At 67.2% G+C, this 45,100-nt stretch carries 40 protein-coding genes; 22 read left to right on the top strand and 18 right to left on the bottom strand.

Features of this window, described 5'->3' with window-relative positions; all coding sequences use genetic code 11:
• The coding region (locus KHO18_RS21375; RefSeq protein ID WP_211943821.1) for a phospholipase A at positions 1-907 on the top strand (907 nt) is incomplete at its 5' end.
• Here the strand turns inward: KHO18_RS21375 and KHO18_RS21370 are convergent.
• Positions 908-1,315, bottom strand: coding sequence for a thioredoxin family protein (locus KHO18_RS21370; protein ID WP_144196130.1), 408 nt, complete (start codon positions 1,313-1,315; stop codon positions 908-910).
• Positions 1,316-1,398: 83 nt separating this feature from the next.
• Entirely contained in the window at positions 1,399-1,971 is a 573-nt protein-coding gene (grpE, locus tag KHO18_RS21365; protein ID WP_144196132.1) for a nucleotide exchange factor GrpE, read from the bottom strand.
• Positions 1,972-2,184: 213 nt separating this feature from the next.
• Between grpE and KHO18_RS21360 the strand changes: the two genes are divergently transcribed.
• Positions 2,185-2,418, top strand: coding sequence for a hypothetical protein (locus tag KHO18_RS21360; protein ID WP_144196134.1), 234 nt, complete (start codon positions 2,185-2,187; stop codon positions 2,416-2,418).
• A gap of 8 nt (positions 2,419-2,426) precedes the next feature.
• Here the strand turns inward: KHO18_RS21360 and KHO18_RS21355 are convergent, their stop codons facing one another.
• From KHO18_RS21355 to hrcA, 3 genes are all read right to left on the bottom strand, one after another.
• Positions 2,427-2,822, bottom strand: a complete 396-nt coding sequence (locus KHO18_RS21355; RefSeq protein ID WP_144196135.1) for an RNA-binding S4 domain-containing protein — start codon at positions 2,820-2,822, stop codon at positions 2,427-2,429.
• Positions 2,823-2,841: 19 nt separating this feature from the next.
• Positions 2,842-3,957: a ferrochelatase gene (hemH, locus tag KHO18_RS21350; RefSeq protein ID WP_144196137.1), complete on the bottom strand. Its 1,116-nt coding sequence runs from the start codon at positions 3,955-3,957 to the stop codon at positions 2,842-2,844.
• Between the two features lie 63 nt (positions 3,958-4,020).
• Positions 4,021-5,070 carry a heat-inducible transcriptional repressor HrcA gene (hrcA, locus tag KHO18_RS21345; protein ID WP_144196139.1) on the bottom strand — a complete coding sequence of 350 codons (1,050 nt, stop codon included), beginning with the start codon at positions 5,068-5,070 and terminating at the stop codon, positions 4,021-4,023.
• A 101-nt stretch (positions 5,071-5,171) separates the two neighbouring features.
• Between hrcA and KHO18_RS21340 the strand changes: the two genes are divergently transcribed.
• The 4 genes from KHO18_RS21340 to mprA all read left to right on the top strand — a co-directional run bounded on the left by KHO18_RS21340 (position 5,172) and on the right by mprA (position 10,151).
• Complete coding sequence (locus tag KHO18_RS21340; protein ID WP_144196141.1) at positions 5,172-6,104, top strand: NAD kinase; 933 nt, start codon at positions 5,172-5,174, stop codon at positions 6,102-6,104.
• Positions 6,105-6,132: 28 nt separating this feature from the next.
• Positions 6,133-7,935, top strand: a complete 1,803-nt coding sequence (gene recN, locus KHO18_RS21335; protein ID WP_211943820.1) for a DNA repair protein RecN — start codon at positions 6,133-6,135, stop codon at positions 7,933-7,935.
• Between the two features lie 67 nt (positions 7,936-8,002).
• Positions 8,003-8,455, top strand: coding sequence for a hypothetical protein (locus tag KHO18_RS21330; protein ID WP_144196145.1), 453 nt, complete (start codon positions 8,003-8,005; stop codon positions 8,453-8,455).
• 70 nt (positions 8,456-8,525) lie between these two features.
• The gene (mprA, locus tag KHO18_RS21325; protein ID WP_211943819.1) at positions 8,526-10,151 is read left to right on the top strand and encodes an MprA protease, GlyGly-CTERM protein-sorting domain-containing form; all 1,626 of its coding nucleotides are present in this window, start codon (positions 8,526-8,528) and stop codon (positions 10,149-10,151) included.
• Here mprA and rrtA read toward each other — a convergent pair.
• On the bottom strand, positions 10,148-10,729 hold the full coding sequence (gene rrtA / locus KHO18_RS21320; protein ID WP_144196314.1) for a rhombosortase: 582 nt from the start codon (positions 10,727-10,729) through the stop codon (positions 10,148-10,150). The genes mprA and rrtA overlap by 4 nt on opposite strands.
• 37 nt (positions 10,730-10,766) lie before the next feature.
• On the bottom strand, positions 10,767-13,634 hold the full coding sequence (gene glnE / locus KHO18_RS21315; RefSeq protein WP_455154942.1) for a bifunctional [glutamate--ammonia ligase]-adenylyl-L-tyrosine phosphorylase/[glutamate--ammonia-ligase] adenylyltransferase: 2,868 nt from the start codon (positions 13,632-13,634) through the stop codon (positions 10,767-10,769).
• Between the two features lie 208 nt (positions 13,635-13,842).
• On the opposite strand from glnE, the gene KHO18_RS21310 reads away from it, so the two are divergent.
• From KHO18_RS21310 to aroG, 4 genes are all read left to right on the top strand, one after another.
• Positions 13,843-18,201: a YhdP family protein gene (locus KHO18_RS21310; protein WP_211943817.1), complete on the top strand. Its 4,359-nt coding sequence runs from the start codon at positions 13,843-13,845 to the stop codon at positions 18,199-18,201.
• Positions 18,202-18,237: 36 nt separating this feature from the next.
• A complete protein-coding gene (locus KHO18_RS21305; protein WP_144196154.1) occupies positions 18,238-19,080 on the top strand; it encodes a carbon-nitrogen hydrolase family protein in 843 nt (280 codons plus the stop codon).
• Between the two features lie 68 nt (positions 19,081-19,148).
• Entirely contained in the window at positions 19,149-20,609 is a 1,461-nt protein-coding gene (gene tldD, locus KHO18_RS21300) for a metalloprotease TldD (RefSeq protein ID WP_144196156.1), read from the top strand.
• A gap of 437 nt (positions 20,610-21,046) precedes the next feature.
• Entirely contained in the window at positions 21,047-22,126 is a 1,080-nt protein-coding gene (aroG, locus tag KHO18_RS21295; RefSeq protein WP_186296752.1) for a 3-deoxy-7-phosphoheptulonate synthase AroG, read from the top strand.
• Positions 22,127-22,207: 81 nt separating this feature from the next.
• Here the strand turns inward: aroG and KHO18_RS21290 are convergent, their stop codons facing one another.
• Positions 22,208-22,624, bottom strand: coding sequence for a c-type cytochrome (locus tag KHO18_RS21290; RefSeq protein WP_377731473.1), 417 nt, complete (start codon positions 22,622-22,624; stop codon positions 22,208-22,210).
• Between the two features lie 13 nt (positions 22,625-22,637).
• Positions 22,638-22,985 (bottom strand): c-type cytochrome, encoded by a 348-nt coding sequence (locus tag KHO18_RS21285; RefSeq protein ID WP_144196158.1) that lies wholly within the window; start codon positions 22,983-22,985, stop codon positions 22,638-22,640.
• A 353-nt stretch (positions 22,986-23,338) separates the two neighbouring features.
• On the opposite strand from KHO18_RS21285, the gene KHO18_RS21280 reads away from it, so the two are divergent.
• From KHO18_RS21280 to KHO18_RS21270, 3 genes are read left to right on the top strand one after another with little or no spacing between them, the layout of a single operon-like run.
• A complete protein-coding gene (locus KHO18_RS21280; protein ID WP_149136371.1) occupies positions 23,339-24,217 on the top strand; it encodes an AAA family ATPase in 879 nt (292 codons plus the stop codon).
• Between the two features lie 5 nt (positions 24,218-24,222).
• The gene (locus KHO18_RS21275) at positions 24,223-24,813 is read left to right on the top strand and encodes a GNAT family N-acetyltransferase (RefSeq protein WP_144196162.1); all 591 of its coding nucleotides are present in this window, start codon (positions 24,223-24,225) and stop codon (positions 24,811-24,813) included.
• A gap of 27 nt (positions 24,814-24,840) precedes the next feature.
• Complete coding sequence (locus KHO18_RS21270; RefSeq protein WP_144196164.1) at positions 24,841-26,016, top strand: vWA domain-containing protein; 1,176 nt, start codon at positions 24,841-24,843, stop codon at positions 26,014-26,016.
• 21 nt (positions 26,017-26,037) lie between these two features.
• Here the strand turns inward: KHO18_RS21270 and gcvA are convergent, their stop codons facing one another.
• Positions 26,038-26,940 carry a transcriptional regulator GcvA gene (gcvA, locus tag KHO18_RS21265; RefSeq protein WP_144196166.1) on the bottom strand — a complete coding sequence of 301 codons (903 nt, stop codon included), beginning with the start codon at positions 26,938-26,940 and terminating at the stop codon, positions 26,038-26,040.
• A 162-nt stretch (positions 26,941-27,102) separates the two neighbouring features.
• Here gcvA and KHO18_RS21260 point away from each other — a divergent pair, with 162 nt between their 5' ends.
• The 3 genes from KHO18_RS21260 (at position 27,103) to KHO18_RS21250 (ending at position 30,031) form a co-directional block, all read left to right on the top strand.
• A complete protein-coding gene (locus KHO18_RS21260; protein WP_211943816.1) occupies positions 27,103-28,089 on the top strand; it encodes a tripartite tricarboxylate transporter substrate binding protein BugE in 987 nt (328 codons plus the stop codon).
• A gap of 25 nt (positions 28,090-28,114) precedes the next feature.
• The gene (locus KHO18_RS21255; RefSeq protein WP_144196170.1) at positions 28,115-28,987 is read left to right on the top strand and encodes an N-formylglutamate amidohydrolase; all 873 of its coding nucleotides are present in this window, start codon (positions 28,115-28,117) and stop codon (positions 28,985-28,987) included.
• 285 nt (positions 28,988-29,272) lie between these two features.
• Positions 29,273-30,031: a BspC domain-containing protein gene (locus tag KHO18_RS21250; RefSeq protein ID WP_368013930.1), complete on the top strand. Its 759-nt coding sequence runs from the start codon at positions 29,273-29,275 to the stop codon at positions 30,029-30,031.
• 59 nt (positions 30,032-30,090) lie between these two features.
• Here KHO18_RS21250 and KHO18_RS21245 read toward each other — a convergent pair whose 3' ends face one another.
• Together KHO18_RS21245 and yaaA are read right to left on the bottom strand one after the other, a co-directional pair.
• The gene (locus KHO18_RS21245) at positions 30,091-31,233 is read right to left on the bottom strand and encodes a M14 family metallopeptidase (RefSeq protein ID WP_144196171.1); all 1,143 of its coding nucleotides are present in this window, start codon (positions 31,231-31,233) and stop codon (positions 30,091-30,093) included.
• 36 nt (positions 31,234-31,269) lie between these two features.
• On the bottom strand, positions 31,270-32,055 hold the full coding sequence (gene yaaA / locus KHO18_RS21240; RefSeq protein WP_144196173.1) for a peroxide stress protein YaaA: 786 nt from the start codon (positions 32,053-32,055) through the stop codon (positions 31,270-31,272).
• 40 nt (positions 32,056-32,095) lie between these two features.
• Here yaaA and KHO18_RS21235 point away from each other — a divergent pair, with 40 nt between their 5' ends.
• Positions 32,096-32,623, top strand: a complete 528-nt coding sequence (locus KHO18_RS21235) for a putative toxin-antitoxin system toxin component, PIN family (protein WP_144196175.1) — start codon at positions 32,096-32,098, stop codon at positions 32,621-32,623.
• A 59-nt stretch (positions 32,624-32,682) separates the two neighbouring features.
• Positions 32,683-33,855, top strand: a complete 1,173-nt coding sequence (locus KHO18_RS21230; RefSeq protein WP_144196177.1) for a pyridoxal phosphate-dependent aminotransferase — start codon at positions 32,683-32,685, stop codon at positions 33,853-33,855.
• A 240-nt stretch (positions 33,856-34,095) separates the two neighbouring features.
• Here KHO18_RS21230 and KHO18_RS21225 read toward each other — a convergent pair whose 3' ends face one another.
• From KHO18_RS21225 to KHO18_RS21210, 4 genes are all read right to left on the bottom strand, one after another.
• Positions 34,096-34,395, bottom strand: coding sequence for a hypothetical protein (locus tag KHO18_RS21225; RefSeq protein WP_211943815.1), 300 nt, complete (start codon positions 34,393-34,395; stop codon positions 34,096-34,098).
• A 742-nt stretch (positions 34,396-35,137) separates the two neighbouring features.
• On the bottom strand, positions 35,138-35,749 hold the full coding sequence (locus KHO18_RS21220; protein WP_211943814.1) for a hypothetical protein: 612 nt from the start codon (positions 35,747-35,749) through the stop codon (positions 35,138-35,140).
• A gap of 3 nt (positions 35,750-35,752) precedes the next feature.
• Positions 35,753-36,253, bottom strand: a complete 501-nt coding sequence (locus KHO18_RS21215; protein ID WP_144196185.1) for a PAAR domain-containing protein — start codon at positions 36,251-36,253, stop codon at positions 35,753-35,755.
• 209 nt (positions 36,254-36,462) lie between these two features.
• Entirely contained in the window at positions 36,463-37,104 is a 642-nt protein-coding gene (locus KHO18_RS21210) for a glutathione S-transferase (protein ID WP_144196187.1), read from the bottom strand.
• 177 nt (positions 37,105-37,281) lie between these two features.
• Between KHO18_RS21210 and KHO18_RS21205 the strand changes: the two genes are divergently transcribed.
• The 4 genes from KHO18_RS21205 (at position 37,282) to KHO18_RS21190 (ending at position 41,994) form a co-directional block, all read left to right on the top strand.
• Positions 37,282-38,805 carry a 3-hydroxyacyl-CoA dehydrogenase gene (locus tag KHO18_RS21205; RefSeq protein WP_144196189.1) on the top strand — a complete coding sequence of 508 codons (1,524 nt, stop codon included), beginning with the start codon at positions 37,282-37,284 and terminating at the stop codon, positions 38,803-38,805.
• 69 nt (positions 38,806-38,874) lie between these two features.
• Positions 38,875-39,654: an oxepin-CoA hydrolase, alternative type gene (locus tag KHO18_RS21200; protein WP_211943813.1), complete on the top strand. Its 780-nt coding sequence runs from the start codon at positions 38,875-38,877 to the stop codon at positions 39,652-39,654.
• Between the two features lie 69 nt (positions 39,655-39,723).
• Positions 39,724-40,800 carry a phosphotransferase gene (locus KHO18_RS21195; RefSeq protein ID WP_144196191.1) on the top strand — a complete coding sequence of 359 codons (1,077 nt, stop codon included), beginning with the start codon at positions 39,724-39,726 and terminating at the stop codon, positions 40,798-40,800.
• Between the two features lie 192 nt (positions 40,801-40,992).
• Positions 40,993-41,994 (top strand): Bug family tripartite tricarboxylate transporter substrate binding protein, encoded by a 1,002-nt coding sequence (locus tag KHO18_RS21190; protein WP_144196193.1) that lies wholly within the window; start codon positions 40,993-40,995, stop codon positions 41,992-41,994.
• 89 nt (positions 41,995-42,083) lie between these two features.
• Here KHO18_RS21190 and KHO18_RS21185 read toward each other — a convergent pair whose 3' ends face one another.
• A complete protein-coding gene (locus KHO18_RS21185; protein WP_144201485.1) occupies positions 42,084-44,000 on the bottom strand; it encodes a gamma-glutamyltransferase family protein in 1,917 nt (638 codons plus the stop codon).
• 164 nt (positions 44,001-44,164) lie between these two features.
• Positions 44,165-45,100 (bottom strand): CAP domain-containing protein (locus tag KHO18_RS21180; protein WP_211943812.1); only part of this gene is annotated, 936 nt, incomplete at its 5' end.

The following is a 45,100-nucleotide window of genomic DNA, read 5'->3' as shown; positions in this document are numbered from 1 at the left end:
GGGCGAAGTCCCCGCCGCGCCGACCGTGGCGGCCGTGGCCCCGGGCGCTGCCTCGACGGAGCACAAGGACCTGGCCGCCGCCCCCGGCACCTCCCAGCATGAGGGAGCCACGCCAGCCGCCACGGTACCCGTCACGCCGATCGTCACGGCCGCCAACGGCGGCACGCCGGGGCCCTCGCCGGCCGACCTGCGCGACGGCCAGCGCCTCTCGTTCAACGAGCCGATGTACCTGATGTTCGGCGCGCACAACGGCGCCAACGCCAAGTTCCAGATCAGCTTCAAGTACCGCATTTTCGAGGGCGAGAACCCGAGCTCGAAGCGCGTGCTGGACAACCTGTACTTCGCCTACACGCAGTTCTCGCTATGGGACCTGAACGACGAGTCCCGGCCGTTCCGCGACACCAACTACCGGCCCAGCCTCTATTACTACCTGTCCGATACGGGCGTGAAGAACCGTGTGATCAGCCGGCTCTCGCTGGCCACCGGTTTCGAGCACGAGTCGAACGGGCGCGATGGCGACCAGTCGCGCAGCGTCAACACGCTGTTCCTGAAGCCGACGATATATTTCGGCGACCAGACCGACTGGCACTGGCGCGTGGCGCCCAAGGTCTACGGCTACGTCGGCAAGAGCGACAACGAGGACATTGCACACTATCGCGGCTACATGGACCTGCTGGTGGCCTACGGCCGGCCCGATTCGTGGGAATTTGCCGCCACGCTGCGCAAGGGCACGCGCAAGGGCTATGGCAGCGTGGATGCGCAGCTCACCTACCCGCTCGCGCGGCTACTGCCGGGCACGGCCGGCTATCTGATGGCTGGCTACTTCTACGGCTACGGCGAGAGCCTGCTCGACTACAACCAGAAGACGCCGTGGCAGTTCCGCATCGGCTACGCGCTGTCGCGCTGATCAGCCGGCCAGCGGCTTGCCCTCGGCCTTGAGCCGCGCGTTGCCGACGGCGGCCGCAAACTGGCCGTGGCCGTGCCAGCCCGTGGCGCGGCCCAGCTTCTTGCCCCGCTGGAAGAACATGAACACCGGAATGCCGTGCAGGCCGAAACGCTTGCCCAGCTCGGGGTGTTCGTAGACGTTGGCGTGCAGCCAGCGCAGGTTCAACGCGCGGATCGGGTCCGGGTTGGCGAGCATCGCCTTCTTGGCCATCTCGCAGTTGAAGCAGTCCACGCCCCAGAAGAACACGCAGACCAGGTCGTCACCGGCAGCGGCGATGGCCGCGTCGATGGTGCTCCCATCGACCGCCTGCATGGCGAAGGCGTCGAAGGCGCGGTGATCGAGATGAGGGGATTGAGCGTCGTCTGACATCGTGGGGTTCCTGGAAACAACAACGCCCGGGCGTTGCGGCACCGGGCGTTGGGTCATGCTTCGGGGGTCAGGCTTTGCGCGGCTTAGCGCGGCGCCGAGACCGTCACCAGTGCCGGGCGCAGCACGCGCTCGGCAATCATGTAGCCACGCTGGAGCACGTTCACCACGGTGTTGGGTTCCTGCTCGGACGGCACCATCGAGATCGCCTGGTGACGATGCGGGTCGAACTTCTCGCCCACCGGGTTCAGCTCGACAATCTTGCCGCGCTCGAAGGCAGCGGCCAGCTGGCGGGCGGTCAGCTCCACGCCTTCGCGCAGCTTCTTGAGATCGCCGGTGTTGTCGGCCAGCGCAGCCTGGAGGCTGTCCATCACCGGCACGAGGTTGTCGGCGAAGTTCTCGATCGCGAACTTGTGTGCCTTGCTGACCTCTTCCTGCGACCGGCGGCGGATGTTCTCGCCCTCTGCCGTGGCGCGCAGGAACAGCTCGTAGTTTTCCTTGGCCTTGGCCTCCAGGTCGGCCACCTGCTGCGTCAGGCGGGCCACATCATCGCCGGCCGGGGCGTCCGTGCCAGGCTGCTGGGCGCGCAGGGCATCGTCTGCCGCCTGCGGCGCGCTCGAAGCTGGGGATGGCGTCTGGGTCTGATTCTGTTCTTCCATGTCGATCCGTATCAAATCTAAAACTCGGCCCGCCTGGCGCAGGCCGTCGGGTGGGTCGGGATGCCAAACCGGCAAGTCTAGCCGCAGTTGGCGCCGGTCCCCGCTTTTTCAAGTGTGAAGGGGGCGAGACGCCGAAATACGCGGTTACAAAGCCGTGATTCATGCAATCTGGTGTTCATTGCTTTGCTGCAACGCAATGACTAAGATCTATCAATGAAAAATGACAAAAATAACGGGAGCACGCTGGTGGATTATTTTGGTGCATCCTTCGGAAGGTTCGTCATGCACAAGCTTCCTGTCGTAACGGTGTGCCTGCTCGCCGCGCTGTCGGTGATGACACTTTTCATCTGCGCCTCCGGCGCATTCACGCCGCGTGAGACCGAGTATGGCAGTGGCAAGGCGGTGTTCAAGCACTATATCGTTCCGTACTTCCCGTACAACCGCTGAATCCATCCCTAGCTTCTGAAACCGTCGATCCGGCGCCGGTCGCGCTTGGTCGGGCGGCCCTGCAGCTGCGCCGTCGGCTCGGGCTGCATGCGCCGCCGTTCCGCCTCTTCCTGGCGCCGGGCCTGGCTTTCCGGGGTTTCGGCATACAGCGTCTGCGCCACGGGCGCCGACCCGCGCGAGGCGGCCACGCCCTTCACCTCGATCTCCCAACGCTGCTGGTGCGCGTCGATCCTCACGGCGTCGCCGGGCTTCACTTCCCGTGAATTCTTGACCGGCTGGCCGTTGACCTCCACCCGGCCCCGCTCCACGGCCTCCGCCGCCAGCGAGCGCGTCTTGAAGAAGCGCGCGCACCATAGCCATTTGTCGATGCGTTGCCGGGCATCCGCCTCGAAGTCCACGTCCATCGTCTAACTCCTTGATTCCTTATGCCGCAGCGCCCCGGGTCTGCGCCCGCGAGCGCCGCGCTTCCAGCTCGTGCGGATGTGGCTGGCGCAGCGGCCAACCCTGCAGATGCTGCAGCGCGATCTCGGCCAGCCCGGCAATCCAGTAGTCCGCATCATTCAGGCAGGGAATGAACTGGAATTCCTGTCCGCCCGCCACGCGGAATTCGGACTGCCCTTCCATGGCGATTTCCTCGAGCGTCTCGATGCAATCGGCCGGGAAGCCGGGGCAGAACACATCCACGCGATGCGTGCCGACCTTGCCCAGCTCGGTCAGCGTCGGCGCGGTATAGGGCTGGAGCCATTCGGCCTTGCCGAAACGAGACTGAAAGGTCACTTGATACTGGCCCGGCTGCAGGCCCAGCGCCTCGCCCAGCATCCGTCCGGTCTTCAGGCATTCGCAGTGGTAGGGGTCGCCCAGATCCAGCAGCCGGCGCGGCAGGCCATGGAAGGACAGGATCAGCTTGTCGCCCCGGGCGAAGTCCGGCATGCCGTGCTGCGCCCAGAAGCCGCTCACCTGCTGCTGCAGGGCGGAAATATAGGCGGGATGGTCGTGAAAGTGCTTGATTAGTCGCAATTCCGGCTGATTCCGCCAGCCGGCCAGCACGCGGAAGACCTCGTCGAACGCCGTGGCCGTAGTCGTGCCTGAGAACTGCGGATAAAGTGGCAACAACAGCACTTGCTCCGTACCCTGCCGGCGTAGGGCCTCCATGACCGAGGCAATCGACGGATTGCCGTAGCGCATGGCGCAGGCCACGGTCACATCGTGGCCGAGCCGGTGCATGTGCTGCTGGAGCGCGTGGGCCTGCCGCTCGGTGTGCACCAGCAGCGGCGAGCCGGTCATGTGCGCCTCGCGCAGCCAGATCGATTCGTACTTCATGGCCGATGCGCGCGAGCGGAACGGCAGGATCAGCCCGTGCAGGATCGGCAGCCAGGCCAGACGCGGGATCTCGACCACGCGCGGATCGGACAAAAACGCCTTCAGGTATCGCCCCACTGCCTTGGGCGTGGGCGCATCCGGCGTGCCCAGGTTGATAAGCAGGATGGCCGTGCGGGGCGCCTGGCCATGCTGGTAAGCCGGTTCTGCCGAGAACGTCATAGGGTTTCCGGAAATGGCGGGCGCCACGCGCGCGTTGTCACGTGGCGTGCCCGCGCGCAGCAATCAATTCTGGGAGAGCGCGCTCGAGAGCAGCCGCGCGGTGATGTCGACGATCGGGATCACCCGTTCGTAGGCCATCCGCGTCGGGCCGATCACGCCGAGCGTGCCGACGATCTGTCCATCGACACCATAGGGCGCGGTGATGACGGCCATGTCTTCGAGCGGCACGAGCTGGCTTTCGCCCCCGATGAAGATCTGTACGCCCTGCGCGTGGCTCGAGACATCGAGCAACTGCAGCAGGTTGGTCTTGTGTTCGAAGACATCGAACAGCCGGCGCAGCTTGTCCATGCTGGACGACAGGTCTTCCACCTCGAGCAGCTTGCGCTCGCCGGAGATGAACACCTGGTCGTCGTCCTCGGCCATGGCGCTGCTGCCGGCCTCCACGGCGGCCTGCATCAGCGCTGACATGTCGCGGCGGAGATCCTGCAATTCCACCCGCAAATGGCTGCGCACGGCATCGAAACTCATGCCGGCGTAGTGGGAATTGAAGAAATTGGCCGCCTCGATCAGCTGGGCGGGGGTGTACGGCAGTTCAGTCTGGATGATGCGGTTCTGGACGTCGCCCTCGGGGCTGACGATGATCAGCAGGATGCGCTTCTCCGACAGGCGCATGAACTCCACCTGGCGGAACGACTGGCCCCGGCGCGGCGTCATGATCACGCCGGCAAAGCGCGAGAGGTTAGACAGCGTGTGCGCGGCGGCGGTAATCATCCGCTGCGGCCCCAGCTGCTGCCCGGCCAGCTGGCCCTGGATCTGGCCGGTCAGCGCGGCCAGTTCGGCCGTCATCTCCACCGTGCCGCCCTCCAGCGGGCGCGCCGTAAGCATCGAATCGACGAACAGCCGGTACCCGCGCGGCGTGGGAATCCGGCCGGCCGACGTGTGCGGGCTGGCGATGAACCCCATTTCCTCGAGGTCGGACATCACATTGCGGATGGTCGCCGGCGAGAGATCGAGACCCGAGTACTTGGACAGGGTGCGCGAGCCCACGGGCTGGCCTTCGGCGATGTAGCGCTCGATCAGGGTCTTGAGAAGCGTTTTCGAACGTTCGTCCATAGTGCCCCGATTTTAAACAACTTTCCCCGGTTCGGGCGGGCTTCGCACCGGTGCGTGCCCACCTACTGACAATGGTCACGGCGGTATGGTCTAATCCCGGCATGTCTGCCCCCCAGAACCCAGCCATCGCCCCCGCCGCTGCGCCCCGCGCCGCGTTCCAGACCGTTGCCCTGGTCGGCCGGTACTCGACCGCCGGCATCGAGGGCCCGCTCGAGGAATTGGCCGCCTGCATTTCCCGCAACGGCCAGGACGTGGTCTTCGAGCGCGAGACCGCACAGGCCACCGGCCTCTCCGGCTACCCGGTATTCTCCGCCGACGAGATCGGGCGCGAGGCCGACGTGGCCGTGGTGCTCGGCGGCGACGGCACGCTGCTGGGCCTGGCCCGCCAGCTGGCCGGGCTCGACGTGCCGCTGATCGGCGTGAACCATGGCCGGCTGGGCTTCATGACCGACATCCCGCTGGAGGACGTGACGCGCGCCCTGCCCGAGATGCTCGCCGGCCGCTACGAGGCCGAAACCCGCATGCTGCTGGAATCCCGCGTGATCCGCGACGACGGCGTGATCTTCTCCGCGCTGGCGTTCAACGACGTGGTGGTCAACCGTTCCGGCATTTCCGGCATGGTCGAGCTGGCCGTCTCGGTGGACGGCTATTTCATGTACAACCAGCGTTCGGACGGCCTGATCGTCTCCACGCCCACCGGTTCCACCGCCTACGCGCTGGCCGCCGGCGGGCCGATCCTGCATCCTACGCTGTCCGGGCTGGTGCTGGTGCCAATTGCCCCGCACGCGCTGTCCAACCGCCCGATCGTGCTGCCGCACGACGCGGAAGTGACGATCGAGGTGGCCACCGCGCGCGACGCGAGTGCCAATTTCGACATGCAGTCTCTGACCTCGCTGCTGCAGGGCGACCGGATCGTCGTGCGCCGCTCGAGCAAGACCGTGACCCTGTTGCATCCGGTGGGCTACAACTACTACGCCACGCTGCGCAAGAAGCTGCACTGGCACGAATACCCGACCGAGGACAACCGGCTCTGAGCCGGCCCCCACTCCCCCCAAGGCCACGATGCTCCGCAGCCTGTCCATCCGCGATTTCGTCATCGTCGATACGCTCGACCTCGACTTCACCACCGGCTTTACCGTCTTCACCGGCGAGACCGGCGCCGGCAAGTCCATCCTGATCGATGCACTGGCCCTGGTGCTCGGCGAACGCGCCGACGCCGGCGTGGTGCGCGAAGGCAGCACCCGCGCAAGCATCAGCGCCACCTTCGGCACGCACGCAGCGCTCGACGCCTGGCTGGCCGAGCGTGAGCTGTCCGGCGACGAGACCGGCCTGGACGGCGAAGGCACCGTGCTGCTGCGCCGCACCGTCGATGCGGGCGGCCGTAGCAAGGCGTTCATCAACGGCACGGCGGCCACGCTGGCCCAGCTGCGCGAGGTGGGCGACCAGCTCGTGGACATCCACGGCCAGCACGCCCACCAGCTGCTGCTGCGGCCGGACGCCCAGCGCCACCTGTTCGACGCCCACGCGGGCCTGACCGAACAGGCCGGCGCGGTGGCGGAGGCGTGGCGGGCCTGGCGCACCTGCGTGCGCCAGCGCGAGGCCGTGGAGTCGCAATCGCGCGAAATGCAGCTTGAGCGCGAGCGGCTGGAATGGCAGGTGGGCGAACTCGACAAGCTGGCGCCCCAGGCGGGCGAATGGGAAGAGATCCAGGGCGAATACAACCGCCTCTCGCACGCGGCCGGCCTGATCGACGGCAGCCGCGCCGCGCTGGACGCGCTGTCCGAGGCCGACGGCGCCGTGCTGTCCGTGCTCAACAGCGTGGTGCACCGGCTCCAGCAACTGGCCGATGTCGATCCCGCGCTGCGCGACGTGCTCGCCGCGCTGGAACCGGCGCAGGTGCAGATCGAGGAAGCCGCGCATTCGCTGACGCGCTACGTCGACCGGCTCGAACTCGATCCGGAACGCCTGCAGGCCGTGGAAGCGCGCATGCAGGCGCTGCACACGGCGGCGCGCAAGTACCGCCTGCCGCCGGAGCAGTTGCCGGACGAACTGCTGGCCCGCCGCCAGCAACTCGACGACCTGCAGGCCGCGCAGGACATCAACAAGGTGCTGGCCCGCGAGGCCGCCGCACGCGCCGCCTACCTGACGCTGGCGCGGCACCTGTCCGCCGCGCGCAAGACCGCCGCCAAGGCGCTGTCCGGCGCCGTCACGGACGCCATGCAGGGCTTGTCGATGGCTGGCGGCACCTTCGTGGTGGCACTGAATCCGCTCGACGAGGCCGAAGGCCAGAGCCACGGGCTGGAGCAGGTGGAATTCCTCGTCGCCGGCCATGCCGGCGTGACGGCCCGCCCGCTGGCCAAGGTGGCGTCCGGCGGCGAACTGGCCCGGATCAGCCTGGCCATCTCGGTCATCACGAGCGAGGCCGCACCCACGCCGACGCTGATCTTCGACGAAGTGGATACCGGCATCGGGGGCGCCGTGGCCGAGGTGGTGGGCCGGCGCCTGCAGGAACTGGGCCGCGCGCGCCAGGTGCTCTGCGTGACCCACCTGCCGCAGGTGGCGGCGCAGGCCGGCACGCACCTGCTGGTCAGCAAGGAGACGGCCGACGCCACGAAGGCCCGGGCCGCCGTCACGCGGTCCAGAATCCGCGTGCTCGACGCCGAGGGCCGCGTCAACGAGACCGCGCGCATGCTGGGCGGGGCCACGGTCACCGCCACGACGACGCAACACGCGCAGGAGATGCTGGCGCAGGGCGCCCGCGCCGCCGAGCTGGCCGCGAGCCAGGCTGCAAATCAGGCCGCAAATCAGGCCACCACCGCGCCGCGCGAAGGGGGCTCGCGCCGCCCGCGCCGGGCCGCCGGCTGAAGCGCGCACCGTCGCCACGTCCGCATCCCGCTATATATATAGATACAGATCTCAGGAGCTTCGCCCCATGACCGCTGGTCAGTCCCCGCAACACCCCCGCCCCCGCCCCCGCCGCAGGGTCCTGGCGATGGCGCTGGCCGCCGTTGCCTCGCTGGCATCGCTGGGCGCCGTCTCGGGCTGCGCGTCGGAGTCGAAATCGTTCGCGCCGCCGCGCGGCAGCATCACCGACGACCGCGCCATCGGCGATATCCTCGTCAAGTTCACGCCGCCCGAGGTGACGGTGTCCGAGGACGCCGGCAAGCTGCTGGCGGGGATCGAGGGCCCGGTCCGGTACGTGGTGAAGCGGCCGATGTCCGGCGGCGTGTGGCTGGTCACCGCCATCACGGCCGTGCCCGACATCACGCTGGACCAGGCCGTGGCCACGCTGCAGGCCGCGCCGCGCGTGGAATCGGCCACGTCGGACCGCACGCTCAAGCCGCATCGCACCATGCCCACCAGCCGGGACATGCCAGCACAATAAAGCGCCCGTTTTCCTGTAGGTTGCTGTTCAGCAGTTCGCATCGCACTACCAACGCCCCCAGGAGTCGTAGATGCCACACCACACGCTGAAGCGCGGCCTGCGCGCCGCCCAAGGGCTGTCCGCCGCACTGCTGGCCGTGACCGCATGCTGGAGCCTGCCGGTGACCGCGCAGGGCCCCACCGGGGCGCGGGCCGCGCCGGTCTACACGGGCAACTACATCGTGCGCTGGCGGGATGGCAGCCAGTCCGTCACGCCCACCCAGATGCGCACCGTGGAGGCCAACACGGGCCTGGCGCTCGGCGTGAAGCGGCCGATGGCGGGCACGCTGCAACTGATGAGCGTGACCGACGCCAAGGGCGACAACCCCGAAACGGTGGCGAAGCGGCTGCGCCAGGACCCGCGCATCGCCGATGCGGTGCCCGACCGCTGGCTGCGCCTGCACGACACCATCCCCAACGACCCCGAATTCGCCGGCAACCAGACCTACATGGGCCTGCCGAGCCAGGTGGTGGGCGCCGCCAACCTCACGCGCGCGTGGGACCGCTCGCGCGGCAGCAGCAGCATCGTGGTGGCCGTGGTCGACACCGGCTACCTGCCCCACCCCGACCTGGTCGACCGGCTCGTGCCGGGCTACGACTTCATTAGTAGCGCGACCGTCTCGCAAGACAACGTAGATGGTCGTGATAGCGATCCCACCGATCCGGGAGACTTTGTTCCAGCCGGCCAGACCTGTCAGGACGGCAGCGGCCAGGCCAACAGCACGTGGCACGGCACGCGCGTGGCCAGCGTGCTGGGCGCGCTGACCAACAACGGCGTGGGCATCGCCGGCGTGGACTGGGCCGCGCGGATCCAGCCGGTGCGCGTATCGGGCCGCTGCGGCGCGCTGTTATCCGATACGGTTGACGGCATGCGCTGGGCCGGCGGGCTCGCCGTACCCGGCGTGCCGGCCAATGCGACGCCGGCCAAGGTGGTCAACGTCAGCCTGGGCGGTGGCAGTTGCTCGTCCATCGAACAGCAGGCCGTCAACGACCTGAACGCCGCCGGCGTGGTGGTCGTGGCCGCAGCCGGCAATTCGGCCGGCGCCGTGGAAGCTCCCGCCGACTGCACCGGCGTCATCGCCGTCACCGCCCACGCCAACGATGGCGAGAACGCCAGCTTCGCCAACGTCGGCCCGCAGGTCGCCCTGAGCGCCCCGGGCGGCGGCTGCGGCAACTCGCGCGTGGTGATGATCGGCAACACCCCCACCTGCTCCACGCCGGGCGGCTCGTCGCTGATCCGCACGCTGAGCAATTCCGGCACGACCACGGCCGGCAACTTCGTCATCAGCAACTCCGCCGGCACCAGCTTCGCCGCGCCGATGGTCTCCGGCGTGGTGTCGATGATGTTCGCGGTCAACGGTGCGCTGACGCCAGCCCAGGTCACCGCCGGCCTGAAAAGCTCCGCGCGCCCCCATCCGGCCAACACCTACTGCACCGCAAGCGCAAACGTCGGCAAATGCGGCGCAGGGTTGCTGGATGCCGACGGCGCGCTGGTAGCAGCGGCCAACCCGGCCGTCACGGCTACGCCTGCACCGGCGCCGGCGGCCTCCTCGGACAGCGGTGGCGGCGGCGGCGGTGGGGCAATCGCGCCCTGGAGTGCGGTGGTGTTGCTGGTGGTTGGGGTGGTGGGATTTGGGATGCGGCGGCGGGTTCGCTAGCGCCCTGCCCCATTCCCCCGCCGCGTGCGCCACCATTCCTGCAGCACCCAGCATGCCAGCCCGGCGATCGCGCCGGCGGCGTGGGCGGCGCGGACGATGCCGAAGCCCCAGGACGGGTCGAAGACGAGTGCAGCGAGCCAGGATTGCTCGGTCCAGACCTTGCCGATGACCACCACGCAGGTGATGACGCCAATCACGCGCGAGAAGCCCGGGGCTTGCAGCAGCCGCAGGCCGGCCCAGAGGGCCAGCCCGTGCAGCGCACCGGACAGCCCGCCGTACCAGCCGACCGAGGGGATGTTTAGCAGGGCCACCTGAACGGCCAGCCCGCTGATGACGAGGATCGCCAGCATCTCGCGGATGCGGGTGGCGCGGCCGGCGAGTAGCAGCAGGCCGGCGGCGGCGGCCATGTCCGCCAGATAGTGACGCCAGTCCAGATGCACCCACATCGCCGTGGCCACGCGCCACCACTGGCCGTCCAGCCGCACCGCGTCGCGCAGGTACAGGCCGTGGGCGTACAGCCAGGGGACGAAGGTGAACAGCGCGGCCAGTCCGGCCACGCCGGCGATGGTCGCCAGCATGGCCGGCCAGCCGTGGTCGGGCTGGGGCGGGACCGAACTACTCACCGAAGACCGCGCGCCACAGCGCCTGCACCTGCGCGGTCTGGTCCGCCACGGAGGCCGGCGGCACGCGGGCCTGGTCCTGGCCATCGAGCCGCAGCTTGTGCTGGCGTGCGCGGAACAGCCGGTAGGCGTCGCCCACGGCCACGGCGAGGGTCTTGTCGATCAGGCCAAGCTCGCCGGCCATGCGCAGCAGCGCGATATTGCCCTTGTTACCGGTCAGCGACGGATGCGCGCCGCTGTGCAGCAGCACGAGGTACTGCACCGTGAACTCGATGTCGACCATGCCGCCCCGGTCGTGCTTGAGGTCGAACAGCGGCGTGGGGTTGGGATGGCCCTCTGCCACCTTGGCGCGCATCTGCACGATTTCGTCGCGCAGCGCGGCGGCGTCGCGCGGCTGGCGCAGCACCTCCTCGCGCAGCGCCTCGAAGCGCGCGCCAATCGCGCTGTCGCCGGCGCACCAGCGGGCCCGCGTGAGCGCCTGATGCTCCCAGACCCAGGCGGTGTTGTCGCCCTCGCGCAGTTGATAGCGCCGGAACGCGTCGAAGCTCGTCACAAGCAGCCCCGCCGCGCCGTTGGGCCGCAGCCGCATGTCCACATCGAACAGCATGCCGGCCGCCGTGTGACTCGTGAGCCACGTAATCAGGCGACGGGCATAGGCCGCGTAGACGTCCGGCGCGCGCTCGTGGTCGTCGTCATACAGGAAGATGATGTCGAGGTCGGACGCATAGCCCAGCTCCTTCCCGCCCAGCCGCCCGTAGGCGATGACCGCGAAGCGCGGCGTCTCGGCGTGGCGCGTGGCCAGCTGGGCCCAGACCGCCCCGAGCGTGACTTCGAGCATCGCGTCGGCCAGGTCGGAGAGGCGGTCGGCCACCTGCTCCACGGTCAGCAGGCCGTGCAGGTCCTGCAGCAGGATCCGGAAGGTCTCGGCGTGGTGCTCGCGGCGCAGGATGTCCATCTGCATCTCGACCTGACCGTGCGCCACCTGCAGGCGCTCGGCCACGCGGGCGCGGAAGGCGGGCCAGTCCGGCGCGCTCGCCAGGGCCTCGCTGTCGAGCAATTCGTCCAGAAGCTGCGGATGGCGGGTCAGGTAGGCCGCCGCCCAGCGCGAGGCATGCAGCGTCTGGGCGACGCGGTCCATCGCCTGCGGGTACTCGGATAACAGCGAGAGATACGACGCCCGCCGGCTGATCGCATCGAGAAAATCAAGGAAACGGGCGATGGTGCTGTCGGCATCGTCCTGCTTGTTGGCGAGGTCGAGCGCGCGGTTGACCAGTTGGTCGAAGCGTGCCCGGCTCGACTCGGACAACGCGCGGTAGCGTACCGAGGTGGCGATGGCGCGCAGGCGGTCGTAGAGGCCGGTGCAGTCGCTGAAGCCGGCGGCCTGGAGCCGCTGGCACGGCGACGACTCGGGATCGGTCTCGTCCGGGCCGTCCTGCGTGGGCCGCGAGCCCTGCCCTTCCCGCACGATCTCGGGCCAGAGCGCCTCGCACTGCGGCGCGTCCGGGTCGCTGAACGGATCGGCGAAAGTGGCCTCGAACTGCTGCGCCACGGGCGCCATCAGCGCATTCATCTGCGCCACCAGCGCGGGCCAGTCTTCATAGCCCATCATCCGCGCCACGGCCAGCTGTTCGTCCTCGCTGGTCGGCAGGTGGTGGGTCTGGGCGTCGTCGCGGTATTGCAGCCGGTGTTCCAGCTGGCGCAGGAAGCGGTAGGCATCGGCCAGCTGCTCGGCCTGCCCCGCCGGCAGGAGGTTGCGGGCCACGGCCACGTCGAGGACCTCAAGCGTCGGCCGCACACGCAGCGCGGCGTCCTGGCCGCCGCGGATCAGCTGGAACACCTGCGCCATGAACTCGATTTCGCGGATGCCGCCGCGCCCGAGCTTGATATTGAACGAGCGCTGGTTCACGCCGTGGCCGGCCAGCCCGCCGCTGCGCTTGGCCGCCTCCGCGCGGATCTGGGCGTGCAGCGCGCGGATGGCCGCGATCACGCCATAGTCGAGGTAGCGCCGGAACACGAACGGCGTGGTCAGCCGGCCCAGCAGCGCGGCCGTGCGCGTGGCGTGAGGCGTATCCAGCGCGGAGACCACGCGGCCCTTGATCCAGGCGTAGCGCTCCCACTCGCGGCCCTGCACGACAAGGTATTCCTCGAGCATGCCCAGACTGCACACCAGCGGGCCGGCATCGCCATTGGGCCGCAGCCGCATGTCCACGCGGAACACGTAGCCATCGGCGGTCACCTCGGAGAGCAGGTTGATCAGGCGCCGCCCCACGCGGATGAAATATTCGTGGTTCGAGAGGCTGCGCGCCCCGCCCTGGGTATCGCCATCCTCGTCATAAAGAAAGATCAGGTCGATATCTGACGAGACGTTGAGTTCGCGCCCGCCCAGCTTGCCCATGCCCACCACCACCAGTTCCTGCACCTCGCCGCTCTGGGCGCCGGTGGGCCGGCCGTAGGTGGCGGCGAGGTCATCGCCGAGCACGCGCAGGCCGAACTGGATGCCGAGTTCGGCGAGGTCGGTCATCGCGCCCGTGATCTCGCCGAGCGGGGCCAGCCCGCGCAGGTCGCGCTCGATCACCACGCACATGACTTCGGCCCGCAGCCGGCGCAGCGCCTGGGCGGCGGCGGCCTCGGCATCGGCAGACGGGGCGTGGAGCGCCTGCAGCCGTGCCTCCATCCAGGTACGCGTCAGGGGCGCCCGGGCGGCATCCGCCACCACGGCGGCCAGCTCGGGGCGCGCCTGGAGCACGCGGCGGGCGTAATGGGAGGCCTGCCCCGAGTACAATACGTCGCCCTCGCCGGCGGCATTGGAATCCGTGGCGGGTAACGCCCTGGCCATCACCGTGGCATAGGCCCCTTCGACCATGTTGCCGATGGGTCCAGGCGGCGCATCCGGCGCCTCGGTGGGAAGGGGGTGAGCCGGGGCGGCGCCCGCGGCGGAACTCGTCGGATCAGGGACAGTCATTCCAGTAACTTTGCAATGCGGGCAGGCGCCGTGGCGATACGCGGTGGCGCAACAACGCACCCTTATCGACCACTTTGGAGAGCGGCTAGTATTGTCGGATAATCTGCGCATGTCCAGACGCCCCGCCGCCCCTGCCGCGCCCGCCGACGGTTCAACGTCCGCCAGCGCCGCTGCCGAGGCGTCCGCCGCCACCGCCGGCCCGGCTTCCCAGGCTTCTCATTCCTCCTCCGCACCCGCGTCCGGCGTGGCGTCCGGCGTGGGTGCGCGGCTGCGTGCGGCCGCCCGTGGCGGCTGGCGCGCGCTGTGTGCCGGCGTGACGCATCCGGTCTGGCCCCGGCTCTGGCGGGTGCTGGTGCGCATCGTGCTGGCGCTGGCCGCGCTGGCCGTGGTGGCGGTGCTGCTGATCCGCTTCGTGCTGTGGCCGCAGGCCCATACTGCGCGCCAGTGGCTGGAGCAGCAAGGCTCGGCGGCGTTGACCGCCCAGTTGACCATCGGCGAGCTGGATACATTCTGGGACGGTTGGCATCCGGCGTTCCGCGCACGCAACGTGCGCGCCGTGGACAGCCAGCAGCGCGTGCTGCTCTCCGCCGGCACGCTCGACGGCAAGCTCTCCTGGCATTCCGTGCCGGCGCTGACCGTGCAGTTCGCCAGCCTGATGGCCGAGCGCACCGATGTGCTGGTGCGCCGCACGCCCGAGGGCCGCCTGCTGGTGGCCGGCGTGCCGATCGAGGCGCACCCGTCCACCACCAGCGACGACCCGTTCCTGAACTGGCTGCTCGCCCAGGGCCATATCGAGCTGATGAGCGGCAACCTGCGCTGGCTCGACGAAAAGGCCCGCCTGCCGCAGCTGGACGTGGCCGACATCCATTTCACCGCGCACCGCAACGGTGCCCAGCACACGCTCCGGCTGGAGGCCCGCAGCGCCTCGCTGGCGCCCCAGCCGCTGGTCTTCCAGGCCGCACTGCGCCACGACTACCTGCGTGCCACCGGCGACTGGCGCCACTGGACTGGCCAGGCCAACTGGGACTTCAGCCAGATGCAGCTGCCGGTGGTGCAGCGCTACCTCGCCATCTTCGACCACGTGGACAGCGGCGTCTTCAGCACGTCCGGTTCGGTCGATTTCCGCGAAGGCCACCTGATCGGCAGCCAGATGCGGATGCGCGCCACGGGCGTGGACCTGCAACTGGCCGGCGCCGCCGAGCCGCTCAAGCTGGCCAACGCACAGGCGCTGCTGCTGCACAAGGGCGACCGCGCCGGCAACCACCAGTTGACCATCGACACGCTGCTCTGGCAGCCCGAACCACTGACCGGGCCGCCTTCGAGCGCCGATACGACCTGGCGCGAAGGCATGCGCAAGGTCACCGTGAACTGGACCCGCGACGATCGGGGCGAGTTGCGCAAGTTCGCGCTCAAGGCGCCGACGTTCGACCTGAACACCGTACGCGCGCTGGCTACCTCCCTGCCGCTGGATACCGCGCTGCTGCGCCAGTTGCGCGTGCTCCAGCCAGCCGGCCATATCGACAACCTCGACGTGGCATGGTCGCGCGAGCGCGCCGGGCTGCTCTCACGCAGCCCGGGCGCGTCCCACTACGCCGTGCAGGGCACGCTGCGCAAGGTCTCGGTGAACAGCCAGCCGGCCGTACCGGCCATGGCCGCCGATGGCCTGCCCCGCGCCGGCACGCCGGGCTTCGCCCAGCTTTCAGGCAATTTCAGTTTCGATGACCGCCAGGGCACGGCGCGCGTGGACAGCACCGATGCCGCGCTGATGTTCCCGGGCGTGTTCGAAGAGCCGCGCATCCCGTTCGACGAACTGCGCGGCGAAATCCGCTGGACGCAGGAGTCCGGCAAGCTCGCGGTGCACACGGATGGCGTGCGCTTTGCCAACGCCGACACGGCCGGCACGGTGCGCGGCACCTGGCGCGCCGGCGGCGACGGCCACGGCGGCATCGCCGATATTTCGGGCGAACTGGACCGCGCGCTGGCCAACCGCATCGTCCGCTACCTGCCGCTGACGCTGCCCAGCACACGCCATTACCTGGGCGGCGCGCTGGTCGGCGGCGAGGCCACCGGCGCCAAGTTCCTGATCAAGGGCGACCTGGCCCACTTCCCGTTCCATCCGCCGTTCCAGAAGGCGGGCGACTTCCGCGCCGAGATTCCGGTGCAGAACGTGAGCTACCAGGTAGCACCGCACGAGACCGGGCCCAACGTGACCGGTGGCGTGAATGGTGGCGTGAATGGCAACGGCCACGGCAAGACGAACGGCGGCACCGCCTGGCCCGACTTCACCGACATCCAGGGCAATGTGATGTTCGAGCGCGGCAGCCTGACGTTCCTGGCCAAACGGGCGGCGGTGCGCGGCGTGCCGGGCGTGGTGCTCCAGAACGTCAACGGCCGCATCGACGATCTGAGCGACCATGGCCACCTGATGATCGACGGCATGGCCAACGGGCCGGTGCAGAGCTTCCTGCGCTTCATCGCCAATACCCCGGTCAAGGGCTGGTCCGGAAACGTGACGGAAAACTCACACGCACCGGGCCAGGGCGACCTGAAGCTGAAGCTTGACCTGCCGCTGCATCACGCGGCCGGCACCAAGGTGGACGGCCAGTTCCGCTTCCCCGGCAACGATGTGACGCTGTTCCCGGAACTGCCCACGCTCTATGGTGCGACGGGTGTGGTGGCGTTCGACGAGCACGGCTTCCGGCTCGACAACGTGCGCGGCCGCTTCCTTGGCGGCGAGACCCGGATCGGGGGCGGCACCCAGTCCGACGGCACCACGCGCGTGACCGTGGGCGGTACCGCCACGGCGGCCGGCCTGCGCGAGGCGCTGGCCGCGGCGGGCAGCAACGCCGGCACGCATATGGAAGGTGCCACGGCCTACAACGCCGAGATCGGCATCCGCGACAGGCATCTCCAGATCCAGGTAGGCTCCAGCCTCGTCGGCATGGCGCTGAACCTGCCGGCGCCGCTGGTCAAGACGGCGGCCCAGGAAATGCCGCTGCGCTTCGACCTGCGCCCCGCTACGGCGGCGGCCCGCGCCGGGCAGGACGACCTGACTGTGCAACTCGGCAACGCGGTGTCGGCGCGCTATATTCTGCGGCGCGGCGCCGAGGGCCTGGAGGTCATCTCCGGCGGCATCGGCGTGGGCCAGCCGGCGCCGCAGCCTGCCAGCGGCGTCACGGCGGCACTGACCACTGAGCGGCTCGATGTCGATGCCTGGCGCAACGCGCTGGGCGGCACGGTGCCAGCGCCGGCCGCGCCGGGCCGCGACAACCCGAACAACGTCGATCGCAACTCGCCATTCCTGCCCGAACGCGTGACCGTGCGCGCCAAGGCGCTCGATGCGTTCGGGCGCAGCCTCGACGACGTCTCCCTCGACGCCAACCGCGAAGGCAGCGGCTGGAACGCGCAGATGACGTCGCGCCAGATCGCCGGCACGGCGCAGTGGCGGCGCGATGCCAGCACGCCATCCGGCTCGCTGTCCGTGCGGTTGTCGCGGCTGGACTTCCCCGAGGCCGCCGATGACGGCCACGCCACCGACACCATGGCGCGCAATATCGAGGAACTGCCCGCGCTGGACCTCGTGGCGGAGAAGTTCGTGCTGCGCGGCAAGGATTTCGGCAAGCTGGAAGTCAAGGCGCACACCAGCCACGCCGGCAACGAGCCGGTCTGGACGCTGGACAACCTCACCATCGAGCAACCGGGCGCCACGCTGACCGGCAACGGTACCTGGCGCGTGCCGCGCCGCCTGCGCGATGCGGTGGCGAGCGGCTCCGCCTCCCCCACCGAGGGCCGCCGCACGCTGCTGAACTTCAAGCTGGACATCCGCGACGCCGGCGACGTGCTGGACCGCATGGGCATGGCGCACACGCTGCGCGACGGCAAGGGGGCGTTCGAAGGCCGCATCGCGTGGCGCGGCTCGCCGCTGTCGATCGACTATCCGTCGCTGTCCGGCCGGCTCTCGCTGAAGCTGGAAAACGGCCAGATCCTCAGCGTGGAGCCGGGTGCCGCACGCCTGCTGGGCGTGCTGAGCCTGCAAAGCCTGCTGAAGTTCGCCACGCTCGATTTCCGCAGCCTGTCCAACCGGGGCGTGGTATTCGACGACCTGACCGGCAGCGGCACGATCGAGAACGGCGTCGGCAAGATCGACGAATTCCAGCTCAAGAGCAGCCAGATGATGGCGTCGATGACCGGCACGGCCAACCTGCTGCGCGAGACGCAGGACCTCCAGGTCTCGGTGGTGCCGCGCATCAACGCCACGACCACCTCGGTGGCGGCCGCGTTCATCAATCCGGTGCTCGGCATCGGCACGCTGGCCGCCCAGTTGCTGTTCGCGGACGAGTTCTCCAAGGTGTTCACGCTGCACTATCACGTGTCCGGATCCTGGGCCGATCCCAAGATCACGAAAGTGGAGGACAATAAGCCCCGACAGCCGTCGATCCAGGAGCGCGCGACCGAGTTCCTCCGCTAGAAACCGGCTCGCCGCCCCGACACAGGACGCCCCACGATGACCGCTTCCGCCGCACCCTCCGCCCCTTCCACCCCGTTCCGCGTCGCCGCCGTGCAGACCGTGACGGGCACGTCGCTCGATGCCAACCTCGCCCGCGCCGACGCGCTGATCGCCGAGGCCGTGCGCGGCGGCGCCGAACTGGTGCTGCTGCCCGAGTACTTCTGCATGATGGGCCGGCAGGAGACCGACAAGGTGGCGATTCGCGAGCAGGACGGCGACGGCCCGGTGCAGCGCTTCCTGGCCGATGCCGCGCGGCGCCACCGTGTCTGGCTGGTGGGCGGCACGCTGCCGCTGCACTGCGGCGACGAAGGCCGGGTCTACAACACCTCGCTGGCCTTCGACCCGCGCGGCGAACGCGTGGCGCGCTACGACAAGATCCACCTGTTCGGCTTCACCAGGGGCACCGAAAGCTACGACGAGTCCCGCACCATCCTGGCCGGCACCGAGCCGGTGGCGTTCGAGGCGCCGTGCGGCCGCGTGGCGATGTCGGTCTGCTATGACCTGCGCTTCCCCGAGCTGTACCGCCATCTGGCCGCCGGCGGCGGCACGAGCTTGATTCTGATGCCGGCCGCCTTCACCTACACCACGGGCCAGGCGCACTGGGAGATCCTGCTGCGGGCCCGGGCGATCGAGAACCAGTGCTATGTGCTGGCTGCGGCACAGGGCGGCAAGCACGAGAACGGCCGCCGCACGTGGGGCCACACGATGCTGGTCGATCCGTGGGGCGAGGTGCTCGGCGTGCTGCCCGAGGGCGAGGGCGTGGTGGCCGGCGTGATCGATCCGGCGCGGCTGGCGGAAGTCCGCCAGAACCTGCCGGCGCTGCGGCATCGGGTGCTGTAGCATCTACCCCAACGACTACGATCTGAAGCCGGCCCGTGCCGGCTTCAATGAATGCTGAAAGGACAATCATGAACGCCGGTGATCTCGGAATCCGCAACCTGGCCACGGCGCAGCAACTGCTGCTGGCGCCGTATGGGCTCGACGAGGCCAAGCTCCAGCGCGTGCTGGCCGACATCTTCACGCACAAGGTCGACTATGCCGACCTGTACTTCCAGTACACGCGCAATGAGGCGTGGAGCCTGGAAGAAGGCATCGTCAAGTCGGGCAGCTTCAGCATCGACCAGGGCGTGGGCGTGCGCGCGGTGTCCGGCGACAAGACCGCGTTCGCGTATTCGGACGACATCAGCCTGCCAGCGCTGTCGCAGGCCGCGGCGGCCACGCGCACCATCGGCAAGAGCGGCAGCGGCCGCGTGAAGGTGGCCGGCGCGCTGGCCTCCCAGACCGGGCGTAACCTCTATACGCCGAACGATCCGCTCGACTCGATGACCGCCACCGAGAAGGTGGCGCTGCTGGAGCGCATCGAAAAGATGGCGCGCGCCAAGGACCCGCGCGTGGTGCAGGTCATGGCCGGGCTGGCCGGCGAGTACGACGTGGTGCTGGTGGCACGCAGCGACGGCGTGATCGCCGCCGACGTGCGGCCGCTGGTGCGCGTGTCGGTCACGGTGATCGCCGAGCAGAACGGGCGGCGCGAGGTGGGTTCCTCGGGCGGCGGCGGCCGCTATGCCTACGGTTACTTCAGCGACGAACTGCTGGCCAAGTATGTGGACGAAGCGGTGGCATCGGCGCTGGTGAACCTGGAGGCGCGCCCCGCCCCGGCCGGCGCGATGACCGTGGTGCTCGGCCCGGGCTGGCCCGGCGTGCTGCTGCACGAGGCCGTCGGCCACGGGCTGGAGGGCGACTTCAACCGCAAGGGCTCGTCGGCCTTCGCCGGCCGCATGGGCGAGCGCGTGGCGGCCAAGGGCGTGACCGTGGTCGATGACGGCACGCTGGCCAACCGGCGCGGCTCGCTGAACCTCGACGACGAGGGCAACCCGACGCAATGCACCACGCTGATCGAAGACGGCATCCTGCGCGGCTACATCCAGGACACGCTCAATGCGCGCCTGATGAAGATGCCGGTCACCGGCAACGCCCGCCGCGAGAGCTACGCCGCCCTGCCGATGCCGCGCATGACCAACACCTACATGCTGAACGGCGACAAGGACCCGGCGGAGATCATCGCCAGCGTGAAGCGCGGCCTGTACGCGGTGAACTTCGGCGGCGGCCAGGTGGACATCACCAACGGCAAGTTCGTGTTCTCGGCCAGCGAGGCGTATCTGATCGAGGATGGCAAGATCACCACGCCGGTCAAGGGCGCCACGCTGGTCGGCAACGGCCCCGAATCGCTCAAGGACGTGACCATGATCGGCAACGACATGCGCCTGGACTCGGGCGTGGGCGTGTGCGGCAAGGAAGGCCAGAGCGTGCCGGTGGGCGTGGGCCAGCCGACGTTGCGGATCGAGAACATGACCGTGGGCGGCACCGCCTGAGGCCAGGAACTGATCCGGGATCGATGGCGGCGGCATGCCATTTTTGGTGAAATCTGTTGCGATTCCACGCGATTGACGCTTGCCATCGATCTTGAAAAGCGATATAAAGATGCTTCGTTGTCGGGCGTGTGGCGATTGCGAGCCATGATTTAAGGGATGGCCGCGCAATTAAATGCCTTTTCAACACGCACCACAGCATAAATTCGACGCATCACCCAGATTCCGACACAAGCTGACCCGAAACACCGCCATGTCCGCCAAGTTTTACTTTTACTTTTTTAGCGATCTCGCACCGCTGGCGGATGGAGAGGGACAGTTGTAAGCAGCCCGAAATTCAGAAAAAGCCGCCAGCGAACCTGGCGGCTTTTTTTATCCCCGCCACGGCCGCGTCGCAACCCACCACCAGACTAACGACCTCACAAAGACCCGGAGCCATCATGCTGAAGAACACCGACGACCTGCGTATTCGCGAACTCAAGGAACTGTTGCCGCCCGCGCACCTGATCCGCGAGTTCGCCTGCTCGGAGGCAGCGTCCGACGTGATCTACGGTGCCCGCCAAGCCATGCATCGCATCCTGCACGGCATGGACGACCGCCTGATCGTCATCATCGGACCCTGCTCGATCCACGACACCCGTGCCGCGCTGGAATACGCCAAGATGCTCAAGGTGCAGCGCGACCGCTTCGCCAACGAGCTGGAAGTGGTGATGCGGGTCTATTTCGAGAAGCCGCGCACCACGGTGGGCTGGAAGGGGCTGATCAACGACCCACACATGGACGGCAGCTTCAAGATCAACGACGGCCTGCGCACCGCGCGCGAGGTGCTGCTGAACATCAGCGAGCTGGGCGTGCCGACCGGCACCGAGTACCTCGACATGATCAGCCCGCAATACATTGCCGATCTGGTCAGTTGGGGCGCGATCGGCGCCCGGACCACGGAATCGCAGGTGCACCGCGAGCTGGCGTCGGGGCTGTCCTGCCCGGTGGGCTTCAAGAACGGCACCGACGGCAACGTCAAGATCGCCGTCGATGCGATCAAGGCCGCCTCGCAGCCGCACCATTTCCTGTCGGTGACCAAGGGCGGCCATTCGGCCATCGTGTCGACCTCCGGCAACGAGGACTGCCACATCATCCTGCGCGGCGGCAAGACGCCGAACTATGACGCCGCCAGCGTGCAGGAAGCGTGCGACGCCATCTCGAAGGCCGGCCTGGCCGCGCGGCTGATGATCGATGCCTCGCACGCCAACAGCAGCAAGAAGCACGAGAACCAGATCCCGGTCTGCGAGGACATCGGCCGCCAGATCGGCGGGGGCGACCAGCGCATCGTCGGCGTGATGGTGGAATCGCACCTCGTGGCCGGCCGCCAGGATCACGTGCAGGGCACCCCGGTGGAGAACCTGACCTACGGCCAGTCCGTGACCGATGCCTGCATCGGCTGGAATGACTCCGTGACCGTGCTCGAGACCCTGGCCAACGCGGTAAAGCAGCGCCGCCTGGTCACCGGCAGCGGCAACTGACGCTACGGTAGCCACCGCAGCGCCGGCGCAACAAAAAGCCGCTTCCTCGGAAGCGGCTTTTTTACATCCCCGCGCGGGGACTTACTTCTTCAGGACCAGGTCGCCGGGCAGCGACTCGATATACGCGGCGATGTCCTTCAACTCCTTGCGCGTGAACGGGCGCGGCTTGCCGTTCTTGTCGGTCACGGCCGGGTTGGCGTTGACCTGACCGGCCATGATCGCGTTGGTACGGCCCACCAGGGGGTTGCCGCTGATCTGGTACGACACCAGCGCGTGGTAGAGGTAGTCCGCATGCTGGCCAGCCAGCTTGGGATAGTCGGGCGTGATCGGGGCGTTCATGCCCGCGCCGTGGCAGGCCACGCAGGCGCCCTTCTCCACCAGTGCCTTGCCGGCAGCGATGTCGGCGGCGGCGGCCGGGAGGGTGGCAGCGCCCAGCACGAGCGCGCCCACCGCGAATCGGAGCTTGTTCAGCGTCATCAGCGTCATCAGCGTCTTCATGTCTCTGAGCCTCTTACTTCAGCGTGTTGTTCTTGGTATCGGCCTTCTGCTGCGAGTAGTAGGCCGCCACGTCTGCAATGTCCTTGTCCGAGAGGCTCGCGGCAATCCCCCGCATCGTCGGATGCTTGCGATCACCCTTCTGATAGCTCTTGAGCGCGTTTTCAATGTACTTGGCGGTCTGGCCGCCCAGCATCGGTACTTCGTATGTCTCCGGGAATGATGCACGGTAGCCCGGAATGCCGTGGCAACCAATGCACATTGCAACCTTGTCCTTGGCAGTGTCCACATTGCCCTTTGCGTCCTGGGCCTGCGCAGCCGTTGCGGCCGCGCCCAACACCACCATCGTGAGGAGCTTTTTCATTGTCTTTAGATGATTGGGAAGTGTTAAACCGTGCGTGACCTGCCCTGCTGGCCGGAGACGGTTTGGGAACGGGGGTGGGGATGCAATCGCGGAAAAGCGTTGTGGATGTGCCGCGGGTGCTCTGACACCATTCTGCAACCATCTCGCGCTTGTTGCCGGCACCGGGGGATCTGCCATGACAACGGGCAGACTGCCGGGCATGTGGGAACTTGACTTTGGGGGCGCGTCAAACCGGCGCATTGTACCGCAGGCGACACGTGGCAGTCCAGACGACCGGACCCGGGTGTCCCCCACTAAACGCGAATCGGTTTCTGCTTTTATACTGGCCCATTCCGCCTAAAACAGGTTGCCTCATGTCCACGTCCGCCAACGCCAATCCGTCTCCGTCCACGCGCTTCGAGGGCAGCGCCCAGTACGTTGCCACCGATGACCTGAAACTGGCCGTCAACGCCGCCCGCACGCTGCAGCGGCCGTTGCTGATCAAGGGCGAGCCCGGCACCGGCAAGACCATGCTGGCCGAGGAAGTGGCGGCCGCGCTGGGCATGCCGTTGTTGCAATGGCACATCAAGTCGACCACCAAGGCCCAGCAGGGCCTGTACGAGTACGACGCGGTGTCGCGCCTGCGCGACTCCCAGCTCGGCGACGACAAGGTCCACGACATCCGCAACTACATCGTCAAGGGCGTGCTCTGGCAGGCTTTCGAGGCCGACGAGCCCGTGGTGCTGCTGATCGACGAGATCGACAAGGCCGACATCGAATTCCCGAACGACCTGCTGCGCGAACTGGACCGCATGGAGTTCTACGTCTACGAGACGCGCGAGCTGATCCGGGCCAGGCACCGGCCGATGGTCATCATCACCTCGAACAACGAGAAGGAGCTGCCGGACGCCTTCCTGCGCCGCTGCTTCTTCCACTACATCAAGTTCCCCGACGCGGACACCATGCAGCAGATCGTGGACGTCCACTACCCGGGCATCAAGCGCGAGCTGGTGGCCGCCGCGCTGGACGCGTTCTACGAGATGCGCAACCTGCCCGGGCTGAAGAAGAAGCCGAGCACGTCCGAGCTGATCGACTGGCTCAAGCTGCTGATGGCCGAGGACATTCCCGCCGAGGCGCTGCGCAGCCCCGACCGCAAGGCCGCGATTCCGCCGCTGCACGGCGCGCTGCTGAAGAACGAGCAGGACGTGCACCTGTTCGAGCGCCTGGTGTTCATGAACCGCGCGAACCGCTGATCCGCATGGCTTTCGTCCAACCCGTCACGCTGACCGGGCGCCACGCCACGCTCGAGCCGCTCTCGCCCGACCACGCCGCCGGCCTGCGCGAAGCCGCCGCCGATGGCGAACTGCACCGGCTCTGGTACACCAGCGTGCCGACGCCCGAGGGCATGGAGGCCGAGATCCGCCGCCGCCTGGACCTCCAGGCGCGCGACCTGATGCAGCCGTTCGCCGTGCGCGACGCCGCCGGCCGGCTGGCCGGCATGACCACCTATATGAATGTCGATGGCGCCAACCGGCGCGTGGAAATCGGCTCTACCTGGTACGCGCGCCGCGTGCAGCGCACCGGGCTCAACACCGAATGCAAGCTGATGCTGCTGCGCCATGCGTTCGAAACGCTCGACTGCATCGCCGTGGAGTTCCGCACGCACTGGATGAACCACCAGAGCCGCGCCGCCATCGCCCGGCTGGGCGCCAAGCAGGACGGCGTGCTGCGCAGTCACTCGCGCATGCCGGACGGCTCGCTGCGCGACACAGTGGTGTTCTCCATCATCGCCAGCGAATGGCCCACCGTGCGTGCGCACCTGCAGTTCCAGCTCGAGCGGCCGCGCTGATCGCAGCCAGAAACTAAGGGAAATGCGATGCTGATCGACTTCTTCTTCTCGCTGCGGCACGCCAAGCTGCCGGTCTCGGTCAAGGAATACCTGACCATGCTGGAGGCCCTGCGCGCGCAGGTCATCTCGCCGTCGATCGACGAGTTCTACTACCTGTCGCGCATGACGCTGGTCAAGGACGAGAAGCACTTCGACAAGTTCGACCAGACCTTCGCCGCCTATTTCAAGGGCGTGGAGAGCCTGGTGGACTGGAAGAGCGACATCCCGCTCGACTGGCTCCAGAAGACGCTCGAGCGCGAGCTGTCCGCCGAGGAAAAGGCCAAGATCGAGGCCATGGGCGGGCTGGAAAAGCTCATGGAACGCCTGAAGCAGCTGCTGGAAGAGCAGAAGGAAAAGCACGAGGGCGGCAACAAGTGGATCGGTACGGGCGGCACCTCGCCGTTCGGCCATGGCGGCTATAACCCGGAAGGCATCCGCATCGGCGGGCCGTCCAAGGGCAACCGCACCGCGATCAAGGTCTGGGAAGCGCGCGCCTACAAGGACTACGACGACCAGGTGGAGCTGGGCACGCGCAACATCAAGGTGGCACTGCGCCGGCTGCGCCGCTTCGCGCGGGAGGGGGCCGACACCGAACTGGACCTCGACGACACGATCCACTCCACGGCCGCCAACGCCGGCCTGCTCGACATCAAGCTGCGGCCGGAGCGCCACAACAAGGTCAAGGTGCTGATGCTGATGGACGTCGGCGGCTCGATGGACGACCACATCAAGCGCGTGGAGGAACTGTTCTCGGCCACCAAGACCGAGTTCAAGCACCTCGAGTACTACTACTTCCACAACTGCCTGTACGACTACGTGTGGAAGAACAACCGGCGCCGCCATGCCGAGAAGATCGCCACCTGGGACCTGATCCACAAGTACACGCCGGACTACAAGGTGATCTTCGTCGGCGATGCCACGATGAGCCCCTATGAGATTCTTCAGCCGGGCGGCTCGGTCGAGTACAACAACCCCGAGGCCGGTGCGGTATGGCTGAACCGGATGATCGAGCAGTTCCCGCGCTTTGTCTGGCTCAACCCGGAGCCGGAGGGGCTGTGGCAGTACCGGCAGTCCATCACGGTGATCAACCAGATCATGAAGAACCGGATGTATCCGGTGACCCTGGCCGGGCTGGAACAGGCGATGAAGGTGCTGTCGAAGTAGTCCCGGCGCGGCCTTTCCGCCTCACGCCACCACGTCCACCCCTTCCATCACCCACTCCCGGAACGTCTGCAGCGCCGGCAGGTGCGCCTTCTGTTCCGGGTAGCACAGGTAGTAGCCCTTCTTCGCCAGCACGCGCGCCGGATGGGCGACGACCAGCGTGCCGGTGGCCAACTCCTCCTCGATCAGGCAGCGCGGAATCAGCGCGATGCCCAGCCCTGACACCGCCGCCTGCGTGAGCAGGGAGAACTGGTCGAAGCGGGCGCCGCTCCAGGCCTGCCGGGTGGAGACACCCAGTTCGGACAGCCAGTCTGGCCACGCTTCGGGCACCGTGGTGTGGTGCAGCAGCGGGTAGCGCAGCAGGGCTGCCGGCGTACGCGCCACCCCTTCGGGCTCCTGGGCGAGCAACCCGGGCCGGCACACCGGCAGCACCTCGCGGCCGGTCATATAGTCGGCCAGGCTCCCCGGCCAGACGCCATCGCCAAAACGAATCGCCGCATCAAGATCGGGCTGGGAAAAATCGTAGCCCTGGGCATGGGGCACGAATTCCAGCGTGACCTCCGGGTGCCGGGCGAAGAACTGCGGCAGGCGCGGTATCAGCCACTTGGCGCCCAGCGTGGGCATGCTGGCAATGTGCAGGATGCCGCCGCGCCCCTGTCGCGCGATCAACTCCACGCTGGCTGCCTCGATCTCGTTGAGGCTCGGGCGGATACGCTCCAGATAGCGCTCGCCGGCATCGGTCAGCATCAGCCGCTGGCGGACACGCTCGAACAGTTCCACGCCCAGGAACGCCTCCAGGCTGCGCACCTGCTTGCTCACGGCTCCCTGTGTGACGTGTAGCTCACGCGCGGCAACGGTAAAGCTGTTGTGGCGCGCCGCTGCTTCAAAGGCCTGCAACTCCGTCATCGACGGACATAAGCGGCGCATGCTTCACCTCCCAAATCTGACCCCCTTCAATACCAATTGGAATGATCTGGGGATTTTATTTCGTTTGCCAGTCCATTGCACGCACGCGCAGAATCGGAAAAACCGTTCTTTTCGATCTCTTCCCCCTCTCTCCCTTCTTTTTCCCTCCTCGGAATCGACCTGATGCAACGCCGTCCCCTGCTCCAAGCCCTTGCCGCCGCCACCGCCCTCGCGGCCGCTGGCCTGACCCTGCCCGCCTTTGCCCAGGGCACCTATCCGACCAAGCCGATCACGCTGGTCGTGCCGTTCCCGGCCGGTGGCACCACCGACATCGTGGCCCGCATCGTGGCCGACAAGCTGGGCCAGCAACTGGGCCAGGCCGTGGTCGTGGATAACCGCGGCGGCGCCGGCGGCAGCATCGGCACGGGCTACCTCGCCAAGGCCGCGCCGGACGGCTACACGCTGGGCATCGCCACCGCCTCGACCCACGGCATCAACCCGGCCGTGTACCCGCGCCTGCAATACGACGCCACCAAGGACTTCACCACCATCACGAACCTGGCTTCGGTGCCGAACGTGATGAGCATCAACCCGGGGGTGAAGGCCACCGACATGAAGTCGTTCATCGCGCTGGCCAAGGCCGAGCCGAACAAGATGGCCTATGGCTCGGCCGGCAACGGCAGCGTCTCGCACATGATGGGCGAACTGTTCAAGATGAGCAGCCACACCGAACTGCTGCACGTGCCGTACAAGGGCGTGGGCCCGGCGCTGAACGACGCGCTGGCCGGCCAGGTGCAGGTGCTGTTCGACAACCTGCCCTCCTCGCTGCCGTTCATCGAAGGCGGCAAGCTCCGCGCGCTGGCCGTGGCCGCGCCGAAGCGCGTGGCTGCCCTGCCGAACGTGCCGACCTTCGCCGAACTGGGCCTGGGCGAAGTGAATGACTCCGCATGGTTCGGCCTGATCGCCCCGGCCAAGCTGCCGGCCGACATCCAGGCCAAGCTGAACGCCGCCGCCATCAAGGTGCTGGCCATGCCGGAAGTGAAGGCCAAGCTCGAGAAGCTCGGCGCCACCCCGGTGGGCGACACCCCGGCGCAGTTCGCCAAGCAGATTTCCACCGAAGTGGCCAAGAACAAGCGCGTGGCAGCCGCCGCCAAGATCTCCCTGGACTAAACCTCGGAACAAACCCAGGCAAAGCATGACTGAAGCAGACCGAAAGACCGCGGAAAGCCCGTACTTCCTGCACATGCCGGAAGGCGAGAGCAGCCCGCTCTTTCTCGATTCCCCGCACAGCTGCACCACGTACCCGGCGGACTTCCGCTACGCCGGCAACCTGCCCCTGCCGCTGCTGCGGCAGGCGGAAGACACCTTCGTGGATGCGCTCTACGCCGACGCCCCCGGGCGCGGCATCCCGCTGCTCTGCGCCGGCTTCCCGCGCAGCTACCTCGACGCCAACCGTGGCCTGGAGGAGATCGACGAAGTCCTGCTGGACGCGCCGTGGCCCGGCGCCAAGCAGGAAACTTCCAAGACCCGCCTCGGCAAGGGCCTGGTCTGGCGCGTGCTGGACACCGGCGAGCCGATCTACGACCGCAAGCTTGGCGTGGCCGAACTCCAGGCCCGCATCGACCGTTACTACGTGCCCTACTACGCCCAGCTGCAACGGCTGGCGGACGCGGGCGTGGCGCGCCACGGCAAGGTCTGGCACATCAACTGCCATTCCATGCCGAGCGAGGCCGCCCAGTACGCGACCGAGCACCCGGGCCTGCAACACCCGGACTTCGTGGTAGGCGACCGTGACGGCACCACCTGCGACACGCGCTTCACCGACCGTGTGGAAGGCGTGCTCAAGGAGATGGGTTACGACGTCTGGCGCAACCATCCGTACAAGGGCGTGGAGATCGTGCGGGTGGTGGGCCAGCCCCAGGCCAACCGCAACAGCCTGCAGCTTGAGATCAATCGCAAGCTGTACATGGACGAAGTGGGCCTGGCGCCCAACGCCGGCTTCGACAAGCTCAAGCGCGACCTCAACGCGCTGATGGACGACCTCCTGCGCTTCACGCGCACCGCCTGAGGTCTCCGCCAAGGTCAGCCCTGACCGTTCCCGCCCGCGCTCGCGGGCGGGGATCATTCCAACGCGTGCACTGCCTCGGGGTTCGCCTGACTTGCGCCGCGTGCGCCTTTTCTGATATTGCAACGCCCCGATCCCGCATGAACGCTGCGTGATCACGGCGGTTGTGCTGCGGTTACGCGCAATTAGAACGCAAGGTAACAACATTTCGGAACTTTGCCGCGGAGCTTTCCTCTATCATGGCAATCCTTCGCCAACCCTCCTTGCTGAACAAGCAAAGACGATCCCGTGATCCGACGAATTTCCGAACTGTTTGGTGGCCGGCTGTGCATGCTGACCGCCGCAGTGGCAGGCGCGCTGGCCCTCGCCGGGTGCGCCACCGCACCGGGCGATGAGGCGGCCGACGCTGCCGCCGCCCCGGGCGCCACGCCCGCCGCCACCGGCACCGCACCCGCTTCCGCCACTCCGACTGTCAAGCCCCCGCCCGTCGTCAATACCAATCCGCCCACCAAGACCGTGACATTGCCCGACAAGGGCCGCGTGAGCCTGGCCGAGTACCGGACCCGGATGCGCGAACAACTGATGAAGACCGAGAACGCGACGCCCAACGTGGCCGATTGCGCCGCGCATGCCAGCTGGGTGGTGCCACGTTCGGCCACCTTTGACGCGCTCAAGATCCCCACCGGCGCACTGAGCAACGGGCAGGCCACGGTGGAGCCGTGGAGCGGCCGGTTCTCGCAGGGCAAGCAGGCCGTGCCGGTGAATACGGTGGTAACGTTCGCGGCCTCGGCGCACAAGCGTGTCGGCGAGGCGCAATGGCAACCCGTGCGGGTACGCTGTGGCTATGACGAGGGGATGATGCTGGCCTACGAGCTGCTCGACAGCAACGGCGACGTGATCGCCGAGCCAGCCGCCGCGCCGGCCGTAGCCACGCCTAAGGCGACGTCCAGGAAGAAGGGCAAGAGCAGCGCCAAGGCGTCGACATCGGCGTCGAAGTCGACAAAATCGACGACGAAGACGTCAACCAAGACGAAGAAGAAGCAATAAGCGCTGGAGGTTCTCCCCTCGCCCGTTTGCGGGGAGGGGAGGAACCTACCCTGAGACTTTTATTCCAGATACTCCAGCACCGCCTGGAGCATCGCCGTGCCCAGCAGCGCGCTTTTCGCGCCGTTCCATCCCACCACGGGGTCGGGCAGGTCGGCGTTGTCCTTGAACGGCATCTCCAGCGTCAGTGCCAGGCACCCGAAGGTGTGGCCGATGTACTTCGACGCCAGCTTCAGCGCATCCGCGTTGTACTTGCTGGCCGCGTAGCCGTGCACGTCCTGGAAGTCCGGCGTGGCGCGCTTGAAGGCTTCGATAAAGCGTGCCTGCTGCTCGCGCTGCGCATCGGTGAAGCCCGGCAGCATCTCGCTCCCGGCCACGAAGTTGTAGGGCAGCCCTTCGTCGCCGTGGATGTCGAAGAACAGGTCCACACCGGTGGCCTCGATGGCGCGGCGCACGTGCCACACCTCGGGGCTGGTTTCCAGGCTCGGCTGCATCCACTCGCGGTTCAGGTTCGCGCCGGCGGCATTGGTGCGCAGGTTGCCGCGCGCGGAACCGTCCGGATTCATGTTCGGCACGATGTGGAACACCGCCCGGTCCAGCAGCTTGCGGGCCACCGGATCGCCAGCCCACATGCCGGTGCCGGTCAGCCGCTGGAGCACGCCTTCGCAGAACCATTCGGCCATGCTCTCGCCCGGATGCTGGCGGGCGATCATCCAGACCGTCTTCTTGCCCGGCCCCGGCTGGCCCACGGTCACGCAGGTCAGGTCGCGGCCATCGACGGTGCTGCCCAGGTGCGACAGCCGCGCCAGCGGCGAGCGCTGGCACGTGGCCAGCAGCGACAGGTGGCGCTCCTCGGGATACGGCTCGAAATAGGCCAGCCACACGCTGTCGTGCTCGGGCGTGAACTCGACGGTCAGCGTGCCGCCGTCATAGCGCGTGGGCACGCGGAACCAGTGCGCGCGGTCGTAAGACGCCACCGCACGATAGTCGCGCCAGCCATCGGGATAGGTGCACTCGCCGGCGTTCAGGAACTGGAGCCGGCACGCCTGCCCCGCTGCCCCTTGCAGCCGGAAATGGAACCACTGGCGGAAATCGGCGTGGGAGTCGGCGCGGATGCGCAGGCGGATGTCGTCGGCACGGTCCAGCGCCTCGACTTCGACCGCACCGGAATCGAACAGCGTGGAGATATGCAGGGCTGAGGTCATGGGAATCGGGCTCTCCGGTCAGCGATCGGTCTTATATCAGTCTTCCAGGCGGCGGCGGAACACCCAGCGGGTGTCGTCCGACGCGGCCTTGTCGTAGGCGTAGCCGTCCTCGGCGAAGCGCTTGAGCTTGCTGGCCTCGGTCACACGGTGTGTCACCGCGTAGCGCGCCATCGTGCCCCGCGCGCGCTTGGCATGGAACGAGATGATCTTGTAGCGGCCGCCCTTCCAGTCCTCGAACACGGGCGTGATGACGCGCGCGGCAAGCACCTTGGGTCGTACAACCTTGAAATATTCCTCGGAGGCGAGGTTCACGAGCGTGGCCGGGCCCTCGTGCTTGAGGTCGGCCATGTCCTTGTTGATGAGGGTCGTGACGTCGTCGCCCCAGAACGCGTAGAGGTCCTTGCCGGCCGCGTTATCCAGCCGCGTGCCCATTTCCAGCCGGTACGGCTGCATCCAGTCCATCGGGCGCAGCACGCCATACAGGCCGGAGAGGATGCGAATGTGCTTCTGGGCGAACGCGAGGTCGTCGGTGGACAGCGAATTCGCGTCCAGGCCATCGTAAACATCGCCATTGAAGGCCAGCACCGCCTGCTTGCTGTTGGCCGCCGTGAACTCGGAACTCCAGTCCGCGTAGCGGGTGACGTTGAGCACGGCGAGCTTGTCGGAGATGTCCATCAGCGCGGCTACGTCCTGCGGCGCCAGCCGGCGCAGGCGCTCGATCAGCGTGGCGGAACGGTCGATAAAACGCGGCATCGTGTGGGTCTTGATGCGCGGGGGTGTCTCGTAATCCAACGACTTGGCAGGAGACAGAACGATGAGCATGGCAAAATCGCGGGCAGGAACAAAGACCAGATTGTAGCGAATGCCCACAGACACCACCGCCGGCGCCCCTTGCGTCGCTTTTGCCGCCCCGCCGCCCCGCGTGGTACTCGACTCCAATATCTGGGTCGACCTGCTCGTCTTCCAGGACCCCCACGTGGCGCCGATCCGCGCCGCGCTGGACGCCGGGACCATCGCCCCGGTGATCCGCGCCGACTGCCGGGAGGAGCTGCGCCGGGTACTGGCCTACCCGCAATTCGCGCGGTTTTCGGTCGATATCGATGCCGCGCTGGCCCAGGTGGACCGGCTCGCCACGCTCGAACCCGCCCCGGACCAGACCGACTTCGACGCCGTGCGGCTGCCCAAGTGCCGCGACACCGACGACCAGAAGTTCATCGAACTGGCACATTTCGCGCGCGCCGCGCTGCTGGTGTCCAAGGACAAGGCCGTGTTGAAGCTCAGGAGCCGCCTGCGCCGCATGAGCGGCGTGGAGATCCTGCCGCCGCCGGCTTTCGCCGCCTGGCTGGCCGCCGCGACCGAGGCATCCACTGCCGGCGCCGATCCCCGCTAGAATGACCCGCTTGTCCTGAACCCGCCCTAACCTGCACTAACCTGCCACCTTCCCGCGCCATGTCCGCAGAATCCTCGCTCGCACCCCTGACCCCGCCGCTGTCGCGCCTGCCCAAGGTCGGCACAACCATCTTTACCGTGATGTCGGCGCTGGCCGCCGAGAAGAACGCCGTCAACCTCGGCCAGGGTTTCCCGGATTTCGACTGCGACGCGCGCATCGTCGACGCCGTGGCCCACGCCATGCGCACCGGCCACAACCAGTACCCGCCGATGGCCGGCGTGCCTGCGCTGCGCCAGGCCATCGCCGGCAAGATCGCCACGCTGTACGACCACACCTACGACTGGAATACGGAAATTACGATCACGGCCGGCGCCACGCAGGGCATCCTGACGTCGATCCTGTGCGCGGTGCATCCGGGCGATGAAGTGATCGTGCTCGAGCCCTGCTACGACAGCTACCTGCCCGCCATCGAACTGGCCGGGGGCGTCGCAGTGCCCGTCACGCTTGAAGCGCCAGCGTTCCGCATCCCCTTCGACAAGCTCGCCGCCGCCATCACGCCCAAGACGCGGATGATCCTCATCAACACGCCGCACAACCCCACGGGGACCATCTGGCGTGCCGATGACATGCAGAAACTGGCCGATCTGCTAGCCGGCACGGACATCCTGCTGCTCTCGGACGAGGTGTACGAGCACATGGTCTACGACGGCCAGCGGCACGAGTCGGTCTCGCGTCATCCGGAACTGGCGCGCCGCAGCTTCGTGGTGTCGAGCTTCGGCAAGACCTATCACGTCACGGGCTGGAAGGTCGGCTACGTGGCCGCGCCGGCTGCGCTGTCGAACGAGTTCCGCAAGGTCCACCAGTTCAACGTGTTCACGGTGAACACGCCGATGCAGTTCGGGCTGGCCGACTACATGGCCGATCCGGCGCCGTACCTGGACCTCGCCGGCTTCTACCAGGCCAAGCGCGACTACTTCCGCACCGGGCTGGCCTCGACGCGCTTCAAGCTGCTGCCTTCGGACGGCACGTACTTCCAGTGCGTCGACTATTCGGCGATTTCCGATATGAGCGAAGCCGATTTCTCGATGTGGCTCACGCGCGAGATCGGCGTGGCCGCGATTCCGGTGTCGGCGTTCTATTCCCAACCGCGCGAATCGGGCGTGGTGCGGTTCTGCTTCGCCAAGAAGGAAGAGACGCTGAAGTTGGCGCTGGATCGGCTGGCGAAGATTTGAGGGATTCCGGCGGCCCGGGAACGTGGTCGGCTCCCGGGCTGCATGGGTTAGAAAGGAACGTACTCAGTAACAGGCGGCTCGAACGCGTAGCCGGGAACCACTGCCCTTCGAAGTCCCGGTATAGCTTCACAGGCTCCTTGGCCACGTGGGGCACGATGGGAACCTTGTATCCGAAGAGATAGCCAAGCGCCATTGTCACGGCAAGGCAAGCCAGCGTGACGACCAGCCATGGGCGGACCATCAGAACCAGTCACCCGAGCGCAGATTTGGCTCGAACGCGTCGGGGGAATCGGTCCAGCCTTCAATGTCTCCGCACCTGACCCGATAATTCAGCATCATGATTTCCCAACCGACCTGAATGTAGCGGCATCGTTCACCGGGCTTCAATTCCCCTGCAACAGGGCTGGGTGGGTTATGGATCATCCCCTCAATTAACGTATAGAGCTTGACGGGCTGCGTGACGACGCGCTCCCTGAACGAAAGCCGATATCCAAGAAACTCGCAGTAAATCCAGAGCGTGGCTCCAGCGATACCGAGCATCCAGGCAATCCACCACGGCCTTGCCCTACTAGTTTGCCGACGTGCCACCTTCCCTCCATTCTTCCTGTTGAACTGGCTCATAGGAATTCAGAGCCGGCTCGAATGCAAACGCCTCCTCGGTCCAACCATCCAGTTCCCCGCATATCACGCGGTAGGTGTACATCATTTCCGCTGCAACGCCGATTTGCACAAACCTGCATCGCGCACCGGGTGCGACTTCCCCAACCAAGGGGGCAACTGGAGGCACCATTCCTTCGGGATTCCCGTAGAGGGGGACGGGTTTCGTCGCCACATGCGTTCTGATCGGTACTTGGTAGCCGCTGCAATATCCCAGAGCCAAGACGATGCAGAACAATGCTGCGACGAACCATGGCCACGCCTTACCAGTTTGCCAACGCGCCACCTTCCCCCCCTTTATTTCAGTGAGAACAGTTCGTACGGATCTAGCCGCGGCGCAAATGCACCACCGGCGTCAGTCCATCCGTCCAAATCCCCACACTTCACCCGGTAGGAGAACATCATTTCCTCCGCAATGGTCACCTGAATAAACCTGCAGCGTTCACCGGCCTGCACGTTACCTATGACGGATTCAACGGGCTCAACCATCCCAGCGGCATCTCCGTATAGCTCGATGGGTATTGTCGCAACGTGAGTGCTAAGAGGGATGCGATAGCCCGCCCAGTATCCATAGAGCATTCCGCCAACAATGCAGGCAAGCCCCACGGCGCACCAGTGACGGGCTTTACCAGTTTGCCGACGCGCCACCTTCCCACCCCTTTTTATAGTTTCGCGTCTCGACGAGACGATTCGACTTCTTCAATACGCCGAGTAATTCAGCGGGCATGACCGGTGTCAGCTCGCCAAACGCTCGCGGATCGCGCGCCATGATGCCGGCCAACTCAAGCACATCGGCAACATTGGAGCTGCATGAATTATCGAATAATGAGTATTTCGCATTGACCGCCACACGTCTTTCCAGTTCGTCTCTAATGAGGGCCTTCTCTCGTAGAGATACCCACATCAGCAGCCCGACGGCATCGCGATATACGCCCTTTCCGATTGTGCCGTCTGGCTTGGTTCTCCATCGCCTCGTGTTACCAATCAGATATTTTCTGTACCCGCCCTTGAAGAATAATATTGGGGCACGGCTGTAGACGGTGCCGTCAATTTCGATGGCAGCGTGCCCCCACTGCGAGCCACGGCTAAGCAACCTCGAATCAAACACCACCACCTCAATAAACTCCCGCTGCACAGGAATCGGCTTCGCTTCATCAAACCTTGTCAACGTAGTCGCCCGGACACCGGCTCGCACCAGCGTCTTGCCCGTGGTCGGGGAAGTCAGCGTTTGGGTCATCGCTTACCCCTCGACGTAGATCGTCACGTTGTCGGCGCGTTGCTGGGCGGCCAGCAGATGCGTGCGACCAGATTCGTCCGTCGTGCCGAATTCGGGCTCGGCGCCCGCCCGGACCGCCGCGCATTCCGTGTTGGGCAGCGGCTCCCCGGTGGCGCTGTCGCGCAGGACGTAGCGGTCGTCGAAGCGGTCTTCTTCATCGGGCGCCGGGTCGGCCGAGGTTCCGCTCACCGGGTGCCGGACCGTCGCCTGGGCGCCTATCGAGGAAATCAGCCGGGCGCCGCACGCGGTCAGCATGCCGTCGAGCGCCATGGCGCGGCCCATGGCCTGGAAGGTGGGATCGCCTTCGATGATCGGGAAGGAGCCCTTGCACTGTGGACACCAGACCATGTGTCCGACGCCTGCCGCCGGCTCCCCGTAGAAGACGAAGGTGGGCTCGCCCTCCAATACCTTGCCGCCGTGTGTCGTCGTATCACCCCGGCGAACGATGCCTTTTTGACCCGCCATACGTGCCCCTTCGTTGTTAGATGAGCCGCCATCTAACCGACGAAAAAATCGGCCGTATATAGAAGAATCCTGATTAATTTTCACCAAATGGTGAGCGCTCGGAAAATCCCGAGCGGCGCATTTCCCATCGGGCCTGCCAATGCAAAGCGCCCCGCAAGCGGGGCGCTGGGAAAATGCTGATCGAGGCTTATCCGGTGAATTGCGGCGATTTACCGGTTGCGGCTCAGCATCAGCTCGGTATTGGCCTTGCGGTCGGCATTCACCTTCTGCACGCTCGGCCGTTCGGACATGGCCTTGAGGTAGGCCTTGACCGGCAGGTCCGCCAGCAGGTCTTCGCCGTAGATGATTTTCGTGCAGGACGACACCAGCGGGAGGTGGCAGATGGCGGCGCAGTCGGCCAGCGTGAAGGTGTCGCCAGCCACGAAGGGCGAGAATTTCGCCAGCCTGGCGAAACCGGGGATATAGCGGTCCAGCAGGCGGCGCTGGCGCTCCTTGAGGTTATCGCTCACCTTGCCGCCGAAAAACGCCTCCGGATACAGTTCCCGCGCGGTCAGTTCCAGATATACCTCCATGAAGGTGACGAGTTCGCGCACCTTGCCCGCCTGGTAGGCGTCATGCGGCAGCAGCGGCGCCTGGAGATAAGTCGCCTCGATGTATTCCGCGATGGTTTCCGATTCGCACAGCGGCCCGGAATCGGTGATGATGTAGGGCACCTTGCCGAGCGGCGTCGCCGACAGGTCGGTTTCGCCGATCCAGGCCAGCACTTCCTCGAATGGCAGGTTTTTTTCCAGCAGCGCCAGCTTGACCTTGTTGTAGTAATTGCTGGCGGCAAAGCCGCAGAGCTTCAGCATGTCGTCTCTCTCCGTTATTGAAATGGATCGTCCGGGTCGCGTCCATGTAGACCCGAGGACGCTTGAGGCGCCCCCGCCTGGCCGATCTTCGCACGCCACGTAAGCCTACCCGCTGTCGCGGAAGATGCAGAAATCGTACGATCGTGCTAATTTAACCACAACTTTTTTGGACGAACGATGAGCCAACCCTCTATTCAAACGCTCGGCATCGTCGGCACGGGCGCCATGGGCCGCGGTATTGCCCAGATTGCCGCACAGGCGGGCCTGACGGTCAACCTGTTCGACGTCAACGCCCAAGCCGTGGCCGCTGCGCGCCAGTACCTGCAGGACACGTTCGCCAAGCTGGCCGACAAGGGCAAGATCAGCGCCGCCGACAGCGAGGCCGCGCTGGCCCGCGTGAAGCCGTGCAACGCGCTGGAAGACCTGGCCGGCTGCGACATGGTGCTGGAAGCCATCGTGGAGAAGCTCGAGGTCAAGCGCGACCTGATCGCCAAGCTGGAAGCCATCGTCCGGGAAGACGCGGTGATCGCGTCGAACACCTCGTCGCTGTCGATCACGGCCATCGCCGTGGGCGCCAGGCACCCGGGCCGCGTGGTGGGCTACCACTTCTTCAACCCGGTGCCGCTGATGAAGGTGGTCGAGGTCATCGACGGCCTGTCGGGCAACCCCGCCATCGGTGACCAGCTGATGGAGCTGTCGCGCCGCATGGGTCACACGCCGGTGCGCTGCAAGGACATGCCGGGATTCATCGTCAACCACGCCGGCCGTGGCATGAACATCGAAGGGCTGAAGATCGCCCAGGAAGGCGTGGCCGAGTTCGTCGATATCGACAACATCATGCGCGAGCAGGCCGGTTTCCGCATGGGCCCGTTCGAGCTGATGGACCTGACCGGGCTGGACGTGTCGCACCCGGTGATGGAGTCGATCTACAACCAGTTCTACCAGGAAGCGCGCTATCGCCCGTCCCCGATCACGGCGCTGCGCTACGTGGGCGGGCTGCTGGGCCGCAAGACCGGCGCCGGCTTCTACGCCTACCCGGACGGCCAGAAGCAGGTGCCCGCCGCGAAGCCGGTGCCCGATGCGCGCCCGGCCAGCGTGTGGGTGAGCCGCGCCAATGAGCGTGGCCACGCCATGACCGTGAAGCTGCTGACCGCGCTGGGCGTGACGCCGGAAGGCGGCAACGCCCCGTCCGCCGACGCACTGATCGTGGTCACCCCGCTGGGCCTGGACGCCACCACGACCGCCCTGCAGGAAGGGCTCGATGCCAGCCGCGTGGTCGCCATCGACACCCTGCTGCCGTTCGAAGCCACCAAGCGCCGCACGCTGATGACCACGCCGGCCACCAGCGCCGCCGCCCGCGACGCCGCGCACGGCCTGTTCGCCAGCGATGGCGTGCCCGTCACCGTGATCCGCGACTCGGCCGGCTTCGTCGCCCAGCGCATCATCGGCTGCATCGTCAATATCGCCAGCGACATCGCGCAGCAACGGATCGCCACGCCGACCGACATCGACCTCGCCGTGAACCTCGGCCTGGGCTACCCCAAGGGCCCGCTGGCCCTGGGCGATGCGATTGGCGCCGCGCAGATCCTGGAAGTGCTGCACAACCTGGACCGCCTGACCGGCGACATGCGCTACCGCCCGAGCCCGTGGCTGTGGCGCCGGGCCGGCCTGGGCCTGTCGCTGCTGACCGAAGAAGCCTGATCCTCCCGGGCGCCCCGCCGAGACACGGGGCGCCTTTTTTCTTGCCGCATTGCCCACCAAGAGGCCGCCATGACCGCCCAGCTGCTTTCCCAACGCGTGGACGCCACGCTCGTCCTGACCATCTCGAACCCCGAGGCGCGCAACGCGCTGCATCCGGACATCTACGCGGCAAGCCAGGAAGCGCTGGAAGTGGCGGCGCGCGACAACACCATCCGCGCGGTGGTGCTGACCGGCGCCGACGGCGTGTTCTGCGCCGGTGGCAACCTGAACCGGCTGCTCGGCAACCGCTCCCAGCCGGCCGAGGTACAGGCCAAAAGCATCGAAATCCTCAATCACTGGATCGAAACGCTGCACGCGTTCCCCAAGCCGATCATCGCCGCCGTGGAAGGCCCCGCCGCCGGCGCGGGCTTCTCGCTGGTGCTGGCGTGCGATTTCGTGGTGGCGGCCAGCGACGCCAAGTTCGTCATGGCCTATGTGAAGGTGGGCCTGACGCCGGACGGCGGCGGCTCGTACGAACTGGCCCGCATGCTGCCGCGCCAGCTCGCCAGTGAAATGATGATGGATGGCAAGCCGGTCGATCCGGCGCGGCTGGCGCATTTCGGCATCGTGAACCGCGTGGTGCCGCCGGGGCAGGCCGTGACCGAGGCACTGCGCCTTGCCGAGAACCTGGCCAAGGAATCGCCGAACGCGATCCAGGGCATCAAGGCGCTGATCAACCACGCCGGCGGCGCCTCGCTGACCGAGCACCTGGCCGCCGAGCGCGACAGCTTCGTGACCGCGCTCCACCACCCGGACGCAGGCGAAGGCATCAGCGCCTTCCTGGAGAAGCGCAAGCCGAACTACCGCTGAAGGGGCCGAGAGACCGCCCGCCGAAGCACCGACGCCATCGCCACATAAAAAAGACAGACCGGAGACAGCATGAGCAGCAACGTTTCGCATTTTGAAGGGACCCGCCCCGTGGCCGACCAGCAGCGCTTCGACGTGGGCGCGCTCGAGACCTGGATGCGCCAGCATGTGGAGGGCTTTGCCGGCCCGCTGACCATCGAGCAGTTCAAGGGCGGCCAGTCGAACCCCACGTTCAAGCTGATCACGCCCGGGCAGACCTATGTGATGCGCGCCAAGCCGGGGCCGAAGGCGAAGCTGCTGCCGTCCGCGCATGCCATCGAGCGCGAATACCGCGTGATGGCCGCCCTCGCCCAGACCGACGTGCCCGTGGCCCGCATGTTCGCGCTCTGCGAAGACGAATCGGTGATCGGCCGCGCGTTCTACATCATGGAGTTCGTCAGCGGCCGCGTGCTGTGGGACCAGGCGCTGCCGGACATGACCCCGGCCCAGCGCGGCGCGATCTACGACGAGATGAACCGCGTCATCGCCGCGCTGCATTCGGTGGACTACAAGGCGATCGGACTGGCTGACTACGGCAAGCCGGGCAACTACTTCCAGCGTCAGATCGAGCGCTGGAGCAAGCAGTACAAGCTGTCCGAAACCGAATCGATCCCGGCGATGGACCAGCTGATCGCATGGCTCCCGAATCACATCCCGGCCGATGCCGATGAGTTGACCAGCATCGTCCATGGCGATTACCGGCTCGACAACCTGATGTTCCACCCCACCGAGCCGCGCGTGCTGGCCGTGCTCGACTGGGAGCTGTCCACGCTCGGCCATCCGATGGCCGATTTCGGCTACCACTGCATGAGCTGGCATATCCAGCCGGGCCAGTTCCGGGGCATCGCCGGGCTCGACTACCAGGCGCTGGGCATTCCGGACGAGGCCACCTACCGGCGCCTGTACGAACAGCGCACCGGCCGCCAGATCACGGGCGACTGGAATTTCTATCTCGCCTTCAGCATGTTCCGCATCGCGGGCATCCTGCAGGGGATCATGAAGCGCGTGGTCGATGGCACGGCGTCGTCGGCACAGGCGACGGACGCCGGCAAGCGCGCCCGCCCGATGGCTGAAATGGGCTGGGCCTACGCCCAGAAATCCGGCGCCTGATCCTGCATATTCCTGCCAGACATCGCCCCGCACCGTCGGGGCGATGTGCGTTTTGGGGGGTGAATTGTCTGCATGTCATCAGACAACCGAGTACTATCCCTAGCCATAACCCTGATGACCAAAGGCAAAATCGCGTCTACACTGCTGCCATGTTGTACGACAACAGACGATAAAGCTTTTCGGAGACATAGCATGAGTACTCGCCGCCAATTCCTTGGCCAGGCATCGGGCCTGGCTGCACTGAGCGCCTTCGGCACCTCTGGCATCCTCGCCCCGGCATCCGCCTGGGCCGCCGACAAGTGGCCGACCAAGCCGATCCGGCTGGTGGTGCCCTACCCCGCCGGCGGCTCGTCGGACATCATCGCCCGCCTGATCAGCAAGCCGCTCGGCGAAGCGCTGGGCCAGGCCGTGGTGGTGGACAACCGCCCGGGCGCCAACGGCAACATCGGCGCGGCCATGGTGGCGCAGGCCGGCACGGACAACCACACGCTGCTGCTGTGCGATGTGGGCGCGCTGGCCATCAGCCCGTCCGTGTACACCAAGCTGAGCTTCAGCCCTGAGAAAGATCTCAAGGGCGTGGCGATGCTGGCCTACTCGCCCCACCTGCTGGTGGTGCATCCGTCCGTGCCGGCCAACAACCTCAAGGAACTGGTGGCCCTGTCGCACAAGCAGACGCTGAACTTCGCCGTGACGGCCATCGGCAGCGCGCCGCACCTGGCGGGCGTGGCGGTGCAGCAAGCCACCGGCGCGGCCTGGCAATACGTGCCGTACAAGGGTGGCGCGCAGGCGATTGCGGACACCGTGGGTGGTACCGCTCAGGTGCTGATGAACGGGATGCTGGCGACGTATCCGCAGGTGCAGGCCGGCAAGCTCAAGCTGCTGGCCGTGTCCAAGCGCACGCGCATGGCGCTGGTCGGCCAGGTGCCGACGATTGCCGAGCAAGGCGTGGCGAACTTCGAATCGGGTACGTGGCAGGGCGTGATGGCGCCGGCCGGCATGCCGGATGCGCTGGTGGCCCGCCTCTCGAGCGAGCTGATCCGCATTATCCGCACCCCGGAAATCCGCGCGCAACTGGCCGGCCAGGGCGCCGAGGTGGTGACCATGACGCCGCCGGAAACCAGCAAGTTCTTCTCGACCGAGGAAAAGCGCTGGGCCCAGGTGGTGAAGGCCGCAGGCGTGAAGCTGGACGGCTGACGGCACCCGCACCCCCCGCTGCCACGCAGCAAGCAAAAGGGCGCGATCTTCGCGCCCTTTTGCTTTCCTACGCCATCAATCCGGCTGGTTCACTCCCCCAGCGCCACCCCTTCGCGCCGCGGGTCCGCGCCGCCGGCCCAGCCCGGCTTGCCGTTCGGCAGCGTCTTGCGCACGATGGCCTGCGTGCCGCTCGTCATCTCGATCTCGGCCACCTGGTGGCCCATGCCGCGCAGCGATTCCACCAACTGCGGCGTCACCAGCCCCTTCTCCACCTCGGTCGGGCCATTGCGGCTGCCGAAGTTGCCCATGCCCACGGCGGCCTGCACGTCCATGTCCCAGTCCAGCAGGCCGACCAGCGTCTTCGACACGTACTCGATGATCTGCGAGCCACCCGGCGAGCCCAGCGCCGCCACCAGCTTGCCGCTCTGGCGGTCGAACACCAGCGTCGGCGCCATCGACGAGCGCGGGCGCTTGCCCGGCTGCACGCGGTTGGCCACCGGCCTGCCGTTCTCGGTCGGCGTGAACGAGAAATCGGTCAGCTGGTTGTTCAGCATGAAGCCGCGCACCATGATGTGCGAGCCAAAGTACGACTCGATGGTGGTGGTCATCGACAACGCTCCGCCCCGGTTGTCCACGGCCACGATCTGCGAGGTGGAGATACGCGGCGGCGAGCGGTCCGGCGCAAACGCCACCCGCACCCCGGGCGGCGTGCCCGGCTGGGCGCGGCCCATGCTCTTGTCGCCGATCAGCGCGGCGCGCTCGGCCAGGTAGGCGGGGCTGACCATCGCGGCCACGTCCACCGGCACAAAGTCGGCATCGGCCACGTAGAGACCACGGTCGGCGTAGGCCAGGCGGTCGGCCTCGGAGATCGCGTGCACGGCCAGCGGCGCGGCTTCCACGCGGGCCGGGGTGTTCACCGGCTGCGGCTTCAGGCTGGCCAGCGCGTAGCGCGGGTCGCGTTTCTCCAGCGCCTCCAGCGTGCCGAGGATCTGGGCGATGGCGATACCGCCCGACGACGGCGGCGGCATGCCGCACACCTTCCAGCGCTTGTAGTCCGTGCAGACCGGCACGCGCTCCTTGGCGCGATAACCCTTGAGATCGGCCGTGCTCAGGCTGCCCGGATTGGCATGGCCGTTGACCTTGGCAGCGATGTCCCGCGCGATTGGCCCGTTATAGAACACGTTCGGACCACCCTTGGCGATCTCGCGCAGGGTCTTGGCCAGTTGCGGATTCTTGACGAGGGTGCCGACCGGCTTGGCCTTGCCCTGCGTATCGAGGAAGTAGCCGGCCATCTCCGACGAGCCGATCATGAACTTGTCCGCCGCCACCTGCGTGTAGAGCCGCTGCGACATCGGGAAGCCATTCTCGGCCAGCGTGATGGCCCGCTGGAACAACCGCGCCCAGGGCAGCCGGCCATGCTGGCGGTGCGCCATCTCCAGCGCGCGCAGCACGCCGGGCACGCCCACCGAGCGGCCGCCGATCTGGCCTTCGGAGAACTCCATCGGCTTGCCGTCCGCGCGCATGAACAGGTTCTCGGTGGCGCCGGCAGGGGCCGTCTCGCGGCCATCGTAGGCCTGCACGCGCTTGCCGTCCCAGTACATGATGAAGGCGCCGCCACCGATGCCGGTGGCCTGCGGCTCCACCAGCGTCAGCACGGCCTGCATGGCGACAGCGGCGTCGATGGCCGAGCCCCCCGCGCGCAGGATCTCGCGCCCGGCCTCGGTGGCCAGCGGATTGGCCGCGGCAGCCATGTGCTTCTGCCCGTAGCTGGTGGTCATGCCCGGCCGATAGCCCGAGGAGACCTCCGGCGCAGGCGGCATGGCCGCCGCCGGCGCCTGCGCCGGCGCGGTCGTGGCCGCGTTCGATGCCGATGGCGTGCCGGCGTCCTTGGCGGCAGTGCCGCAGCCCGCCAGCACGGCGGCGAGCGCCACGGCCAGCGTGCCGCGCCACAGCAGGGAGGGGGTTGACGGGGAAACTGCCGGTGTCTTCGTCACTGCGCGAGCCATGCCATCTCTCCTGGGGGGGGAAGCTGTGGCGATTGTAGACGCAGATGACCGGTAATGCGCTTGTAAACGGCTGATTGGCCGATGGGCCAATCAGCCGATCGGGGGTGACCGGCACGGAGACGGGGCGGCGGGCGCCACCCCGTATACATATAGTCAGTCCGCCATCACAGCGTGGTGAACGACCAGTTCAGGTTCACGCCCTGCCCGTTCAGCGTGCCGCCGACGGTAACGTTGTAGCGGGTCTTGGCCGCCAGCGGGGCGCGCGGCGTGCAGATGGCCAGCCCGCGCGCGTAGCTCGACATGCCCGAGGTACGCGCATCCACCTTCTCGCAGGGCACGTTGGTGCCGGCGGCGTCGGTGATGGTGAACGTATCGGCATTGAACGTCAGCGACGTGTTGATGGCCTGCACCGACACCGGGTAGCCCATGGTCTGGCCTGCGTACGCCGGCGCCGGGTTGGGGCTCTCGTTGTTGACCCAGCTCGCCGGCACATCGGCCTGGCCGCTGTACGGGTAGGCCACCATCTGGTTGTCCGCGCCGCCCTTGCTGGCATCGGCGAGGTCGATGGTCTGGTAGTAGCTGGCCGTGGTGCCGCCGCTGCTGCCGGCGCCCACGCTTTCGGCAAACCCGCTGCCGGCCGAGCCGTAGCTGCCCAGCAGCGCGGCGCGGTGGAACGGCGCGTTGACGAGGTCCGCCACGAGCGCGTCTTTCGGCGTCATCGACAGGTTGGCGCCCGCCGCACTGGTCCACTTGTTGCCGGCCGCCACGACTTCGGCCGTGGCATTGGTCGGATAGGCGGCCTGGATGCGGTCGTTCGGCGCCGCGCCGGTGTAGCCGGGCTTGCCCGACTGCTCGTCGTGCGTGAGCAGGTTGTTGGCCAGCATGTAGGCGGTGTGGTTCTGGGCGACGGTATTGAGCGCGTCGCGCGCGGTCAGCGGCGGCAGGCCCACCTGCTCGCGCCGATAGTTGGCGTAGCAGAGGCCGGCGCTGCGCGCGTCGTCCAGCACGCGATAGCCCGAGACCCCGGTGCCGCGCGCCGGCAGCAGGCTCACGCTGCCGGTGACCGGCGCCGGGGCGCTGCCGGTGACGGTGTAGCAGGC

This window comes from Cupriavidus campinensis, assembly GCF_905397395.1.
Lineage (GTDB): Bacteria > Pseudomonadota > Gammaproteobacteria > Burkholderiales > Burkholderiaceae > Cupriavidus > Cupriavidus campinensis.
This window is presented reverse-complemented; position numbering and strand designations above follow the sequence as displayed.

Coding starts and splice junctions, on each gene's coding strand:
- glnE (WP_455154942.1), bottom strand. CDS start 13,634: ATGGTCGAAGGGGCCTATGCCACGGTGATGGCCAGGGCGTTACCCGCC.
- KHO18_RS21270 (WP_144196164.1), top strand. CDS start 24,841: ATGCTGATCGACTTCTTCTTCTCGCTGCGGCACGCCAAGCTGCCGGTC.
- aroG (WP_186296752.1), top strand. CDS start 21,047: ATGCTGAAGAACACCGACGACCTGCGTATTCGCGAACTCAAGGAACTG.
- KHO18_RS21190 (WP_144196193.1), top strand. CDS start 40,993: ATGAGTACTCGCCGCCAATTCCTTGGCCAGGCATCGGGCCTGGCTGCA.
- KHO18_RS21360 (WP_144196134.1), top strand. CDS start 2,185: ATGAAAAATGACAAAAATAACGGGAGCACGCTGGTGGATTATTTTGGT.
- KHO18_RS21185 (WP_144201485.1), bottom strand. CDS start 44,000: ATGGCTCGCGCAGTGACGAAGACACCGGCAGTTTCCCCGTCAACCCCC.
- gcvA (WP_144196166.1), bottom strand. CDS start 26,940: ATGCGCCGCTTATGTCCGTCGATGACGGAGTTGCAGGCCTTTGAAGCA.
- KHO18_RS21330 (WP_144196145.1), top strand. CDS start 8,003: ATGACCGCTGGTCAGTCCCCGCAACACCCCCGCCCCCGCCCCCGCCGC.
- KHO18_RS21280 (WP_149136371.1), top strand. CDS start 23,339: ATGTCCACGTCCGCCAACGCCAATCCGTCTCCGTCCACGCGCTTCGAG.
- KHO18_RS21215 (WP_144196185.1), bottom strand. CDS start 36,253: ATGGCGGGTCAAAAAGGCATCGTTCGCCGGGGTGATACGACGACACAC.
- hrcA (WP_144196139.1), bottom strand. CDS start 5,070: ATGGACGAACGTTCGAAAACGCTTCTCAAGACCCTGATCGAGCGCTAC.
- KHO18_RS21340 (WP_144196141.1), top strand. CDS start 5,172: ATGTCTGCCCCCCAGAACCCAGCCATCGCCCCCGCCGCTGCGCCCCGC.
- KHO18_RS21255 (WP_144196170.1), top strand. CDS start 28,115: ATGACTGAAGCAGACCGAAAGACCGCGGAAAGCCCGTACTTCCTGCAC.
- KHO18_RS21210 (WP_144196187.1), bottom strand. CDS start 37,104: ATGCTGAAGCTCTGCGGCTTTGCCGCCAGCAATTACTACAACAAGGTC.
- KHO18_RS21205 (WP_144196189.1), top strand. CDS start 37,282: ATGAGCCAACCCTCTATTCAAACGCTCGGCATCGTCGGCACGGGCGCC.
- KHO18_RS21370 (WP_144196130.1), bottom strand. CDS start 1,315: ATGTCAGACGACGCTCAATCCCCTCATCTCGATCACCGCGCCTTCGAC.
- KHO18_RS21195 (WP_144196191.1), top strand. CDS start 39,724: ATGAGCAGCAACGTTTCGCATTTTGAAGGGACCCGCCCCGTGGCCGAC.
- recN (WP_211943820.1), top strand. CDS start 6,133: ATGCTCCGCAGCCTGTCCATCCGCGATTTCGTCATCGTCGATACGCTC.
- grpE (WP_144196132.1), bottom strand. CDS start 1,971: ATGGAAGAACAGAATCAGACCCAGACGCCATCCCCAGCTTCGAGCGCG.
- KHO18_RS21260 (WP_211943816.1), top strand. CDS start 27,103: ATGCAACGCCGTCCCCTGCTCCAAGCCCTTGCCGCCGCCACCGCCCTC.
- KHO18_RS21355 (WP_144196135.1), bottom strand. CDS start 2,822: ATGGACGTGGACTTCGAGGCGGATGCCCGGCAACGCATCGACAAATGG.
- KHO18_RS21305 (WP_144196154.1), top strand. CDS start 18,238: ATGACCGCTTCCGCCGCACCCTCCGCCCCTTCCACCCCGTTCCGCGTC.
- KHO18_RS21230 (WP_144196177.1), top strand. CDS start 32,683: ATGTCCGCAGAATCCTCGCTCGCACCCCTGACCCCGCCGCTGTCGCGC.
- KHO18_RS21290 (WP_377731473.1), bottom strand. CDS start 22,624: ATGAAGACGCTGATGACGCTGATGACGCTGAACAAGCTCCGATTCGCG.
- KHO18_RS21245 (WP_144196171.1), bottom strand. CDS start 31,233: ATGACCTCAGCCCTGCATATCTCCACGCTGTTCGATTCCGGTGCGGTC.
- rrtA (WP_144196314.1), bottom strand. CDS start 10,729: ATGCTGGCGACCATCGCCGGCGTGGCCGGACTGGCCGCGCTGTTCACC.
- mprA (WP_211943819.1), top strand. CDS start 8,526: ATGCCACACCACACGCTGAAGCGCGGCCTGCGCGCCGCCCAAGGGCTG.
- KHO18_RS21220 (WP_211943814.1), bottom strand. CDS start 35,749: ATGACCCAAACGCTGACTTCCCCGACCACGGGCAAGACGCTGGTGCGA.
- hemH (WP_144196137.1), bottom strand. CDS start 3,957: ATGACGTTCTCGGCAGAACCGGCTTACCAGCATGGCCAGGCGCCCCGC.
- KHO18_RS21235 (WP_144196175.1), top strand. CDS start 32,096: ATGCCCACAGACACCACCGCCGGCGCCCCTTGCGTCGCTTTTGCCGCC.
- yaaA (WP_144196173.1), bottom strand. CDS start 32,055: ATGCTCATCGTTCTGTCTCCTGCCAAGTCGTTGGATTACGAGACACCC.
- KHO18_RS21285 (WP_144196158.1), bottom strand. CDS start 22,985: ATGAAAAAGCTCCTCACGATGGTGGTGTTGGGCGCGGCCGCAACGGCT.
- KHO18_RS21310 (WP_211943817.1), top strand. CDS start 13,843: ATGTCCAGACGCCCCGCCGCCCCTGCCGCGCCCGCCGACGGTTCAACG.
- KHO18_RS21225 (WP_211943815.1), bottom strand. CDS start 34,395: ATGCTCGGTATCGCTGGAGCCACGCTCTGGATTTACTGCGAGTTTCTT.
- tldD (WP_144196156.1), top strand. CDS start 19,149: ATGAACGCCGGTGATCTCGGAATCCGCAACCTGGCCACGGCGCAGCAA.
- KHO18_RS21200 (WP_211943813.1), top strand. CDS start 38,875: ATGACCGCCCAGCTGCTTTCCCAACGCGTGGACGCCACGCTCGTCCTG.
- KHO18_RS21275 (WP_144196162.1), top strand. CDS start 24,223: ATGGCTTTCGTCCAACCCGTCACGCTGACCGGGCGCCACGCCACGCTC.